Source organism: Sphingomonas sp. PWP1-2, assembly GCF_049898305.1.
In the GTDB taxonomy this organism is placed as follows: domain Bacteria; phylum Pseudomonadota; class Alphaproteobacteria; order Sphingomonadales; family Sphingomonadaceae; genus Sphingomonas; species Sphingomonas glacialis.
The window spans coordinates 55,500-109,273 of the sequence record NZ_JAFCXM010000001.1 but is presented as its reverse complement, the minus strand read 5'-3'; the positions used below and the strand labels follow the sequence as shown (position 1 = coordinate 109,273).

General features: G+C 68.4%; 60 protein-coding genes, 2 tRNA genes and 1 pseudogene (2 of these 63 cut by a window edge). 14 read left to right on the top strand and 49 right to left on the bottom strand.

Annotated features, from left to right (window positions below; all coding sequences use genetic code 11):
* The 5 genes from ACP7C5_RS00595 to ACP7C5_RS00575 all read left to right on the top strand — a co-directional run.
* Positions 1 to 424 carry the final stretch of a family 1 glycosylhydrolase gene (locus ACP7C5_RS00595; protein WP_426262829.1) on the top strand. Its footprint begins 872 nt before the window's first position, so only the last 424 of its 1,296 coding nucleotides appear in the window; its start codon lies beyond the left edge, outside the window; the stop codon is at positions 422 to 424.
* A gap of 10 nt (positions 425 to 434) precedes the next feature.
* A complete protein-coding gene (locus ACP7C5_RS00590) occupies positions 435 to 1,319 on the top strand; it encodes an alpha/beta hydrolase (protein WP_426262828.1) in 885 nt (294 codons plus the stop codon).
* The gene (locus ACP7C5_RS00585) at positions 1,316 to 2,629 is read left to right on the top strand and encodes a glycoside hydrolase family 1 protein (protein ID WP_189677044.1); all 1,314 of its coding nucleotides are present in this window, start codon (positions 1,316 to 1,318) and stop codon (positions 2,627 to 2,629) included. The genes ACP7C5_RS00590 and ACP7C5_RS00585 overlap by 4 nt, the downstream gene beginning before the upstream one ends.
* A 61-nt stretch (positions 2,630 to 2,690) precedes the next feature.
* Positions 2,691 to 6,062 carry a glycosyl hydrolase gene (locus tag ACP7C5_RS00580; RefSeq protein WP_426262827.1) on the top strand — a complete coding sequence of 1,124 codons (3,372 nt, stop codon included), beginning with the start codon at positions 2,691 to 2,693 and terminating at the stop codon, positions 6,060 to 6,062.
* The gene (locus ACP7C5_RS00575; protein ID WP_426262826.1) at positions 6,059 to 6,535 is read left to right on the top strand and encodes a hypothetical protein; all 477 of its coding nucleotides are present in this window, start codon (positions 6,059 to 6,061) and stop codon (positions 6,533 to 6,535) included. Before ACP7C5_RS00580 ends, ACP7C5_RS00575 begins: the two co-directional genes overlap by 4 nt.
* A 481-nt stretch (positions 6,536 to 7,016) precedes the next feature.
* Here the strand turns inward: ACP7C5_RS00575 and ACP7C5_RS00570 are convergent.
* Positions 7,017 to 7,109 (bottom strand) — tRNA-Ser (locus ACP7C5_RS00570).
* Positions 7,110 to 7,276: 167 nt separating this feature from the next.
* Between ACP7C5_RS00570 and ACP7C5_RS00565 the strand changes: the two genes are divergently transcribed.
* From ACP7C5_RS00565 to ACP7C5_RS00555, 3 genes are all read left to right on the top strand, one after another.
* The gene (locus tag ACP7C5_RS00565) at positions 7,277 to 8,134 is read left to right on the top strand and encodes a DUF1134 domain-containing protein (protein WP_426263367.1); all 858 of its coding nucleotides are present in this window, start codon (positions 7,277 to 7,279) and stop codon (positions 8,132 to 8,134) included.
* A 115-nt stretch (positions 8,135 to 8,249) separates the two neighbouring features.
* On the top strand, positions 8,250 to 8,654 hold the full coding sequence (locus tag ACP7C5_RS00560) for a DoxX family protein (RefSeq protein ID WP_426262825.1): 405 nt from the start codon (positions 8,250 to 8,252) through the stop codon (positions 8,652 to 8,654).
* On the top strand, positions 8,651 to 8,803 hold the full coding sequence (locus ACP7C5_RS00555; protein WP_165954556.1) for a hypothetical protein: 153 nt from the start codon (positions 8,651 to 8,653) through the stop codon (positions 8,801 to 8,803). Before ACP7C5_RS00560 ends, ACP7C5_RS00555 begins: the two co-directional genes overlap by 4 nt.
* Before the next feature lie 7 nt (positions 8,804 to 8,810).
* On the opposite strand, the gene pyrC is transcribed toward ACP7C5_RS00555, so the two are convergent.
* The gene (pyrC, locus tag ACP7C5_RS00550) at positions 8,811 to 9,848 is read right to left on the bottom strand and encodes a dihydroorotase (RefSeq protein ID WP_426262824.1); all 1,038 of its coding nucleotides are present in this window, start codon (positions 9,846 to 9,848) and stop codon (positions 8,811 to 8,813) included.
* Positions 9,849 to 9,938: 90 nt separating this feature from the next.
* Between pyrC and ACP7C5_RS00545 the strand changes: the two genes are divergently transcribed.
* On the top strand, positions 9,939 to 10,640 hold the full coding sequence (locus tag ACP7C5_RS00545; protein ID WP_426262823.1) for a YgfZ/GcvT domain-containing protein: 702 nt from the start codon (positions 9,939 to 9,941) through the stop codon (positions 10,638 to 10,640).
* Positions 10,641 to 10,654: 14 nt separating this feature from the next.
* Here the strand turns inward: ACP7C5_RS00545 and ACP7C5_RS00540 are convergent, their stop codons facing one another.
* The 27 genes and pseudogenes from ACP7C5_RS00540 to ACP7C5_RS00410 form a co-directional block, all read right to left on the bottom strand.
* Complete coding sequence (locus ACP7C5_RS00540) at positions 10,655 to 11,968, bottom strand: UDP-glucose dehydrogenase family protein (RefSeq protein WP_426262822.1); 1,314 nt, start codon at positions 11,966 to 11,968, stop codon at positions 10,655 to 10,657.
* 207 nt (positions 11,969 to 12,175) lie between these two features.
* A complete protein-coding gene (locus ACP7C5_RS00535) occupies positions 12,176 to 13,306 on the bottom strand; it encodes an OmpA family protein (RefSeq protein WP_426262821.1) in 1,131 nt (376 codons plus the stop codon).
* A gap of 138 nt (positions 13,307 to 13,444) precedes the next feature.
* Positions 13,445 to 13,951 carry a DUF2793 domain-containing protein gene (locus tag ACP7C5_RS00530; protein WP_426262820.1) on the bottom strand — a complete coding sequence of 169 codons (507 nt, stop codon included), beginning with the start codon at positions 13,949 to 13,951 and terminating at the stop codon, positions 13,445 to 13,447.
* 12 nt (positions 13,952 to 13,963) lie between these two features.
* On the bottom strand, positions 13,964 to 16,141 hold the full coding sequence (locus tag ACP7C5_RS00525; protein WP_426262819.1) for a phage tail baseplate protein: 2,178 nt from the start codon (positions 16,139 to 16,141) through the stop codon (positions 13,964 to 13,966).
* Position 16,142: 1 nt separating this feature from the next.
* A complete protein-coding gene (locus tag ACP7C5_RS00520) occupies positions 16,143 to 16,544 on the bottom strand; it encodes a peptidoglycan endopeptidase (RefSeq protein ID WP_426262818.1) in 402 nt (133 codons plus the stop codon).
* Complete coding sequence (locus tag ACP7C5_RS00515) at positions 16,541 to 17,353, bottom strand: DUF2163 domain-containing protein (protein WP_426262817.1); 813 nt, start codon at positions 17,351 to 17,353, stop codon at positions 16,541 to 16,543. Before ACP7C5_RS00515 ends, ACP7C5_RS00520 begins: the two co-directional genes overlap by 4 nt.
* Positions 17,354 to 17,457: 104 nt before the next feature.
* A pseudogene (locus ACP7C5_RS00510) lies at positions 17,458 to 19,752 on the bottom strand (DUF2460 domain-containing protein).
* 109 nt (positions 19,753 to 19,861) lie between these two features.
* Complete coding sequence (locus tag ACP7C5_RS00505; protein WP_426262816.1) at positions 19,862 to 20,419, bottom strand: tail tape measure protein; 558 nt, start codon at positions 20,417 to 20,419, stop codon at positions 19,862 to 19,864.
* Entirely contained in the window at positions 20,409 to 20,612 is a 204-nt protein-coding gene (locus ACP7C5_RS00500) for a phage tail assembly chaperone (protein WP_426262815.1), read from the bottom strand. The genes ACP7C5_RS00505 and ACP7C5_RS00500 overlap by 11 nt, the downstream gene beginning before the upstream one ends.
* Positions 20,612 to 20,926: a gene transfer agent family protein gene (locus ACP7C5_RS00495; protein WP_322160856.1), complete on the bottom strand. Its 315-nt coding sequence runs from the start codon at positions 20,924 to 20,926 to the stop codon at positions 20,612 to 20,614. Before ACP7C5_RS00495 ends, ACP7C5_RS00500 begins: the two co-directional genes overlap by 1 nt.
* The gene (locus ACP7C5_RS00490) at positions 20,923 to 21,330 is read right to left on the bottom strand and encodes a phage major tail protein, TP901-1 family (RefSeq protein WP_426262814.1); all 408 of its coding nucleotides are present in this window, start codon (positions 21,328 to 21,330) and stop codon (positions 20,923 to 20,925) included. The genes ACP7C5_RS00495 and ACP7C5_RS00490 overlap by 4 nt, the downstream gene beginning before the upstream one ends.
* A gap of 219 nt (positions 21,331 to 21,549) precedes the next feature.
* A complete protein-coding gene (gp17, locus tag ACP7C5_RS00485) occupies positions 21,550 to 21,936 on the bottom strand; it encodes a tail completion protein gp17 (RefSeq protein ID WP_426262813.1) in 387 nt (128 codons plus the stop codon).
* Positions 21,933 to 22,130 carry a hypothetical protein gene (locus ACP7C5_RS00480; RefSeq protein ID WP_426262812.1) on the bottom strand — a complete coding sequence of 66 codons (198 nt, stop codon included), beginning with the start codon at positions 22,128 to 22,130 and terminating at the stop codon, positions 21,933 to 21,935. Before ACP7C5_RS00480 ends, gp17 begins: the two co-directional genes overlap by 4 nt.
* Positions 22,124 to 22,672 (bottom strand): head-tail connector protein, encoded by a 549-nt coding sequence (locus tag ACP7C5_RS00475; RefSeq protein ID WP_426262811.1) that lies wholly within the window; start codon positions 22,670 to 22,672, stop codon positions 22,124 to 22,126. Before ACP7C5_RS00475 ends, ACP7C5_RS00480 begins: the two co-directional genes overlap by 7 nt.
* A 159-nt stretch (positions 22,673 to 22,831) precedes the next feature.
* Positions 22,832 to 23,875 carry a phage major capsid protein gene (locus ACP7C5_RS00470; protein WP_426262810.1) on the bottom strand — a complete coding sequence of 348 codons (1,044 nt, stop codon included), beginning with the start codon at positions 23,873 to 23,875 and terminating at the stop codon, positions 22,832 to 22,834.
* Positions 23,876 to 24,004: 129 nt separating this feature from the next.
* Positions 24,005 to 24,202, bottom strand: a complete 198-nt coding sequence (locus tag ACP7C5_RS00465; RefSeq protein WP_133191666.1) for a cold-shock protein — start codon at positions 24,200 to 24,202, stop codon at positions 24,005 to 24,007.
* On the bottom strand, positions 24,195 to 24,662 hold the full coding sequence (locus ACP7C5_RS00460; RefSeq protein WP_426262809.1) for an HK97 family phage prohead protease: 468 nt from the start codon (positions 24,660 to 24,662) through the stop codon (positions 24,195 to 24,197). Before ACP7C5_RS00460 ends, ACP7C5_RS00465 begins: the two co-directional genes overlap by 8 nt.
* Positions 24,659 to 24,973: a DUF6127 family protein gene (locus tag ACP7C5_RS00455; protein ID WP_133191664.1), complete on the bottom strand. Its 315-nt coding sequence runs from the start codon at positions 24,971 to 24,973 to the stop codon at positions 24,659 to 24,661. Before ACP7C5_RS00455 ends, ACP7C5_RS00460 begins: the two co-directional genes overlap by 4 nt.
* Positions 24,974 to 25,095: 122 nt before the next feature.
* Entirely contained in the window at positions 25,096 to 26,253 is a 1,158-nt protein-coding gene (locus ACP7C5_RS00450) for a phage portal protein (protein ID WP_426263366.1), read from the bottom strand.
* Positions 26,254 to 26,410: 157 nt separating this feature from the next.
* Positions 26,411 to 27,094, bottom strand: coding sequence for a spermidine synthase (locus tag ACP7C5_RS00445; RefSeq protein ID WP_426262808.1), 684 nt, complete (start codon positions 27,092 to 27,094; stop codon positions 26,411 to 26,413).
* A gap of 232 nt (positions 27,095 to 27,326) precedes the next feature.
* Entirely contained in the window at positions 27,327 to 28,676 is a 1,350-nt protein-coding gene (locus ACP7C5_RS00440; protein ID WP_426262807.1) for a DNA-packaging protein, read from the bottom strand.
* On the bottom strand, positions 28,673 to 29,230 hold the full coding sequence (locus ACP7C5_RS00435) for a hypothetical protein (protein WP_426262806.1): 558 nt from the start codon (positions 29,228 to 29,230) through the stop codon (positions 28,673 to 28,675). Before ACP7C5_RS00435 ends, ACP7C5_RS00440 begins: the two co-directional genes overlap by 4 nt.
* 148 nt (positions 29,231 to 29,378) lie before the next feature.
* Complete coding sequence (locus ACP7C5_RS00430) at positions 29,379 to 29,927, bottom strand: glycine zipper 2TM domain-containing protein (RefSeq protein ID WP_426262805.1); 549 nt, start codon at positions 29,925 to 29,927, stop codon at positions 29,379 to 29,381.
* Positions 29,928 to 29,998: 71 nt separating this feature from the next.
* Positions 29,999 to 30,943, bottom strand: a complete 945-nt coding sequence (gene dapF / locus ACP7C5_RS00425; RefSeq protein ID WP_426262804.1) for a diaminopimelate epimerase — start codon at positions 30,941 to 30,943, stop codon at positions 29,999 to 30,001.
* Between the two features lie 84 nt (positions 30,944 to 31,027).
* A complete protein-coding gene (locus ACP7C5_RS00420; RefSeq protein ID WP_426262803.1) occupies positions 31,028 to 32,107 on the bottom strand; it encodes a DUF2855 family protein in 1,080 nt (359 codons plus the stop codon).
* Between the two features lie 57 nt (positions 32,108 to 32,164).
* Complete coding sequence (locus tag ACP7C5_RS00415; protein ID WP_165954421.1) at positions 32,165 to 32,428, bottom strand: hypothetical protein; 264 nt, start codon at positions 32,426 to 32,428, stop codon at positions 32,165 to 32,167.
* Between the two features lie 69 nt (positions 32,429 to 32,497).
* Entirely contained in the window at positions 32,498 to 32,959 is a 462-nt protein-coding gene (locus ACP7C5_RS00410; protein ID WP_426262802.1) for a DUF6456 domain-containing protein, read from the bottom strand.
* Positions 32,960 to 33,050: 91 nt separating this feature from the next.
* Between ACP7C5_RS00410 and ACP7C5_RS00405 the strand changes: the two genes are divergently transcribed.
* Both ACP7C5_RS00405 and ACP7C5_RS00400 read left to right on the top strand, forming a co-directional pair.
* Entirely contained in the window at positions 33,051 to 33,635 is a 585-nt protein-coding gene (locus ACP7C5_RS00405; RefSeq protein ID WP_322160879.1) for a helix-turn-helix transcriptional regulator, read from the top strand.
* On the top strand, positions 33,635 to 34,414 hold the full coding sequence (locus ACP7C5_RS00400; RefSeq protein WP_426262801.1) for a glutaminyl-peptide cyclotransferase: 780 nt from the start codon (positions 33,635 to 33,637) through the stop codon (positions 34,412 to 34,414). The genes ACP7C5_RS00405 and ACP7C5_RS00400 overlap by 1 nt, the downstream gene beginning before the upstream one ends.
* 47 nt (positions 34,415 to 34,461) lie before the next feature.
* Here the strand turns inward: ACP7C5_RS00400 and ACP7C5_RS00395 are convergent, their stop codons facing one another.
* The 9 genes from ACP7C5_RS00395 to ACP7C5_RS00355 all read right to left on the bottom strand — a co-directional run bounded on the left by ACP7C5_RS00395 (position 34,462) and on the right by ACP7C5_RS00355 (position 39,937).
* Positions 34,462 to 34,827: a hypothetical protein gene (locus ACP7C5_RS00395; protein WP_133191652.1), complete on the bottom strand. Its 366-nt coding sequence runs from the start codon at positions 34,825 to 34,827 to the stop codon at positions 34,462 to 34,464.
* 128 nt (positions 34,828 to 34,955) lie between these two features.
* Positions 34,956 to 35,031: transfer RNA gene (locus ACP7C5_RS00390), tRNA-Val, on the bottom strand.
* A 79-nt stretch (positions 35,032 to 35,110) separates the two neighbouring features.
* Entirely contained in the window at positions 35,111 to 36,073 is a 963-nt protein-coding gene (locus ACP7C5_RS00385; RefSeq protein ID WP_426262800.1) for a hypothetical protein, read from the bottom strand.
* Positions 36,074 to 36,271: 198 nt separating this feature from the next.
* Positions 36,272 to 37,780 carry an NAD(P)(+) transhydrogenase (Re/Si-specific) subunit beta gene (locus tag ACP7C5_RS00380; RefSeq protein WP_426262799.1) on the bottom strand — a complete coding sequence of 503 codons (1,509 nt, stop codon included), beginning with the start codon at positions 37,778 to 37,780 and terminating at the stop codon, positions 36,272 to 36,274.
* 108 nt (positions 37,781 to 37,888) lie between these two features.
* Entirely contained in the window at positions 37,889 to 38,197 is a 309-nt protein-coding gene (locus tag ACP7C5_RS00375) for a proton-translocating transhydrogenase family protein (protein ID WP_140852216.1), read from the bottom strand.
* Positions 38,198 to 38,215: 18 nt separating this feature from the next.
* Positions 38,216 to 38,431 carry a type II toxin-antitoxin system HicB family antitoxin gene (locus ACP7C5_RS00370; RefSeq protein ID WP_426262798.1) on the bottom strand — a complete coding sequence of 72 codons (216 nt, stop codon included), beginning with the start codon at positions 38,429 to 38,431 and terminating at the stop codon, positions 38,216 to 38,218.
* A complete protein-coding gene (locus ACP7C5_RS00365) occupies positions 38,428 to 38,676 on the bottom strand; it encodes a type II toxin-antitoxin system HicA family toxin (protein WP_426262797.1) in 249 nt (82 codons plus the stop codon). Before ACP7C5_RS00365 ends, ACP7C5_RS00370 begins: the two co-directional genes overlap by 4 nt.
* 9 nt (positions 38,677 to 38,685) lie before the next feature.
* Positions 38,686 to 39,807, bottom strand: coding sequence for an NAD(P) transhydrogenase subunit alpha (locus tag ACP7C5_RS00360; protein ID WP_426262796.1), 1,122 nt, complete (start codon positions 39,805 to 39,807; stop codon positions 38,686 to 38,688).
* Between the two features lies 1 nt (position 39,808).
* Complete coding sequence (locus ACP7C5_RS00355; RefSeq protein WP_133191646.1) at positions 39,809 to 39,937, bottom strand: aa3-type cytochrome c oxidase subunit IV; 129 nt, start codon at positions 39,935 to 39,937, stop codon at positions 39,809 to 39,811.
* 200 nt (positions 39,938 to 40,137) lie between these two features.
* Between ACP7C5_RS00355 and ACP7C5_RS00350 the strand changes: the two genes are divergently transcribed.
* Both ACP7C5_RS00350 and ACP7C5_RS00345 read left to right on the top strand, forming a co-directional pair.
* Positions 40,138 to 41,562, top strand: coding sequence for a sigma-54-dependent transcriptional regulator (locus ACP7C5_RS00350; protein WP_133191645.1), 1,425 nt, complete (start codon positions 40,138 to 40,140; stop codon positions 41,560 to 41,562).
* A 96-nt stretch (positions 41,563 to 41,658) separates the two neighbouring features.
* Positions 41,659 to 42,033, top strand: coding sequence for a hypothetical protein (locus tag ACP7C5_RS00345; protein WP_354288146.1), 375 nt, complete (start codon positions 41,659 to 41,661; stop codon positions 42,031 to 42,033).
* 24 nt (positions 42,034 to 42,057) lie between these two features.
* Here ACP7C5_RS00345 and folP read toward each other — a convergent pair whose 3' ends face one another.
* The 6 genes from folP to glmM all read right to left on the bottom strand — a co-directional run bounded on the left by folP (position 42,058) and on the right by glmM (position 48,025).
* A complete protein-coding gene (folP, locus tag ACP7C5_RS00340) occupies positions 42,058 to 43,119 on the bottom strand; it encodes a dihydropteroate synthase (protein ID WP_426262795.1) in 1,062 nt (353 codons plus the stop codon).
* A gap of 119 nt (positions 43,120 to 43,238) precedes the next feature.
* Positions 43,239 to 44,366, bottom strand: a complete 1,128-nt coding sequence (locus ACP7C5_RS00335) for a site-specific DNA-methyltransferase (protein ID WP_426262794.1) — start codon at positions 44,364 to 44,366, stop codon at positions 43,239 to 43,241.
* Between the two features lie 153 nt (positions 44,367 to 44,519).
* On the bottom strand, positions 44,520 to 45,143 hold the full coding sequence (locus tag ACP7C5_RS00330; protein ID WP_426262793.1) for a ribonuclease HII: 624 nt from the start codon (positions 45,141 to 45,143) through the stop codon (positions 44,520 to 44,522).
* Positions 45,144 to 45,461: 318 nt separating this feature from the next.
* The gene (gene thiD / locus ACP7C5_RS00325) at positions 45,462 to 46,298 is read right to left on the bottom strand and encodes a bifunctional hydroxymethylpyrimidine kinase/phosphomethylpyrimidine kinase (protein WP_426262792.1); all 837 of its coding nucleotides are present in this window, start codon (positions 46,296 to 46,298) and stop codon (positions 45,462 to 45,464) included.
* Positions 46,295 to 46,525 (bottom strand): DUF1272 domain-containing protein, encoded by a 231-nt coding sequence (locus ACP7C5_RS00320; RefSeq protein ID WP_426262791.1) that lies wholly within the window; start codon positions 46,523 to 46,525, stop codon positions 46,295 to 46,297. Before ACP7C5_RS00320 ends, thiD begins: the two co-directional genes overlap by 4 nt.
* 159 nt (positions 46,526 to 46,684) lie before the next feature.
* The gene (gene glmM / locus ACP7C5_RS00315; RefSeq protein ID WP_354288142.1) at positions 46,685 to 48,025 is read right to left on the bottom strand and encodes a phosphoglucosamine mutase; all 1,341 of its coding nucleotides are present in this window, start codon (positions 48,023 to 48,025) and stop codon (positions 46,685 to 46,687) included.
* A gap of 74 nt (positions 48,026 to 48,099) precedes the next feature.
* Between glmM and ACP7C5_RS00310 the strand changes: the two genes are divergently transcribed.
* Positions 48,100 to 49,383, top strand: coding sequence for a dicarboxylate/amino acid:cation symporter (locus ACP7C5_RS00310; protein ID WP_426262790.1), 1,284 nt, complete (start codon positions 48,100 to 48,102; stop codon positions 49,381 to 49,383).
* Here the strand turns inward: ACP7C5_RS00310 and ACP7C5_RS00305 are convergent.
* The 5 genes in view from ACP7C5_RS00305 to ACP7C5_RS00285 are tightly spaced (at most 60 nt apart) and all read right to left on the bottom strand, a layout consistent with a single transcriptional unit that may run on beyond the window.
* Positions 49,380 to 50,123: a sigma-70 family RNA polymerase sigma factor gene (locus tag ACP7C5_RS00305; RefSeq protein WP_133191636.1), complete on the bottom strand. Its 744-nt coding sequence runs from the start codon at positions 50,121 to 50,123 to the stop codon at positions 49,380 to 49,382. The two genes, ACP7C5_RS00310 and ACP7C5_RS00305, sit on opposite strands and share 4 nt — an antisense overlap.
* Entirely contained in the window at positions 50,120 to 52,171 is a 2,052-nt protein-coding gene (gene flhA / locus ACP7C5_RS00300) for a flagellar biosynthesis protein FlhA (protein WP_426263365.1), read from the bottom strand. The genes ACP7C5_RS00305 and flhA overlap by 4 nt, the downstream gene beginning before the upstream one ends.
* 49 nt (positions 52,172 to 52,220) lie before the next feature.
* A complete protein-coding gene (locus tag ACP7C5_RS00295) occupies positions 52,221 to 53,123 on the bottom strand; it encodes a lytic transglycosylase domain-containing protein (protein ID WP_133191635.1) in 903 nt (300 codons plus the stop codon).
* Positions 53,124 to 53,183: 60 nt separating this feature from the next.
* On the bottom strand, positions 53,184 to 53,534 hold the full coding sequence (locus ACP7C5_RS00290; protein ID WP_133191634.1) for a flagellar protein FlgN: 351 nt from the start codon (positions 53,532 to 53,534) through the stop codon (positions 53,184 to 53,186).
* Positions 53,531 to 53,774, bottom strand: partial view of a flagellar biosynthesis anti-sigma factor FlgM gene (locus tag ACP7C5_RS00285; protein ID WP_133191633.1) — the 3' portion only. The gene runs 44 nt beyond the window's last position; only the last 244 of its 288 coding nucleotides appear in the window; the start codon falls outside the window, past its right edge; it ends in the stop codon at positions 53,531 to 53,533. The genes ACP7C5_RS00290 and ACP7C5_RS00285 overlap by 4 nt, the downstream gene beginning before the upstream one ends.

Below are 53,774 nucleotides of genomic sequence, written 5' to 3'. Positions count from 1 at the left end.
CGTCGGCATCCAGAACTATTCACGCAATCAGTGGGATGCCACGGGCCTCGTCGCGCTACCCGCGACGGCGAAACGCGATCAGATCGGAAACGAGACCTATCCCGCCTCGCTCGCCAATTGCGCGCGCTATGTCCACGCCGCGACCGGCAGGCCGATCTTCGTCACCGAACATGGCATCGCGACCGAGGACGATCGCGACCGGGTCGCGCTGATCCCGGCGGCGCTCGCCGAGTTGAAGCGCGCGATCGACGAGGGCGTGCCGGTGATCGGCTATCTCCATTGGTCGCTCATCGACAATTTCGAATGGGTGTCGGGATATCGCCCGAAATACGGCCTCGCCACCGTCGATCGCACCACGTTCCGCCGCGTGCCCAAGCCGAGCGCCGCCGTGCTCGGCGCGATCGCGCGGCGCAACGCCTTGTGAGCACGCAGCCATGACTCGACAATCGGATTCCCTCCGCGCCGCGATCACCGCGCTCGGCCGAACGCTCGGCCCGACGACATTGGCGCAGGTTCAGGATCTGTTTCGCGCCGAGCAGGATGCGTATCGCACCGCCCAGCCGGCAAGCGCGTGCGATCTCGCTTATGGCGACGATCCCCGTCAGCAGCTCGATCTCTACGCGCCCCCCGCGTCGGCGACGGGCGTCCCGGTCGTGCTGTGGGTCCATGGCGGCGGCTTCGTGCGCGGCGAGAAGAGCAGCCCGGATCATCCGTTCAACGCGCATGTCGGGCGCTGGGCGGCGCGCTCGGGAATGCTCGGCGCGGTGATGAACTATCGCCTTGCGCCCGAAGCCGTCTGGCCTGCGGGCGGGGAGGATGTCGGCGCGGCGATCGACTGGTTGCGGGCGAATGCCGCCGACCATGGCGGTGATCCCGACCGAATCGTCGTCATCGGCACGTCGGCGGGCGCGGTGCATGTCGCGACGCATCTGCGCTTGCGCGCCGCCGATCCCGGCGTGCGCGGCGCTGTGCTATTGTCCGGGCTTTACGGCTACACGCCGCTCGAGGAGCGCGACATGCTCTATTACGGCCCGGCCGATACTTATCCCGCGCGCCACCCGCGCGATGCGATGGTCGAGACCGGCGTGCCGCTGCTGATCGCGTGCGCCGAGTTCGACCCGGCCCGCTTTCAGACCGAGACGATCGCCGTGTTGGCGGCGCGGCTCGCGCGGTACGGGCATCTGCCGCGCAGCCATATCGCAGCGGGCCACAATCACTTCAGTCTCGCCTGCCATATCGGCGGTGCGGACACGCGGATGACCGACGAGATCCGCGCCTTCATCGCCGACGTCGCGGCACCACAGCAGGAGTCCCTATGACCATCGATCGCCGTACGCTGCTCGCCGCCGGTGGTGCGCTCCTCGCCGCCCCGGCGTTGGCTCGCCGCGCGGACCCGGGCGTCACCGCACGCGCTTTTCCCAAAGGCTTTCTCTGGGGTGCCGCGACTGCGGGGCATCAGGTGGAGGGCAACAACACCAACAGCGACCAGTGGGTGCTGGAGAATGTCGAGCCGGCGCTCGGCCCACCATCGGGCGATGCCGACAACAGCTTCGAGCTGTGGCGCACCGATCTCGACCTAGTGAAGAGCCTTGGCCTCAACAGCTATCGCTTCAGCCTGGAATGGCCACGGATCGAGCCAGGGCCCGGCCTGTTCTCGATCGCGATGCTCGATCATTACAAGGCGATGATCGACGGTTGTCGCGCGCGCGGGCTGACCCCGGTGGTGACCTTCAACCATTACACCACGCCGCGCTGGTTCGCGGCGCAGGGCGGCTGGACGAACGCGCAGGCTCCGGCGTTGTTTGCGCGCTTCTGCGAGCGGGCGGCGCGCCATCTGGCGGGGGGAATCGGCTATGCGATGACGTTCAACGAACCCAATATCGCCAGCATGCTGCCGATCGTCCTGCCACCGGCCTTTTTCGGCCTGCTCAAGGCGAATCTGGCGGCCGCGGCGCGCGCGACCGGGTCGGCCAAGTTCGTCGTGGCCAATACCGTGCTGCCCGAGGATGTACCGGCGGTGACGCGCAACATGCTCGCCGGCCACAAGGCCGGGCGCGACGCGATCAAGGGCGTCCGGCCTGATCTGCCGGTCGGCATCAGCCTTGCGCTTGCCGATGACCAAGCGGTCGGCCCCAACAGTTTGCGCGATGCCAAGCGCGCCGAACTCTACGGCGTCTGGCTCGAATCGGCCAAGGGCGACGATTTTCTCGGCGTCCAGAATTACGAGCGGTCGGTGTGGAATTCGACCGGCAAGCTGCCGCCACCGCCCGGCGCGACGCTCAACTTCCGCGGGGCGGAGGTGTATGCGCCCTCGCTCGCGGGCGCGGTGCGCTATGCGCATGAAGCAACGGGCAAGCCGATCCTGGTCAGCGAACACGGCGTCGGCACCGATGACGACCGCATTCGCAGCGCGCTGATCGCCGGCGCGCTCCCCGAATTGAAGCGCGCGATCGACGATGGCGTGCCGGTGCTCGGCTATATCCACTGGTCGCTGCTCGACAATTACGAATGGGGTGCCGGGTTCGACCATGGCTTCGGGCTGGCGAAGGTCGATCGCACCACCTTCAAGCGGACGCCAAAGCCGAGCGCTACCGTGCTCGGCGCCTTCGCGCGGCGCAACGCGCTGTGAGGCGGCGTGCGGCGGTCGAGGCGCGGCGCCTGCCGACGCGAAAACTCTGAGGAACGCTCCGATGCAGCATCGCTTTCGCTTCTTCGCGCTGACGGCGGCGCTGCTGGCCTCGTCGGCCGCGCTCGCCCAGACCGCTCCCCCGATCGCGGACCAAGCGTCGGGTGACAGCCTCGCCGCCGGGTTCGTCGATCCGCCCGCGGAGGCGCGGCCGCGGGTGTGGTGGCATTGGCTCGACGGCAATATCAGCGAACCCGGGATCGTCGCCGATCTCGAATGGATGAAGCGCATCGGCCTGGGCGGCGTCCAGACCTTCGACGCTTCGCTGATGGCCCCGCAGGTGGTCGAGCGACGCCTCGCCTATATGAGCCCGGAGTGGAGCCACGCTTTCCGACTTGCGGCGACGACCGCGGACCGGCTCGGGCTCGAATTCGCGGTCGCGGGATCACCGGGCTGGAGCGAGACCGGCGGGCCGTGGGTGCCACCCGCCGACGGCATGAAGAAACTGGTGTGGAGCGAAACCGACATCGTTGGCGGCCATCGCTTCGCCGGGCGGCTGGCATCGCCGCCGCGCACGACCGGGCCGTTCCAGACGCTGCCGTTTGACGATCCGCTAGCCGCCTTTGGCGGCAAGGCATCGAAGCCGCCGACGGATTATGCCGATGTCATGGTGCTGGCCTATCCGGTCGATCCGCCCACAGCCGCGATTCCGGCCGCGACCGTTGCCGGTCGTCCGGTCGATGCCGCGGCATTGCTCGACGCGGATGCCAAGACGTCGGTTGCCGTGCCGCGCGGCAGCGCCGATCAGCCCGGCGTCGTGACGCTGACCTACGCCCGTCCGACCACGATCCGCAGCGCGACACTGTTCATCCCAGGTGCCTTGCCGCCCTTTGGCGACGCGCTGTTCCAGCCCGTGCTCGAGGTTGCCGATGGCGCGGGCTGGCGCGCCATCGCGACGCTGCCGCTTGGCGCGGTACCCACGACGGTCAGCTTTGCGCCGATTACCGCGCGTGCGTTCCGGCTCGTGCTCGGTCCCAACACCGCGCCTCCCCGGATCGGGCTCGGCGCCCCCGCGCCCGGCGCCGTGGTCGATGGCATGTTCCCGAGCGGACCGCCCGCGACATCGGTCGCGGTCGCGCAATTGCGCCTGTCGGGTGAGGCGAGGATCGATCGGTTCGAAGCCAAGGCCGGCTTCGCGACCGTCGCGGATTATTACGCGCTCAGCACCGCTGTGCCCGAAAGCGCGGGAATCGATCCTGCGCGCGTGGTCGATCTCACCGCGCGGATGCAGCCCGACGGCACGCTCGACTGGACTGTGCCCAAGGGGCGGTGGCGGATCGTCCGGCTGGGGGCGACGCTGCTCGGCACGACCAACCATCCCGCCACCGCCGAGGCGACGGGGCTCGAGGTGGACAAATATGACGCCGCCGCGGTCACGCGGTACCTCGAGCATTATATCGACATGTACCGCACGGCGGCGGGCCCCGATCTGGTCGGCGCGAAAGGCATCCGTGCGATCGTCACCGACAGTTTCGAGGCGGGCGACGCCAATTGGACGCCGTTGATGCTCGCGCAGTTCAAACGGTTGCGCGGTTATGATCCGCGCCCGTGGCTTCCCGCGCTGACCGGGGCGGTGGTCGGCTCGCGCGCGCGCAGCGACGCCTTCCTGTACGATTATCGCCGGACGCTCGCCGATCTGCTCGCGAGCGAACATTATGGGACGGTCGCGCGCGTCGCGCATGCCGCTGGCCTCAAAGTGTATGGCGAGGCGCTCGAGGATGGCCGCCCGGCGCTCGGCGACGACCTTGCGATGCGGCGCCATGCCGACGTGCCGATGGCGGCGATGTGGACCTATGATCGCGCCGGCAAGCCGCGCCCGACCTTGCTCGGCGATCTGCGCGGCGCGGCGTCGGTCGCGCATCTCTACGGCCAGCCCATCGTCGCGGCCGAATCCTTCACCTCGGGGCTGGCGCCCTGGGCATTCGCGCCGGCCGATCTCAAGCGCGTCGTCGATCTGGAGTTTGCGAGCGGCATCAATCGGCCGGTGATCCACACCTCGGTGCACCAGCCGGTCGACGACAAACTGCCCGGCCTGTCGCTTGCGATCTTCGGGCAATATTTCAACCGGCACGACAGCTGGGCCGAGATGGCGCGACCGTGGATCGATTACATCGCGCGGTCGAGCTATGTGCTCCAGCAGGGCCGCAACGTCGCCGACGTCGCCTATTTCTACGGTGAGGAAGCGCCGCTGACCGCGCTGTTCGCGCGTGCGCCGCTCGGCGACACGCCGACCCGCTATGGCTATGATTTCGTCAACGCCGATGCGCTGACGCAGGATCTGTCGGTCGCGAAGGGAAGCGTGGTTTCGTCCGGCGGTGCCCGCTACCGCGCGCTGTATCTCGGCGGTTCGGCACAGCGCATGACGCTGCCGGTGCTGCGCCGGTTGGCGACGCTGGTCGAACAGGGGGCGACCCTCATCGGCGATGCGCCGACGGGATCGCCGGCGTTGGGCGACGATCGTGCTGCTTTCTCCGCGCTGGTTCGGCGCCTGTGGTCGGGCACGCCGGTCACGACCATCGGGACGGGGCGCGTCATCGCCGGGCACGACGTCGAGGCCGCGCTCGCCGGAACCGGTCTGCTGCCCGATTTCGCCTATACCAAGCCCGCGCCCGACAGCGAGCTCCTCTTCGCGCATCGCGCGCTCGCCGATGGCGACGTCTATTTCGTCACCAATCGCCGCAACCGTGCGGAGCGCATCGCGGCGCGTTTCCGCGTCACCGGCAAGCTGCCCGAACTGTGGCACGCCGACACCGGGCGGCGCAGCGCCGTTTCGTATCGCATCGAAGGCGGCCAGACGATCGTTCCGCTCGATCTGGCGGGCGAGGAGGCGGTGTTCGTGGTGTTTCGCCGCGAAGCGACCGACGCCAGCGTGACACGCGCCGCGCCGCCGTCGCGGACCGTGGCACGGGTGGACGGCCCGTGGACGGTCACCTTCCAGCCCGGACGTGGGGCGCCTGCGACCACGACGCTGGCGCGGCTGGCGCCGCTCAACGAAAATGACTCCCCTGCGATCCGTTATTTCTCGGGCGTCGCCAGCTATGCGGCGGCCCTGGATTTGCCAAGGACGCTCGATCGCGCGACGCCGCTGCTGCTCGATCTCGGGCAAGTCGGCGATCTCGCCGAAGTGCGCGTGAACGGCGTTGCGGTCGGCACGGTGTGGCACGCGCCCTATCGGATCGACATCGCCGCCGCGGCGCGCCCCGGGCGCAACCGGATCGAGGTGCGCGTGGCCAATCTCTGGGTCAATCGCCTGATCGGCGACGCGCAGCCGGGCGCGCGCAAGCTGACCTGGACGGCGATGCCGAGCTACCGCGCCGATGCGCCGTTGCGCGCGTCGGGGCTGATCGGGCCCGTTACCGTGCTGGCCGCACCGTGACCCCGCCGCAGCGGCGCTATGTGCGCACCGAGATGGCGATCGCGGCGGTCATCAACGCGGCGCTGAGCGCGGTGTTCGTATGGCTGGCGTTCGCCGGCGAGGCGGTCGTGCCGGTGCTTGGCTGGCGCGGGCTGGCGGTCGACACGGTCCCGCAGAGCCTGATGGTCGCGCTGATGAGCTGCCTTGTTCCAACGGTACTGACCCGGCGGCGGCTCGCGGCCGGGCGGGTAACCGCGCTGCCAACCGGGCACAGATGGCCGCGCCACGCGCTCGTGCGCGCGCTGCTTGTCGCCGTACCGATCGCGGCGCTGGCAGGGTTGGTGGGCGCGGCCGTGCTGCCGTTGACCGGACCGTCCTGGCCGTTCGGCGCGGTCGCCGCGCTCAAACCGCTTTATGGTGCGCTGCTCGGTGCCATCATCGCACGGCTGGCGGTGCTGCTCGCCCTTGGCGATTCGCCTGGCCAAAGGTCATGACGGCAATCGGGAAAGTCCTATCGCATTTCAAGCTCGATGATAGCGAACTCACCGTATCCCCGACGAGTGTTTCGTGTCGAAGTAACCCGAATAGAGACTAACGGGTACAGTAGCGGAATATTGTTCATTTCTTCTATTGATGGCTATTTGTACCGTAACACGCGCTCGACCTGGTTCCGATCGCGGTAGCGTCGGAAGTCACGGGCGGGCGGCTCGCGACGGTTCGCTTCTGGCGGGATGATCGGCAGGATCCCGCGCCAGAGCAGGTCTTGGCGGACGCGCCGGCGCTACGCCCAACACGCGCTGCCCGTCGAGCTCGCTCTAAAGGCCGCCGCGCCAGATTTACGAAACGCCCTGTTTGCAATCGCTAACGACGTCGGCGCGCGTCGGGCCGGGGGCAGCAACGCACCCATGTCGCCGCATCTGATAGGGCTAGATGACCTGCGGCCGATTTTTTTAGTTTCCAGGCTTTGGAAGGCGCTGGCGGAGACGGAGGGATTCGAACCCTCGGTACCAGTAAACCCGGTACGGCGGTTTAGCAAACCGCTGGTTTCAGCCACTCACCCACGTCTCCGGATCACGGCGAAGGCGGGCTATAACCGCGCTTTGCTGCCACGGCAACCGCTTGTGCGCATGTTGCTCGCCGCGGAATCGATTCCGCTGGTCGCGACGGCGCCGCTCGTTCATTGGCGCGACAGCCAGGACGGCGCTATCATGGCGCAATTGCAGCCCCGGGGGAGAATGACGATGCACTTGCGCTGGACCAGCGCGCCGAGGATTGGCGCTGCAATCCTGCTCGCGCTAGCGACCGCCGGGGCACCGCTTGCGGCGCAAGTGCGCACGATCGATCCCAACCAGGCGATCGATTCGGATCTGCGCCAGACGCAGCCGAAAGCGCAGCCGCCGCGCCGGACGCCCACCCCGGCCCCCGCTCAGTCGGATCCTGTCCCGCTGTCCGACACGCCGCGCTATCCCGACGCGCCAGGATCGACGGAGCCGGTCGAGTCCGGATCCAGCGTTCCGTCTGCGGGCAGCCCAGCGGGAGCGCCGGCAGGTACGAACGGATCGGCACAGGACGTCGCGCGCGACGGGGCAGAAGTCGAATCGGCCGACAGCCAGACCTTCCAGAAGCAGGAATTGCTCCGCGCCGCCGAGGGGACCTTCGGCAAGGGCGCATCGGGGCTCGCCGGCATCCTTGAGCGCACGCTCAAGGAGCAGGGCTATCCCAACGCCTATATCGCCGGGCGCGAGGCGTCGGCGGCGGTCGTCGTCGGCCTGCGCTATGGCAAGGGCGAGATGTTCCACAAGGTCGAGGGGCGCCAGCCCGTCTATTGGACCGGCCCGTCGGTCGGCTTCGATCTGGGCGGTGATGCCAACAAGGTGTTCGTGCTGGTCTACAACCTCTACGACACCGCGGACCTGTTCAAGCGCTTCCCGGCAGCCGAGGGCCGCGTCTATTTCGTCGGCGGGTTCGCGGCGACCTATCTGCGTCGCGGCAACACGGTGCTGATCCCAATCCGGCTCGGCGTCGGATGGCGGCAGGGCGTCAATCTGGGCTATATGAAGTTCAGCCGGACCTCGAAATGGTTCCCGTTCTAAGCGCAGCGCGGCAGGCCGCTCCAGCGGCCTGACTCGCGCAAGCTCGGCCGGCGGGGCCCGCCCCGACCGACGGCATGGGCTTTGCCTATGCCCGACAAGCGCGTAACGTCCCCCGGTGACCACCACCCGCCAGATCCTCCGCGCCCTGCTCGCCGCCGCCTATCTAGCGGCGGGCATCCTCCACGTGTTCGTGCCCAGACCGTTTCTCGGGATCACCCCGGACTGGGTGCCCTTCCCCGCCCAGGTGATCCTGCTGACCGGCGTGTGTGAGATTGCCGGGGCGATCGGCCTGTTCGTGCCGCGGCTGCGCTGGTGGGCGGGCGTTGGCCTCGCCGCCTATGCGGTGTGCGTCTATCCCGCGAACGTGAAACACGCGCTCGATTTCATCGAAACCGGCCGCGGCGGGCTCGGGCTATGGTACCATATCCCGCGGCTTGCGTTTCAGCCGGTGATCGTGTGGTGGGCGCTGTTCGCCGGCCGCGTGATCGACTGGCCCTTCCCGCGACGGAGCGCAGCATGAGCGATATCGACGACACCATCATCGACACGCCCGAGGGTCCGATGACCTGGGCCGCCTGGAAGAAGAAGAACCCGGTGCAGATCCCGTCGCGGCGCACCAAGGGCAAGGACCTGCCCGTCAAGGTGAAGCGCTTCACCGAACCGAAGTGACGCTCGGTTAGCCGATGAAGCGCCAGCCGAGCGTCTGGCCGGCGTGGAACGGCACGACCGCAGTGTCACCCGCGCCGATCAGTTCAGGAACCGCCTCCTCGCGCCGCTCGAGCGTGATAGTGCCCTCGTTGAGCGGCAAACCGTAGAAACGCGCGCCGTGTTCCGAGGCGAAACCCTCGAACCGGTCGAGCGCATTTTCCTCATCGAACACTGCGAGATAGCTTTCGAGCGCGTACGGCGCGTTGAAGATGCCCGCGCATCCGCAGGACGCTTCCTTGCGCGCGCGGCCATGCGGGGCGCTGTCGGTACCGAGGAAGAAGCTCGGCGACCCCGACACCGCCGCCGCGCGTACCGCGAGGCGATGGCGTTCGCGCTTGATCACCGGCAGGCAATAGGCGTGCGGCTGGAGCCCGCCATCGAACATCGCGTTGCGATTGAGATGGAGATGCTGCGGCGTGATCGTCGCGGCGACGTTCGGCCCCGCGTCGGTCACGAACGCGGCGGCCTCGGCGGTCGTGATATGTTCGAGCACGATCTTCAGCGCGGGATAGTCGCGCACCAGCGGCGCCAGCGTCCGCTCGACGAAGATCGCCTCGCGATCGAAGATGTCGATCTCGCGGTCGGTCACTTCGCCGTGGATCAGCAGCGGCATGCCGATCCGCTGCAGTGTCTCGAGCACGCTCGACAGCGCGCGGATATCGGTGACGCCGTGCGCCGAGTTCGTCGTCGCATGCGCCGGGTACAGCTTGCACGCCGCCCACACGCCCTCGGCATAGCCGCACGCGATCTCCTCGGCATCCGCCGCATCGGTGAGGTAGCAAGTCATCAACGGGGTGAAATTGGTCCCTGCAGGCAAGGCGGCGAGGATCCGCTCGCGATATGCCTCTGCCGCCGCGATCGTGGTCACCGGCGGGGTCAGGTTCGGCATGACGATCGCGCGCGCGAACTGGCGCGCGGTGTACTGCGCAACCGCGGCGAGCATCTCGCCATCGCGGAGGTGGACATGCCAGTCGTCGGGGCGGCGGATCGTGAGGCGCTCGGTCATGCCGACCGCCTAGCGCGCGGCGCGGCGAATCGCCAGCCGCGTATTGCCGCTACCCCTCGCCGCCCCTACCTCCATGCCATGAATGCCACCATGCTCGCCGATCGATCGCTCCTCCGCCTGTCGGGGGAGGATGTCCGCGGCTTCCTGCAGGGGCTCGTCACCGCCGACATGGCCGGGCCCTTCCCGGCCTGGGCCGGCTTGCTGACGCCGCAGGGCAAGGCGCTGTTCGACTTCATCGTCTGGACCGACGGCGACGACGTGCTGCTCGACTGCGAGGCGAGCGTTGCCGAGGCATTGCGGCGGCGGCTGTCGATCTATCGCCTGCGCCGCGCGATCACGATCGAGCAGACCGATGGCGCGGTGCATTGGTCGCGCGAGCCCGGCCAGGGCGTGCCCGATCCCCGGCTGGCCGCACTCGGCTATCGCTGGCTGGGTGAGCCGGGCGAGGCAGCAACCGGGTGGCTTGCGCATCGCCTGTCGCTAGGCGTTGCCGAAGGCGAGGCCGAGCTCGGCAGCGACAAGACGCTGTGGCTCGAGGCCAACGCGCGCGAACTGAACGGCGTCAGTTTCACCAAGGGCTGCTATGTCGGCCAGGAGAACACCGCGCGTATGCACCATCGCAGCAAGGTCAACCGCCGGCTGGTGGTGGCACCGCTCGGCGAGCCGGGCGAGCGCACCCGGGCGACCTATCCCGACCTCGGCCTGATGGTCGAACTGCGCCGCGTCGAAGCGCTCGGCGATGCCGTGGTGCCCGATTGGCTGGCGACGGCGTTAGCGCACGCCGACGCGTAACGCCAACCGCCCCGTTACCGCCCAATCGAGCTGTATGCGAACCCGGCGCGCTCGGCATCGCTCGGCGGATAGACGTTGCGCAGATCGACCATCACCGGCGCCGCCATCGTCGCCGCCAGCCGCTTGAGATCGAGCGCGCGATAGATGTTCCACTCGGTCACGATCACCACCGCGTCAGCGCCCTGCGCGGCGGCATAGGCGTCGGCGCAATAGGTGATGTCGGGCATCATCGTCTTGGCGATCTCCATCCCCTCGGGGTCATGCGCGCGCACCGTGATGCCAGCGTCGAGCAAACTCTGGACGATCGCCAGGCTCGGCGCATCGCGCATGTCGTCGGTGTTGGGCTTGAAGGTCAGCCCCAGCACCGCAACGGTCTTGCCGCGCACGCTCGTCCCGTCGCCGCCGCCCAGCGCCGCGATCACCTTGCGCCCCATCGCGCGCTTGCGCGTATCGTTGACCTGGACGACCGCCTCGACGATCCGCACCGGCGTCTCGTAATCCTCGGCGGTCTTGAGCAAAGCGAGCGTGTCCTTGGGGAAGCACGAACCGCCATAGCCCGGCCCGGCGTGTAGGAACTTCGAACCGATCCGGTTATCAAGCCCGATCCCGCGCGACACGTCCTTGACGTTCGCGCCGACCGCTTCGCACAAATCGGCGATCTCGTTGATGAAGGTGATCTTGGTCGCCAGGAAGGCGTTGGCGGCATATTTGATCAGCTCGGAGGTCCGCCGCCCAGTGAACAAGATCGGGCTCTCGTTGAGATACAGCGGGCGATAGACATCGCGCATCACTTGCTGCGCGCGCGGATCCTCGGTGCCGATCACGATCCGGTCGGGGCGCTTGAAGTCGCCGATCGCGGCGCCCTCGCGCAGGAACTCGGGATTGGAGACGACCGCGATCGGAAAATCGCCGGCGAGTTCGGTGAGAATCTCCTCAACCTTGTCGCCGGTGCCGACGGGAACGGTCGACTTGGTGACGACCACGACGGGGCCGTCGATTGCCTCGGCGATCTCGCGCGTTGCGGCAAACACATAGCTCAGGTCAGCATGGCCGTCGCCACGCCGCGACGGCGTGCCCACCGCGATGAAGATCGCATCGGCCCCGGCGACCGCAGCCTTGAGATCGGTCGTGAAGCGGAGCCGCCCCGCCGCGACATTGCTCGCGACGAGCGTATCGAGACCGGGCTCGAAGATCGGCATCTTGCCCGCCTCGAGTGCCGCAATCTTGGTCTCGTCCTTGTCGACGCAGATCACGTCATGGCCGAAATCCGAAAAGCATGCCCCTGATACCAGGCCGACATACCCCGAGCCGATCATCGTAATCCGCATGAAAAGTCCTCAAATCTCGCAAGCGCACCACAGTCCGGAGGCGCACCGAGGCGCGCTCCACAACTGCCGCTCTAGCCGATCATGGCGGTATTGCCAGCCCGGCGCGATCGCTCGCCGGCCTCACATGTATCGTGCCACCGGCGCACAAAAAAGGGGAGACCGGCTTGCGCCGATCTCCCCGATTTCTGACCAAAGTCAGGTCTGGGCTTAGTTGCCCGAACCCGGACCGTAGGACACTTCCACGCGACGGTTCTGCACTTCGCGAACGCCATCGGCGGTCTGGACGCGCAGATGGGCGGGATCTTCACCGAAGGCTTCGGTGCCGATCGAGCCATCCGGGATCGAATGGGCGGTCATGTACGCACGAACCGCGTCGTTGCGGCGCTGCGACAGACCGACGTTGTACTTCGGCGTACCCGAACGGTCGGTGAAGCCAGCAAGCATGACCTTTGCGTTACCGCAGTTCTGGTACTGCGCGATTGCGCCGTCCAGGATCGAGGCTGCCTCAGGCGTGACGTCCGACTTGTCCCACTCGAAGAACACGATGAACGGTCCAGGCGAGCAAGGCGTCGCGACAACCGGAGCCGGCTCAGGCGGCGGCGGGGCAGGCGGCGGCGGGGGCGGCGGCGGCGGCGGCGGAGCAGCAGGCTCGCCGAAGTTGTACGTCAGGCCTGCGAGCAGGCTGTGCGTACGATAGCGACCGTTGTAGCCACGACCCGCGACGTCGACCAGCTTGACGTTGTCGGCGGTGAAGAAGCGATACTTGATCGACGCGTCGACGTGCTTCGTGATCGGCGCGCGAACGCCGGCGAGGCCCTGATACGCGAAAACCGTGTCGCTGTCGTTGAGCAGGTTCTGCAGGCTGTTGATGCCGAAGCGCTCCTTGACGCGTGCAACACCAACACCGCCGCCGACGAAGCCCTGGATGCCGTCATCGTCGCCGAAGTCGACAAGGCCGTTGACCATGAAGCTCAGTGCGGTCGTGCGACCACGAGCGAACTGGTACGTGCCAGCCGGGTAGTTGCCGACTGCGCCCGACGGGATGAGACCCGGGGTCGTGACCGACGAACGATAGTCATCGACCGATGCGCTCTTGTAGCCGACTTCGGCTTCGAGGCGGAACATGCCAAGGTCGTAACCGATCACGCCATCGACGTCGTAGCCGTAGCGATGATCGACGGTACCGGCGCTCTTCACGTTGTTGATATCGAATTTGATATCTTCCACGAGCACTGCACCACCGTCGACGCCGACATACCAGGACTTATCCCGGGCCAGCGCTGGTGTGGTAACGAGAGCAGTGGAGGCAAGCGCTATGGTAACGGCTAGCTTCCGCATAAAAATCCCCTTCATCTGGTTGTCACTCGGACAGCGCAAACCCTCTACCGAATGGAAGGTTTCCACGCAAGCGCACAAATGTCCGGACTGTTGCTGATTTAACACAGATTTAGTGGGAACCGTCAGCGATTTTCGATGCTACGCGGCAGCGATGAGACCAAGCGTTTGAAGTGCCGCCAGAATCGTTGTGATCGTGGCGCGCGCCTCGGCGTCGATCGTGCTGCCGTTCGCAGGTGCAGCAATGGCCGGCCGCGGGGGCCCGAGCATCGCAAATCCGCCGAGGATAAGGTGCGACGCAGCAAGCGTTCCGACCGTCCAACGGCTGCCATCGAAACGCGCATCGGTCCGATCGGCCTTGCTCCACACCAGCATCCCGGGTTGCGGCGCAACGAACCGCCAGCCCCCCGCAGTCCAACCGGCCAGCGCCTGTGCCTGCCCGCGCCAAGCGCCGCGCGGGGCTGCGCCAACGATCCAGCATGCGCCCGGCAACGGCGCCTCTGGCGGCGTGTCGAGCCCGACCGCCTCGACGCTCGCCTGCACAGCCATGTCGAGCAACGTCAGGGCCTCGTTGTGCGAAAGCTCCTTCTGCGCCTGCCCGGGCTGTAACAAAGGCAGGCCCAGGCGCGTGCTTGTCTCATCGCTCATGCAAATCTCCTGTCATCCGTTGCCGTCGGGAATCGTGATCGTTGCGCCGTCGGATTCGCCGTGCGTGCCGATCTGGACGACGCGCAACACAACCCCGCCCCCTCGGTCCGCGGCCGCCACGACGACACGCGGTTCGTGCGTCTCGATCAGCGTCGTAGCGCCATCGCCGCGCAGCAGCGTGACGCGATACGCCTCGCGCTCTTCGCCTTGCGGAACATCGATCCCATCGCTCCAGCGCCACCCGTTTCTGCTGCGCCGCACCCAAGTTACGCAGGCATCGCCCGCCCCGCTTTCGCGCCAGCGCAAATGAACGGGGGATGGCGGCACGACCGAAGTTCCGCGCACCATAACGCGCGTCGCAACCGGTCCGTCGACGTCGCCGGTCCCCGACGCGAGAAGGCGAAGGTCGGCTCCCAAAGCGGCGAGCGGCAGGTCGAGCGAAAGAGCCGATTCGGCCTCGATCAGCACAAAGCGATCGCCGATCGCCTGCCCCCCCATCGCCGCCTCGGTCCCCCGCCGCCCGCGCCACAACCCCGCCAGCCGCCAGCGCCGCGCGCCAATCTGGGTCGCGGTCGAAAATTGCAGCAGTTCATCGCCCACCAGCGCGAGATTGGCGCCCGCGTCGAGCGCGCGCGGATCGGCGCTTTCGAGCGTCATCGTCGAGTAAGCGAGATCGACCTCGAACGCCTGCGCCTGATCGGCGATCGCACTCGACCCGCGCCCCGGTAGGCTCGCCAGCCGCCCCATGGTTCCTGGCGCTGCGGTCGATCCCAGCGGCGTCCAGCGCGCCCCGCCGTCGAGGCTGTAGAGCAACGCCGCACGCCGCCAGCTCGGCTGCGTTCCGCTGGCGACGATCGTCACGCGCGGTGCCGACAGCAGCGCGTCGTCGAACGGCAAGCTCTCGAACACCTCGATCACCGTGGCGCCCGTCATCACATCGGGCGCCGCCAGCACGCGCCCCGGGCTCGCCGCCACCGGCAGCGTCCCGCCCGCGAGCCGCACGCAGTCGAGCGACAGCACCATCTTTTCGAGCGACCAGCCCGTGACGCGCCACACCCCCGCCACTCCGGCGATCGTCACGCACGCGCCGGGCACCACGTCGAGCGCGTCCCAGCCGAGCGTCACGCTGCGCCGCTCGCGCCCCGCCTCGCCGCGCGCGAGGATGCCGTGCGCAAGCGTCTTGGCGGTTCCGGCATCGATCGCGGCGGGCAGCTCGATTCGATCCTCGCGCCGGCCCGCACCGGGCCGCCGCACCCTCTGCAAACCTATCTGGTACTCGCGCGCCGGATCGTAGTGTGACAGCGTCACTTGCCGCGGCACGCTTTCGAGCGCAGCGACCGCGCGGTGGGGCTTGCCGCTCGAATCGCCCGCACCGCGCGTCTCGCCATTGGCGATCTCGCGCTCGGGCGCAAACCCGGCGCGCATCGCCACGGCCCCGCCGATCGGCGCGAACCACGCACCCCCGGCCTGGGCCAGCGTGTCGAGCACGCTGCCGACACTGTCGCCGTACGCCGCAAAGCCGTCGAGCGGCTGGACCGCGTCTGCCGCGGCCACGCTCCCCTCCGAAAGCGCCTCGGCGATCGCGCCGACCGACACCGGCGCAGCATCGCCGATCACTTCGAAGGTCAGCGACGGAATGCGATTGCCATAATCGGCAAGCTGGAGCGTCTCGAACACCGCATAGGCGATCCCGCGATGCGCCGGCGCGAACACCGCCCCCTCGGCCGCGGCGATCAGCGGATCGACCGGCTGGTCCTCGCCCCCCAGATACAGCCGAAAGCCCGTCGAAACCTTGAAGTCGCCGCCGCTGCCGCGCAGCAGATTGCCATCCGCCCAGATCCGCCCGACCCCGACGATCGGCCGCCCCGATAGCGCCACCGCGAACGACGCCGCATAGCTGTAACTCGTCACGCTCGGCTGGCCCTTGCCGGTGCTGCTCTTCGAGCGGCTCTCGATCAGATCGGTCGACCAGATCACGCACCCGCCGACGCGCATCGTGCCGAACACCTTCTGCAGCGGCGTACCGTAATTCGACGTCTGCAGGTGCAGCGACGCCAGCCGCGGCCCCTCCACGCCCTTCGGCCGCATCAGCACGTCGCGATCGACCACGCCGCCGAGCGCCGCACCGAGCACCGCCCCGATCGGCCCGCCGAGCGCGCGGCCCACCACCGAAAGCACCAACGTCGCCATTTCAGCCTCCTGTCACGCGCCAGCAGCCGAGCATCGGCCACGGCGCCGCCCCCGGCCGCGCGACGACTCGCCGCAGCACCGCATCGGCATGGATCAGTCCGCCAGCCACCAGCACCGCCAGATGGAATTGCGCCGGCCCCGCCGCGAACAGCGCGATATCCCCCGGCGCCGGATCGCTCACGCGCGCCAGCCCGCTCGCGTCGAAGCGCGCGATCAGCGTCGCGGCGTCGCCGCCCCGCAGCGCGTAATCTCCCGGAATGTCCCCGTCGAACCCACCCGCCCGCGCCGCGAGCGCCGCCACGCCAACGCAGTCGAGCCCATGCGCGGGAACACGCCCCTGTAACCGAAACCCGACCCCGATCAGCGCCTCCACCGCCGCCACGACAGCCGCCGCGCGCGTCATGCCCCGGGGTAACGCGTCAGCAAGTCGATCCCCGGCAGGAACGGCTCGCCGCGGAAGTTGACGGCATTGGCGAAGCGCCCGGCACAGGTCGCCAAGCTCTTGTCGCACCCCTCGATCAGCTCGACCAAATCCCCCACCGCGACCGGCAGCGCGGGGTCGCTCCGCAGCGTGACGCTGCTTCCGTCGGACACCGCAATCGCCCCCTCGAGCCCCGAATTCTCCCCGCCGATCCAGCGCAGCAGCCCGCCGCCATATGCGTTGGCGACCGGCTCGACGGCGTCGAGCGTCACCACCCGTTCGTGCCACGCCGCCACCCGCGCATACCGCCGCCGTCCCGCCATCGCGACGCGACAGCGCGCGTCGCCGAGTTCGGCACGACATTCGGGCGAGGTCGCCTCGACCACGGGCCGGTCGAGCGCAGCGGTCGCACCGCGCAATTCGGCGGTGAAGCCGTGCGCGTCGCTCTCGACCGCGCCGATCGTCCCCTCGCCGAGCGGCACGCGACGCGCGTCCGCCCCGCTCCAGTCGACCGCGAACAGCTGGACGCGCGCGCCATCCCACCGCCCGGCGAGCAAATCACGCGCGCCGATCGCCGCACTGGTCAGCGCGCCGGTAATATCCATCGTATCGGCATCGAGCCCGTCGCTGCGCTTGATCGCCGAGGGCGTCATCCCCGGCGCGGCGGCATGGACGAGCCCGTCGATCGCGAGATCGCGGTCATGATCGGTCAGCCCGATCGCCACGCCATCGCGCCGCTCGATCCGCCAGCACAAGGCAAGCGTGGTGAGTGGGCCGGTGAGCAAGGACATAAGATTTCTCCAGAATCCCTCTCCCTTTGGGAGAGGGTGGCCGAGCGCAGCGAGGTCGGGTGAGGGCAGTCCAGCCCGGGAAGGCCCCATACGCGCACTGCACGCTACTCCCGCACCTCGATCAGCGGCACGCTCGTCGTCGCGCCCGCCAGGAACGTCGTCCGAGTGACGCTCAGCGTATCCTCGGCAAAGCGCACCGCCACGTCGAACAAAAACCCCGCACGCACCGCCACCCCAACGCGCGGCGCCGCATCGAGCACGACATACGCCCCCGCCGCGAGCGTGAACCGCGTCGTCTCGACCCCGCCGACCGCGACCCGCACGCTCCCCGCGACCGGCCGCGTGATCCGCCGCACCGCGTCGCCATAGTGTTTGACGAGCGCGAAGCTGACCGTGACGCCGTCGCCTTCCCCCAGCAGCTGATCGCCCGCCCCAAAGCTCGCCCCGCTCGAGGAAAAATCGAACGGATCGCGCAAGCGAAACCCGCGCGCCGGCCCCATCCGCGCGCGGAAGAAGGCCAGCAACGTCGCGATATCCGCCTCCGATCGCACCCCCGGCGCAACATCGTAGCGCGTCCGCGCCTCGGCCCAGCTCGCATTGCGCATTTCCTGCCCGCCCGCGCTCGTGACGATCGCAGTCGAAAATTGCGGCGTCACCTCGGCCTCGCGCCCCAGCGCAAGCGGGAACAGCACATCGTCGAACGGCACCACCGCATCCTCCTCGGTCTCGAAATGGACGAACCCGTCGCGCAACACTTGCGGCAGCGCCCAGACGAACGTCGCCGCCACACCGCGCGCGCGCGCCGCCTCGGCCGCCGCCGCAATCGCGCGCCACTGCGCCTGCTGGTCGCTGCGCAGCACGAAGCCCGCAAAATAATGCGTCTGCGCAACCGCATAGCCAAGCCGCGCCTACGCGATCGCGACCGCGCGCGCCGTGCCCGCGACATCCCCCGCGGTCACGAAATCATAATCCTCGAGCTGCAGCACATCGAACGCCGGCCACGCCCAGCCGAGCGGCACGTTGGCGCGCTTCAGCTCGGGCGCATCGCGCGCCAGTACGCTCGGCAAATAGACCAGCAGATGCGTCTCGACCGCCGGCGCCACCGCCCTCACCGCCGCGACCAGCGCCGCGGTCGAGGCCGCGAGCAGCCTGCCCGCAGCATCGAGCAGGTCGCGCTGTGCGACGCTCGTGACGGCGTGAACGTCCGCAATCTCGACCGGATCCCCCAGCGCCGCCCGCGCGCTCGCATCGTACAGACACGGCCGCCCATCGCCGAGCACCCACCACCACGGCTCGCCAACCTGGAATTTGGGCGCGAGCCCCGCCGCGAGCGCGATCTCGATCACCGCCACCGCAACCGCGCGCAAATACGCCATCGCCCCCCTTCTCGCCGGCGACAGCAGGCACGACGGCGGATCCCATCCGGTCAGCGCCGGCGTGCCATCCCAGGCGCGCTGCTTCCAGTCGCTCCAGCAATGCGCGTCGAACAGTTCATAGCTGATCGACCAGATCACCTCATACCCGAGCGCCTTCGCGCGCACCTCGAAATCGCGCTGCCACGCCGCCGCCGCGACATTGAGCACGCCCCCCGCCAAGCTCACGTAAAAGCCGCCCGAACTCGCCTCGACCCGCAGGAAGTGGCTCATCCCGAGATAGTGGACGATCCTTCCGCGATAGCCGAGCAGCAGCGCGTTCCGCAGCAGCCGCTCGGGCGTGAGATTGTAGCTGTCGTCATACCCGCTCGCGATCTGCAGCCCGTGTTCGGGCACCACGACATCGCCGATCGCAAGCACCGCACCCACTCCCTCGCAGCGAAGCGCGCTCAGCTCGACCCACGCCTCCACCGGCGCGGGCAACGCGGTGCTGCCGCCTTCGACGAACCCCGGCGGCACCAACGAGACGAACATCCGGTCGACATCGCCCGCCCACACCGGGTCGGCGTCGTCGGACAGCCGATAGCCGCCGTCGAGCGCCGCGAAATCGAGCGTGATCGTCGCATCCTCGGGCGTGCCGTCGGCATAATTCCACAGCCGCACATACCAGGCGCGCGCCGCGCCGCTCGCATCGCGCCCTTCGATCGTCAGCACCGGACCGTTGACTTGATCGAGCGCCACCACCCCGTTCGCACGCCAGCGGAACGACAGCCGACAGCCGCGGAAATCGCGCGCCGTCGCATAGCGCAGCAGCGGGTGATCGTGGCTATCCTCGGCCTCCCAGATCAGCCCCGCCAGATCCCCCGCAGTGTAGAACACCGCATCCACCCGGAGCGCGTCGTGACCGATGGTGGTGACGGCGGCCATCATCGGCCGCGGAAAATTGACCGTCCAGAAGCGCGGATCGAAGCGCGTCACCACGCTCTCGCTCTGGATCGTGCGGTCCTGTGCAAGCCAGAATGGCATAAAAGGCCCCTCTCCTTCAGGGGAGGGGTTGGGGTGGGGCCGTAAAGGCCCCGACCACCCAGCACGTCCCCACCCCCAGCCCCTCCCCTGAAGGGGAGGGGAGTCGATCTTACGAAAGCGCCGCCTTCACCGCGCGCGCCACCTGCCGGCTCGACGCGGCGAGCGCTTGCGGCGCATCGCTCCCGCCCCGCACGGTGATCGACACGCGCACATCGCGCGGCCCACCCGCGCCGCCGCTTGCGACGATGCTCCCGCTCGTCGTCGGCACGAACAGTTCGGGCCCACGCTCGCCGACGATATACGGCCGCGCCGGCGACACCGGCCCGCCCGTCGCACGCCCGGGCGATCCGCCGATCAGCCCGCCGAGCACGCCCAGCAGACTGTCGCCCCCACCGCCACCCCCGCCGAGCAAGGCGCTCAACCCGCTCCGCACCGCCGCCGCGGCGATGTCGCCCAGCACCGACAGCGCCACCTTGCGCAGATCCTCGAAGCCGAGGCTCCCGCCCGTCAGCGCCTTGGCCAGCGTGGTCTCGATCGCGCGCCCGGCGCGATCGACTCCGCTCGCCAGCGGCCCGTCGAGGCTCGCGCGCATTGCATCGACATCGCGCGCAAAGCCCGCCGTATCGGCGCGCACGCCGACGACCAGCCGTTCGATTTCATCGTCCATCGGGAAACGCCTCCTGCAATCGCTCGCGCGTCGCGGCATCGGGCGGATCGACCGCCGCAGCCTCGCCACGCAACACCGCGACGACGACCGCCAGCTCGGCGGGTGTCGCACGCCAGAATCGGTCGGGGCTCCACCCCAGCACCGCGCCCGCCAGCCCCGCGAGCCGCGCCGCGGCATCGGCGAAGCACGCCATCACCGCCCCGCCAGGATCTGGCCGAGCAGCACGCGCAGCACCGGCGTCGCCGCGGCGAGCCCCTGCTCGACCAGCGCCTCGCCGAACTGCGCGCGGGTGATCGCGGCGGGCGTCTCCCCCCGGCAATGCCAGAACAGAGCGACCAGCTCGCCAAGCGACAAGGCCCCCGCCGCCGCGCGCTCGACCAGCGCGAACAGCGGCCCGATCTCGCCCTCGGCAGCGACCAGTGCCGCAAAGCTCGGCCGCAGCACGATCGTCTCGCCCGCGATCCGCACCTCCGCCTCGCCGCGCACCGGGTTCGCGGGCGCGCTCATGCCGCCACCACCGCGCCCGAACTCTCGAGGCTCAGCGTGTACGATCGCTCGCCATTGTAATCCCCGGCATAATCGAGCCGCGTGACGAGGAACTTGCCCGACAGCGTCTCGCCGCTCTCGAAGCTCAGCCGATAGTCGTCGATCACCCCGGCGAGGGCATTGCCCTTGATCCGCAACTCGGCGGCCGAGCCCGTAAAGATCCCAGCCCCCGACACGCTGACGCTGCGCACCCCCGCCCCCGACAGCAATTCGCGCCACCCGCCCGAATCCTTCGAGGTGATCGCCACCATCTCGCCATTGACGCTTAACTGCGTAGTGCGCAGCCCCGCCACCGTCGCATAGACGATCGGACTGCCGCCATTGCCGACCTTCAACAAGAAGGCGCTCCCGCGTTCTGCACTCATGCCACTGCTCCTTCGGTTTTCTCATAAAGACGGCGCGTTCGCGGCGTCGGGCGATCAGGTTCGCGCAGAGGCGCAGAGGCGCGGAGATGTCGCGCACCGCTGCAGCGCACTCGCCCCATCCATCAGACGAACGCGTCCGCAATCAGCGAAACCCCTCATCGCCTCCGCGCCTCTGCGCGAACCATTCCACACCGACGCACACGCCCCAGCCGAAGGGGTTCAGCCCGTCGCCAGGACCCGCACGCGATATTCGACGCTAGCGCTCCACGCGCCGGGCGCGCCGCCGCCGATCCGCGATCGCACCAGCACCACGCTCGCCAGCCGCCACCCGGCAAGATCGCGCGGCAGCGCCTCTATCGCCGTGCCCACCGCCGCCGCCAGCGCCTGAATCCGCGCGGGCGCCTCCCCCACATCGCGCACCGTCACGAGCAGCCGCAGCTCGCGCCCAGCGCGATCCTTGACGCTCCAGTCGCCGCTGAGAAGCTCGCCGAGCATCGCATAAGGCGGCGTCGCCTTGACGGGCGGGCCGAGATACACGCCGTTGAGCCCCGCCACCCCGCGCAGCGCGTCGAGCGCCGCCGCCTGCACCACGCTTTCCGCGCTCATGCGAGCAAACTCCCGATCCAGCGCAGTCGCGGATCGTCGGGCGAGATCCGCCCCGACAGCACGACATGCTCGCCCTCGATGCTGATCGCGACGCCCGGCAAAGCGCTGCGCAGCGCCTCCGCCACGCGCACCCGCGCGCGCTCCGCCGCCACCGCACCCGCCGCGCTCCCACGCGCCTCGAGCGCGCTCAGCATCGCACCGACCCGCGCAGCGTCACGTGCCGGAACGGCCGCCACAACGCCGTCACCGCAGCCGGCGGCGCGACACTCGCATCGCGCTCGTCGAACAGATACGCCGCGAGCAACGCGACACCCTGCCGCAGCGGCGCAGGCAGCCCCACCCACGCATCGGCGATCCCGGCGGCATAGCGCACGACCACCAGCCCGCCGCCCCCGACGCGCACCCAGCCATCCCCCGCCGCATCGATGTCGATCGCATACCGCTCAGCCGAGAGCGCACTCCCACCGCGCGTCTCGACCGCGGCGATCGCCCGCACCGGCCGCGCACCAAGCCGCTGCCAGCCGCCTCGCGCCGTCACGCTCTCGCGCAAGGCGCGCGCGATCATCACGTCCCCGGTAAACTGCTCGGCCAGCCCCAGCGCGCTTTCGGCAAAGGCGGCGATGAGCGCGTCCTCGTCGCTGCTCGCCACGCGCAGCACGGCTTTTACCGCCGCCACCGCCAGCGCGCGGTCATCCCCCCCGAGCGTCACCGCGCCCGGGCCATTGTCGTCGATCATGGAATGTCTCCTCTCTCCCTCTCCCAGCGGGAGAGGGAAGGGGCCCGCTCGGCGCAGCCGAGTGGGAAGGGTGAGGGCAGATCGGGCGCGCCACGTCCCTGCCCTCACCCGACCTCGCTGCGCTCGGTCACCCTCTCCCACCGGGAGAGGGAAACCGGCTCAGCTCACCGCGAACTTGAGCAGCTTGATCGCCTCGCTGTTCGCCACGCACCCGCCGATCCGCTTGGTCGCGTAGAAATTGACGAACGGCTTGTTGGTGTAGGGATCGCGCAGGATCACCGTTTCGCTCCGCTCGGCGATGAGATACCCCGCCTTGAAATTGCCGAACGCGATCGCGCACGCATTCGCCGCCACGTCGGGCATGTCCTCGGCCTCGATCACCGGATAGCCGAGCAGGCTCGCCGGCGTCCCCGCGACGAGGCTCGGGCTCCACAGGAACGCGCCGTCGCTGGTCTTGAACTTGCGGATCCGCGCAAGCGTGCTCGCATTCATCACGAACACCGCGCCATGCCGGTATGGCCCGCGCAACGCCTGGACGAGATCGACCAGCCGGTCCTGCGGGTTCGCCGCGAAATCGCCCGCCGCGCCGCTCGCCAGATATTGCAGCGTCCCGAACGCGCGCGCCGCATCGCTGCTCGCCGCGATCGGCGCCTGGAGGAAGCCCTTGGGCCGGTTGACGCCAGATCCATTGACGAACGCCGCCCCTTCCGCGCGCGCGAATTCGGTCGCGATCTCGCCCGCCAGCCACTCCTCGACATCGAACGCGGCGTCGTCGAGCATCGCCTGGCTCGCGCTCGGATTGGCGTAGAGTTCGCCCATCGGCGGCGCGATCTCGGTGAAGCTCGGCGTTCCCGTGCCGCCGCGCGCATCGGTCTCCGCCGCCCAGCCCGACGGCGTGCCGCCCGTGGTCACGAGCTTGCGATACCCCGCACTCCCCACGCGCACGACGTTCGCGACGCTGCGGATCGGCGAGATCGCGGTGAGCGTCGCGTCGATCTGCGCGTCGATCTCGCGCGGGATCGCATAGCCGCCGGCATCGCCGCTGACGCTGCTCAGCGCCTTGATCTCGAGCGTCGCGCCCGAGCGGACGAACCCCGCAAACGCGCCCTCGCCCGGCGCCCCTGCCCGCTCGAGCAACGGCCGCTGCATCGCCTCCATGTGCTGCGCCGCAAAGCTGTCGAGCGCGTCGTGCGTATCGGTCATGCTGGTCTCCTTGGTGTTGAAAAGGATCGGGCGACCACGTCCTCGGTCACCGCGCACGAAAAAGGGGCGCCGCAAGCGCGACGCCCCTTCTGCTGAACTCGAGCGGTGCATCAGCACCGCATCATGCCATCACGCTTGCTTGACGTTCTCCGCGCGTGGCCCCTTCGGCCCCTGGCCGACGTCGAACGTGACCTTCTCGCCCTCGCGCAGATCCTCGTAGCGGACGCCCTCGACGCTCGACATGTGGAAGAACATGTCGGTGCCCGATGCGTCGGCGATGAAGCCGAAGCCCTTGTCGGTCAGTCGCTTGATGGTGCCTTCAGCCATGATCGTTCCTTCGCTCCGCGCGCCGCCGCCCGGGATCGGGAACCGCGTCGGGATGCGTCGGCGTAGCAGCATCGGCGACGCGATGCACTCGCGCGGCGGGGTGCATCGGCGATACGACCAGGCTGACCTCGACCAGCTCGAGCGCGGTCAGCTCGCGCACCCGCCTCCCGCCCAGCCGCGGCCGCACGCCGCGCGCGCGATAGCCGATCGACAGCCCCGCCACCGCCCCGCTGCGCACCAGCCCCGCAAGCCGCGGATCGTCGACTCGCGCGACCACGCGCAGCCCACGCGCATCGGTCGCGATCCGCTCGATCGCCCCGACCGGGACGCCGCGATGCTGCCACAGCAACGGCACGCCCGCGCTCACCCCGGCAAACGCCCCCGCGCGGATCACGTCGCCCCCGCGATCGACCGTATCGAAGATCGCGGCATAGCCGGCAAAGCGCACGCCGTCGCTCACTTGACCAGATCCCAGAACCCGAACTTGACCGCGAGCCCCGTCAGCAGCAGCGCCGCCGCGATCCGCACCACCCAGCCGACCACCGCCTTCCACACCGAGCGCTTGGCATCGCGCCACGCGCCGAGCAGCGCGCGCAATTCGGCCATGTCCTTGGCGGCATCGGGGTCGTCGAGCCCGAGCCGCGCCAGCGCACGCGCCGCCGCCAGCTCGCCGCCTTCCTCGGCGATCGCGCGCAGCGTCGCCAGATCGGCGCCTTCCTGCGCGCCCTGCGCCAGCAATTGCGCCAGCAGCGTACCCTCTGCGAGTGCCATAGAGATTCCTTTCGAAACGCCCTCTCCCATCGGGAGCGGGAGCGGGAAGAGGCCCGCGCCGAAGGCGTGGGAAGGGTGCGGGCAAAGGTCAGGGATCGAAGGTCACAGCGCGAGGCGCACCCTCACCCCACCAGCGCTCCGCGCTGCGCTTCGCCCTCTCCCGGAGGGAGCGGGTTTGCGAGCCCGACCATCGCGCGCTGTTCGTCGCGCGTAAGAAACGGCGCCGCGCTCACCTGTGCCCACAGCCGCTCGCGATCCTCGGCAAGCGCGGGCACGCGGTCGAGCGCCACGCTAAGCGTCGCCCCCGCGAACCAGCGCTCGACGCCTTGCGCGACCCCGGCGAGGATCGTCCCCGCGAGCGGCAGGATCGCCTGGCGCCACAAGGCGCGGTTGGCTTCCCTGTAATTGGCATAGGTCGCATCGCCCGGCAGCCCCAACAGCATCGGCGGCACCCCAAAGCTGCACGCGATCTCGCGCGCCGCCGCCGCCTTCATCTCGGCAAAATCGAGATCGGCCGGGGTCAGGCTCAGCGCCTGCCATTTCAACCCGCCTTCGAGCAGCATCGGCCGCCCGGCATTGCGCGCACCGGCAAAGCTCGCATCGAGCTCGTCGCGCAACCGCGCGAACTGCTCGCCCGACAGCGCCGATCCGTCGCCCGGATCATAGACCAGCGCCCCCGATGGCCGCGCGGCATTGTCGAGCAGCGCGGTGTTCCACGCCGCCGCGGCATTGTGCAGCGCGATCGCGCCCGCCGCCGCACCGAGACAGCCGAGCCCGTAATGGTCGTCGAGCGGATGGAACGCCTTGATATGGACGATCTGCGGCCGCGGATCGTCGGCCACCAGCCGCACCGATTGCGTGCCCACGCCGTAGCGATACGCGACCGGCCACCCCCCGGCATCGGCCTCGACCGTGACGCGCTCGGGCCGCAGCGCGAACAGCTCGACCAGCCGCCCCTGCGCGTCGGTCAGCAGTTGGACATAGGCATTGCCGTGGAGCAGCAACTGCGCGGCGAGCGTCGCAGTCAGCGCCTGCCCGGCCGAGCGCGCCTGCACCAGCCGCACCAGCTCGGGCGTCCCGTCGAGCGGCGCCTCGCCGAGCGCATCGGCGATCATCCGCACCGACCGCTGCGCAACCGCGTTGCGCAGATACAGCGCGCGCACCTGTTCCTGGTAACTCGCCGGAATCGCGCCCGCCCCTTCGACGAAGCGCGAACTGCGACGCGCCTCGAGCACCGGACGCGACTCATCGCGCCCGGCCTTGCGCCCGAACAATTTGATGCTGATCTCCTGCTGCTTTCTCCCGCCCGCCTGCGCGAGGGGCGCCTTCTTACCCCCCCGCTTGCGGAAGGGGCGCCTTCTTGCTCCCCTCCCGCTTGCGGGAGGGGCTGGGGGAGGGCCCGCGCCTACTCAAAACCTCGCGTCAAACGTCGCGCGGCTACCCCCGCGTCGCGAACCAGATCACGTGGCGCGGCCCCTTGCCGTTCTGCCGCGCCTTGACGACGACTTCCTCGACATGGAACCCCGCCCCCTTCAACCGCGTCACGAAACGCGGATCGGGCCCGGCCGACCACACCGCGAGCACACCCCCCGGCCGCAGCGCCTCGCGCGTGATCTTCAGCCCGCGCGGCGCATACAGCCGGTTGTTCTCCGCGCGCACCAGCCCGTCGGGACCGTTGTCGACATCGAGCAGGATCGCATCATAGCCCGCAGCCCCCTCGCTCGCGCCCGCCGCGATCGCGGCGGCAACGTCGCCCTCGAACACGCGCGTGCGCGGATCGTCGAGGCAGCCGGCGGTGACAGCCGCCATCGGCCCGCGCGCCCAGGCGAGGATCTCGGGCACCAGCTCGGCGACCGTCACCTCGGCCTTCGGCCCGACTTGCCCGAGCACCGCGCGCAGCGTAAAGCCCATGCCGTACCCGCCGATCAGCACGCGCGGCGCGGCGACCTTGGCGATGCGCGCGCACGCCAGCGTTCCCAGCGCCTCTTCGGAGCCGTTCATCCGCGTGCTCATCAATTCGTTGCGATCGACCACGATCATGAAGTCCGCGCCGCGCGCATAGAGCGTCATCACGTCCCCACCGGGGATTTGCGCGCTGTCGATCAATTCCCGCGGCACCATCGCTGCGCTCCTTCATGCTCGGGCCAAGCCTGGCCGGGCCGCCGGGCCATAAGCCCAGAACCCACGAAACGAAAGGCACCGAGCGCGCCAGGCCACATACCCATGCTTCCGATCGGCCGATCGTGCGGCTGCGACAGGCTGCGTTTTGCACTCCCGTCGCCCGCCTCCCGGCCCCCTCGAGCCCATGGAGCGCGCCCACCACCCCGCAGTGCGGAGGCCGCACGCCGCCGACTCACCACGGCCGCACGCGCGCCGCCTTGCGCTTGACGATCATCAGCTCGGTCAGCGCCCACACCAGGGCATCCGCGCGATCGGGCGATCGCCCCGGCCCGCGATACGCCCCGCCAACCACCAGCCCGCACAATTCGGCCTCGAGCTCGGCAAACACCCCGACATGCGCCACCTTGCCGCGTTCGTAGAGCGTCGCGACCGGCTCGGCCCGCGCGCCCTTGCCGAGCTTGGCATGGACCAGCGCGAGCGGCAGCGCGGCATCGGCGGCGAACAGCACGCTCGCCACCATCTGCCCGCCCTGGTTCTTCTCGGCGATCACGCGGTCGGCGCCGTGCCGCGCCGCACACGCCACCACCGCGCGCGCCCACCCCTCGGGCGAAAGCCCCGCAACGCTCGCATCCTCGAGCACATAGCCGCGCCCGTCGCGCCCGAGCGCGACCGCGACGATCCCGCACGCATCCCCGCTCCCATCGGCACTCCCCGCCGGCGGATCGACCGCGACCACGACCCGCACCGTCTCGGGCGCGGCATCGACCCGGCAATCGTCGAGCATCGCGCGCGTCCACAGCGCGCCGTCGAGGTCCTCGATCAGTTCGCCCGCAATCTCCTGCCGCCCGAGCCGCGTCCCGCCGTATTGCGCCTCGATCGCCTCGAGAAAGGCATCGGGCAAATGCGGGTTGTCATGGCTGCTGCCACGCGTCTCGACCGTCCCCGCCGCGCCCATCACGCGCTGCAGCAGCGGGACGGGGCGCGGCGTCGTCGTCACCACGACGCGCGGGTCGGCGCCCTGCCGCATCCCGAGCATCAGATTGTCCCACGCCGCATCGCCGTAGCGCCATTTGGCGAGCTCGTCGCACCAGGCGATCTGATGCTCGGGTCCGCGCAATTTCTCGGGCGCCGCCGCCGAGAACACCGCCGCGACCGCCCCCGACTCGAATTCGACGACGCCATCGGCGCGGCGATAGGCGGTCCGCTCGCCACCATGCGCGACGCTGAGCAACCCCGCCTCGCCCTCGATCATCACGCGCCGCACATCCTCCTCGGTTGCGCCGACCAGCGCGATCCGCGCCTTGGGATGCGCGCGCGCCATCGCGCTGACCCATTCGGCCCCGGCACGCGTCTTGCCGAAGCCGCGCCCGGCTCGAATCAGCCAGACGCGCCACGCACCCGGCGGCGCGAGCTGTCCGGGATGCGCCCAATAGCGCCACGCATTGTTGAGCGTGCGCAATTGCGGGCGGCTCATGCGGTCGAGGATGGAAATCTGGTCGGCACGGTCGAGCGCGGCGAACTGATCGAGCAGCGCGTCGAGATCGGGGCCGGCATCTGCGCGCCTGCGCTTTGCCCGCGTCATGCCAGGCCACTCCGCGCGCGCCGCCGGGCGCGCGCCGCAAGCTTGGCGAGCAAGGCATCGCGGACTTCCTCGATCGTCGTATGCTTGAAGGCGAAGGGGGTGCGGCGCCGCGCGTTGTGCGGCGTGTCCGCGGCACGCATCGCCTGATGCTGGCGCACCAGCTTGAGCGCCGCATCCGGATCGATGGGCGCCGCCGCGACCGCGCCCGGGTCGCCGATCATCGATCCGTCGTCGCGCTGCCCGAGCGCGAAAGCGAGCACTTTGGTCTCGAGCAGCTCGTATCCGAGGTCGATCGCCTCGCGCCACTGTTCGGCGAAGGCGGCGTCGCGGCGGCGCAGCGCATACACTCCGCTCGCCGAACTGCCGACCGCCTTGGCCGATTGCGCGATATTACAGGTCGCAGCGAGATGATCCAGGAACGCCACGCGCCTGGCAATGGTCCATCCGTCACCGCGCGTCGTGTAAACACGGCGCGGCTTGCCCGTGGTTGCAAGCGTGCCGAGCGTATCCGTACCCAGCGCCTCAGCGTCCTTACCGGTCGCCTCCCCCGTCATCGCGCTCTCCCATCGCTGCCGCAGCGCCAAACAAAAGGGGCCGCAGGCGTTTCCGCCCCGGCCCCTCAAGGTCGCAATTCTGCATCGTTCCTGTTATGTACCAAAACAGCGCGACGATGTCAAGCGGTTTGTACCGCTTTGGTTCGCGTTAGCGGCAGCGGACCTCGCTGTTGTTCTGGTCGACGCTCTTGCCGAGCACGCCGCCAGCAATCGCGCCGAGGATCGTGCCGACGCCGCGCGAATGGCCGCCTGCAATCACGTTGCCGAGCGCACCGCCACCGACCGCGCCGACGATCAGGCCCGTCGTGCCGTCGTTGCGCTTGCAGTAATAGCGGTCGTCGCTGCCGCGATAGATGCGGTCGTCGCTGCTCAGCACACGCTCCTGATAGCGGTTCGGATCGGCGCGATAATAGCGCGTCGGGTCATAGCCCGCCTCATAGCGGTCGTCGTAGCGCGGATCGGCATACCGCGGGTCGGCATAGCGCGAGTCGGTATAGGCCGGGCGAACGTCGCGATACCCACGCGCGCGCGCTTGCTGGTAGCGATCGAACTCGGCCCGGAAGATACCGAGCTCGGTGTCGAGACGCTGCTGCGCCTGGGCGAAGCGCTGATCTTCGGCCTGGGTCTGGGCGAGCGCAGGCGTAACGCCGGCAAGCAACAGCGCGAACGCGGGGACAAGAAAAGCGAGACGGCGCATAGGGACCTCCAATTGGTTACGGCACGATAACGACTCGACCCCGCTTTGGTTGCGACCGAACCGGCCCAATCTCAGACGATCGCGTCGACCACCCCGCGCCACGCCGCGACTTCGTCGTCATGGCGCGTCGTCACGGTGACGGGACCGGCTGTGCGCGTCGCGAGATGAATATCGACCGAACCGCGCCATTCGACCGTCGCATTGCCCGAGAGGCGCACCATCCCGTCCTCGCGCGCCTCGGCACGGACCAGCCCGCCGCGATTGTGCACCGTGATCTCGGTGCCGAAGCCGCAGCGCCGCGTCAGGCATGCGGCATAGGTCGATGCCGCCATCGCGCTGCCGCAACTGTCGGTGAGGCCGACGCCGCGCTCGAAGGTGCGCACGAACAGCAGATTGGCGCCGCGCACTTCGACGAACGAGACGTTGGCGCGGTTGGGCAACCAGTCGGGCGCCGCCTCGCATTGCGTGCCGAGCGCGACGAGTTCGACCTCGTCGATCGTCTCGACGAAGCAGACCAGATGCGGGTTGGGAATCGCCACTGCGGTAAACACGCGCTCGCTGCCGAGCTGCGCGATCGGCGCTTCGACGATCCGCTCGACGCCGACGTGCATCGGCCAGTGCGACACGTCGAGATCGACCGGGCCGGCCACCTCGCGGATCGTCACCACGCCCGCGGCAAGATCGGGATCGCGCGAGACGTGCGCGTCGGACGTCTTGAGCCGCACGCGCGCCTCATCGATCCCCAGTGCCTCGAACCCGGCGCGCGCGACGCAGCGCAAGCCGTTGAGGCACGTCTCGGCCTCGCTCCCGTCCGAATTGAACATCCGCATCCCGAACTCGTGCGTCGCATCGCTCGCGGTGAGCAGCAGAATCCCGTCGCCCCCCACACTCCCGCCGCGATCCGCGAGCGCGACCGCGACGCGTGCCCATTCGTCTTCGGACAGCGCGAGGTCGCGCGCGTCGATCAGCGGAAAATCATTGCCCGAACCGTGGCATTTGAGAAAGTCGATCTGCATAGTCAGCGCCTTAGCGGGTGCACGGGGAGGGCAACAAGCCGCGCGCGATGACTCGCGCGCAACGGACGGCGAGCGCCGCGTGGGTCAGAACCGGATGCAATAGCCGGTGTCGGGCTTCGCCTGCCCCGCGACCTGCAACCGCCAGATCCGCTGGAGTGCATCGATCCCGCTGTCCTCGTCGACTTTCACCAGCCCCGCCGCAAGCTCGACAAAGCCGTCCCACTGCGCCGCGACCGCCACGTTGAACGCATCCTGCCCGATCTCGCCGATCAGCGTCGTCGCGGCGTCGGGCGCAAAGAACCAGACGGGCTTGGGCACGAGCGGCAGCGCGGACGCAGTGGCGGCGTCGTGATGCGTCACGCCAACGCGCAGGCTGTGCGCGATCCGCCCCGCCAGCCGCGCATAGACCGCCTCGAGCACTGCGGCATCGCCGGCAAAATCGATCAGCACGCTCGGTCCCGTCGGGGCGAGCGTATCGATCGCGTCATAGGCGAGCACGCTGTCGTACAGCCCGGTGCCCTCGACGAAGCCGACATTGGCGGCCGCGGTCAGCCCGATCCGCTGCAAGCCGGGGCTGCGCGCCCGCAACACATAGGCGGCGGCGATCGCAGTCTTGCTCGATGCGCTCGTCACCACGACGCTGTGCGCGCCGTGGTGGTCGGCACGGCGCAACGCGTCCTCGATCAGGAAGCTCGTCAGGAACAGCGGCTCGAACAGCATCCGCAGCGCCTCGCGCTCGGGCGTCGCGGGCAGCTCGGCGCCGAGCCGGCGATATTGGTTGTAGACCGCGCTCATCGGCTGGCGGTGCGGCGCCATGTCGCGGAACAGCCCGCGGCCGATCTTGCCCGGCGTTACGAGCAGATGCGATGCCACCGGCATGAAACCATAGACGCGCTCGCCGACCGCGATCTCCGCGCAGCGCGAGGCGACGACGCGCGCAAAGCCCCAGGCCGGCACCACGCCCCACCCCTCGGGCGCGGGGAAGAATTTCCAATAGCCGACGGTCTCGCCGACCACGCCGTAGGTCACGGTATTGGCGGTGATCGCGATCGCCTCGACCTGGAGCAGCACCTCGCCTGCGCCCGGGTCCGACACGAGCGTTTCGTTGACCGCCAATTGGTCGAGCGCATCGCGGCGCACCAGCATTTCGCGCTTGATCGGCATGGCAGTCTCCTCGTTGCGTCGGCGCACCTTGGCGTGCCGCGCGGTGCGAGGCCAGCGTTATACCGGGTGCGTAACGTCGTGCAGCATCGGCACCCCATAGGACCATGCCGCGGCTGCGCACCTTGGCGTGGGCCTCGTCGGCTGGAGCTCCTGCGCCAGAGCGAGCTGCTCGGCCAACACCAGCGCGACGAGTTGCGAGCGGTACAGCTTTTCGAGATCCTCGTGCATCGCGCGAATCGAATCGCACAGTGCCAGTCCGGCCAGCTCGAGCTGCGTGTTGATCTGGTGTTGCAAGTGCGCGGCATGGGTCGACAAGGGCATGCCGCGGGTTTCCGTGATAGGAATGAGGGAAACGTGCGCGAGCGTGGTTAAGAGCGGCGCCACGCCGCTTCATCGCAGACCGTAGAAATCGGCGAGCCGGTCGAGCGCGAGCGTCAGCACCAGCCGCCCCGCGCGCTGTGGCCAACCGAGCGCCTTTTCGGCGACCGGCAGCCCCTCGCCCGCGCACACCACGCGCCACAGTACATCGCTCAACCCCTTGCCGACCGCCGCGATCGCCGCGTCGAAGCGGCGCTTGGCGGCGATCTGCGCGAGCGTCGGGTCGAGCGCATCGCTCCCGCCATCGACGCGCGCACTCCAGCTCATCGTGACTCGCGGCGCGATCGCCGCGCGCTCGTAATCGGCGCGCAACCGCTCGCCCGCCTCGAACTGCCGCGCGTCGACCAGCCCGCGCGCCCGCAGCCAAGCGAGCGGCGACTCGGCCTGGTTGACCGTGACTCGGCGCCCACCCCTCGCCGCTGGCGCGTCGCCCACCACACCGTCTATGAAATTGCGCTCAACCAGCTCCCGCATCGTTCCGCTCCTTGCTCGAGTCGCGTAGGGGATTGCCATGCGGGCGCGCTTGTAGGACAGCGAAAAAACCGATCTGGTTAGGAGCTTGCCGATGATCACCGCGATTCGCGAAGTCCGTCGCGCCAAGGGGATGACGCTCGACGACGTCGCCCGCGCCTGCGTCCCGCCAACCACCGCCCAAACGATCGGCCGCCTCGAAACCGGAACGCGCACAGTTTCCGTCGCCTGGCTAAACCGTATCGCAGCAGCACTCGGCGTTCAGGCGGCCGATCTCGTCACGCTGCCCGACCGCGTCGAGATCGCCGTCGCCGCGCTACTCGATCCAAGCGGCGCGCACGCTCCGCGTCAGCCCGCGACGATCGTCCCACCAACCGCCGCGCCAGAGCATGTCGCGGTCAGCGTCCAGGCCGGGGTCGGCGAATATCGCGCGGGCGATCAGATCTGGTGCGCGCGGATCGCACCCGATCGCTTTGCCAGTGCACTCAACCGCGACGTGCTCGTCCCGCGCCCCGCAGGCCGCTTCCTGTTCGGGCGACTGATCGGACGTGAGGGGCCAGAACCAGCCGGCGGCGGCGGCAAGCTGCATCTGCTCCCGCTCGGACCGGGGTCGCGCCAGCAAGTCGTCGCCGACCCGGCATGGATCGCGACCGCGGTCACCTTGGTGCGCAGCCTGTGATGCGCGCTCTGCTGCTCGCCGCCCTCGCCGCGCTGCAAGGCGCCGCCGCGCCCGCGCCCGTCGCCACGCCTGCGCCGATCACGCCCGAACCGGCGCGCATCCTCGCAAGCTATCCGCACGACACCAGCGCGTTCACCGAAGGCCTGCTGATCGACCGCGGCACGCTTTACGAAAGCACTGGCCGCGAGGGTCAATCCGACATCCGGCGCGTCGACCTGACGAGCGGTCGCGTCCTCGCCCGCGCGAAGCTCCCGCCCGCGCTGTTCGGCGAGGGGATCGTCGCGTGGCGCAACGACCTTTTCAGCGTCACCTGGCACGGCGGCCAGGGCTTCCGCTGGAGCTTGCCCGCGCTCAAGCGTAGCGGCGGCTTCCGCTATGACGGCGAAGGCTGGGCGATGACGGAGGACGGCCGCAACCTGATCCTGTCCGACGGGACGCCCGTGCTGCGCTATCTCGATCCCAAGACGCAGAAGGTCGTGCGCCGGCTTACCGTGACGCTCGGCGGGCGACCGCTCGAACGGCTCAACGAGCTCGAATATGTCGATGGCGAGATTCTCGCGAACATTTGGATGACGCGCTACATCGTGCGGATCGATCCCGCCGACGGGCATGTCCGCGGCGTGATCGACCTCGCGCCGCTGATCGCGCAAGTCGGCACAACCGATCGCGATTCGGTACCCAACGGGATCGCGTACGATCATGCGACGCATAAGCTCTACGTGACGGGCAAGAACTGGCCGCGCCTGTTCGAGATCGCACGGCCCCAGCGCCCGTCGTAACGCACGCCGGGAAGGCGGGAACGGCAACGCCGCCCCGCCCCATCCCCTCAGCAGCTGCAGCCGAAGCCCTTTTTGAGGATGAGCTTGCCGGCGACCGACAGCGTGACCTGGACGCCGCACGGGATGCCCCATTTGGTGCAAATGTCGAGGCACGCCTGCACCGCGGTGCCCTCGGGCACCCAGGCGGGGACGGTGAAGCACTTGCTCCCGATGCCGAGCGGCAGGTTGATGCAGACCTTGTGGTTCTTGACCGTGACACTGATGCACTGCGCCCCGATCATCATCGCGCCGTCGGTCAGTTCCATCGCGCCGGGGGCCAGGCTCGCGTGCAGCTCATCGCTATGCGCCTTCGCGGCCGCCAGCGATTGCTTGATGATCTCCGAATCGAATGATGCATGCTCGTGCGTCGCCATGATGATCCTCCTTGTTTTTGCCAGGTTTTGGCAACGACAAGTCTATCAAGGCTTTGAACACGACTGAGCGGAGACGCACCCATTTCGGCGGGAAGCGACGCGCGTCTGGCAAGGGGAGGCGGTGGGAATGGTGGGCGATGACGGGCTCGAACCGCCGACATTCTCGGTGTAAACGAGACGCTCTACCAACTGAGCTAATCGCCCCAACCGCGCATCCGCGCGTCGGTGGAGCGCGACTGCCACGCCTTGCGGCGCAAGGCAAGCCGGCCGATCGCCAAAGCCGCTAGCCAAGCGCCATCCCAGCGGCCCGCAATGCCGCGAAATAGTGCCGCATCCCCATGCTCGCGCGCCGCGAAAGGCCCATGAACGCGCGGCGGCGGTCGAAGGGATCGGGGCGGCGTTCGAACAGCCCCGCTTCGGTCATCCGCGCGATCCAGCGCAGCGCGGTCGTCGGCGCCACCGCCGCGGCGATGCACAGGCTCGATACCGAGACTTGCGCTCGCTCCAATTCGGCGGCGAACAGATCGAGCAGCATGTCCCAGGCAGGGTCCTCGAACAGTCCTGCGCCGAAATGCTGGTCGCGCAAACGTCGCGCGCGAATCGCCTTGCGGATCTCGCGGGCGGCAATCTCCACGGGCGGCGCGTCGATCGACTGCGTGCGATACGATAGCGTCGGCTCCTCGACGCTGCGCGCGAAGCCAGGATCGGCATGGGGTGCCGGGTCATCGCGCGTCAGCCGCGCGAGCGTTTCGGCAATCCGCGCGACTTCTTCGTGCAGGCGCCGCAGTCGCGTGGCTTCGCTCTCGCGCACGACGTCATAGGCGCGCTCGCCGTGCCCGCTGGCGGCCAGACACAGCGCGACGACGCGATCGGCGAGTGTCGGGCCACATAGCAGATCGACGCCCGCCCCGGTCAGCGCCCCTGCAACCAGATCGATCTGGCGCGGTTCGATCGTCGCGACGATGCGGGTGGTGTCGCGACGCGCGATGCCGTCGAGCACCGGCAGCACGTGGGCGAGCACCGCATCATCGACTCCGGCAGCTTCGGCGAGCACGATTCCGACAGCACCTTGCTGCTCGAACCGGTCGAGCGCGTCATCCCAGCCAACGCGGGCGAGCAAGCGTCCTTGCGCCGCGGCGACCGCATCCTCGGCGTTTCGGACTGCGTCCTGGTCCGCGATGATCAACACGCCCCCGCCCGAAGCGCCGCGGGCGGACCAGTTCGTCGATTGCGTGATCGCCATCATGCTCGCCCGCCCCCAATGCCCGGCGGATGCCGTGCCGACATCCGCAAATTACGCATTACTCCGAAACGGGGTAGCCTAAGTCACGCCGATTCGGGGGTAACCGCCGCGGTGCTCAGGGATCGAATCAGCAATCAGATCCGAAACGGACGAGACCGCTTTGGAACGCCCCAGACAATCCCGCCGGATCGGCGCTCGCGCTTATTCGATCGCCTTGACGATTTCCTCGACCATCTTCTTGGCGTCGCCGAGCAGCATCATCGTATTGTCCATATAGAACACGTCGTTGTCGACGCCGGCATAGCCGACCCCGCCCATCGAGCGCTTGATGAACAACACGGTCTTGGCCTTTTCGACGTCGAGCACGGGCATGCCGTAGATCGGCGAGGTCTTGTCGGTCTTGGCCGCCGGGTTGGTGACGTCGTTGGCGCCGATCACGAAGGCGACATCGGTCTGCGCGAATTCGGAGTTGATGTCCTCGAGCTCGAACACGTCGTCATACGGCACGTTCGCCTCGGCGAGCAGCACGTTCATGTGCCCAGGCATACGTCCCGCCACGGGGTGGATCGCGTATTTCACGCGGACGCCATTTTCCTTGAGCTTGTCGCCCATCTCGCGCAGCACGTGCTGCGCCTGGCTCACTGCCATGCCGTAGCCCGGCACGATGATGACCTGTTCGGCCTGGCCGAGCAGGAAGGCGGCGTCCTCGGCGCTGCCGCGCTTCCACGGTCGGTCGGTAGCAGCCGCCGCTGCCCCGCCGGCGCTGTCGCCGCCGAAGCCGCCCGCGATTACCGAGATGAAGCTGCGGTTCATCGCCTTGCACATGATGTAGCTGAGGATCGCGCCCGAGCTGCCGACCAGCGCGCCGGTGATGATCATCGCCGTATTGTGCAGCGTGAAGCCCATCGCCGCGGCCGCCCAGCCCGAATAGGAATTGAGCATCGACACGACGACCGGCATGTCCGCGCCGCCGATCGGGATGATCAGCAGGAAGCCGATCACGAAGCTGAGCAGCGTGATCGTCCAGAAGATCCACGGGCTCTGGTCCTGCGTGAAATAGGCGATCAGGCCAAGGATCGCGGCGAGCACGCCGAGATTGATGACATGGCGCCCGGGCAGCATGATCGGCTTGCCACCCATATTGCCGTTGAGCTTGAGGAAAGCGATCACCGAACCCGAGAAGGTGATCGCGCCGATCGCGACGCCGAGGCCCATTTCGATCCGGCTGACCGGGAAGATGTAGGCGAGCGGCACGCCGGTGTCGGTGACAAGCATCTGCGCGATGCCGAACGCACCGGGGTTGAGATAGGCAGCGCACGCGACGAGCACTGCAGCCAGACCGACCAGCGAATGGAACGCCGCGACGAGCTGCGGCATGTCGGTCATCGCGATGCGGCGCGCCGTGGTCACGCCGATCACCGCGCCTATGCCGATCGCGGCGAGGATCTCGACGAAGGTCAGCGCATCGATGCGCGACAGCATCGCGACATAGTCGAAGCCGGTGTCGGTCGTCCCGACCGCGAGCGTCTGGATTGTCGGGACGTGCGTGATGAGCGTCGTCACCACCGCGATGGTCATGCCGATGATGCCCATGCGGTTGCCGCGCTGCGAGGTCGCCGGGCTCGACAGCCCGCGCAGCGCGAGGATGAAGCACACCCCGGCGACGAGATAGGCGAGCGATGCCCAGGGATTGACCGTTAAATGTTCCACGTGTTCGAACCCCTTACCGTCACCCCGGAGCTGTTCCGGGGTCCACCGCGCCATTTGCTCCAGCGTCAGTGGATGAGTGGACCCCGGCACCAGGCCGGGGTGACGAAATTAGTGCTTCGCCGCCGCCGGCGCCTTCTTCTTGTACATCGCCAGCATCCGCGCAGTGACCGCAAAGCCGCCAAAGATGTTGACGCTCGCCAGCACGACGGCAAGCAGCCCGAGCCATTTCGACGTCGCCCCGCCGCCGCCGATACCGGCCGCGGCAGCTGCAATCAGCGCGCCGACGATGATCACCGAGGAGATGGCATTGGTCACCGCCATCAGCGGCGTGTGGAGCGCCGGCGTGACCGACCAGACGACGTAATAGCCGACGAAACAGGCCATCACGAAGATCGAGAGAATCGAGATGAAGTCCATAGTCAGTCCCCCAGTCGGTCAGGCGGCGGCGCGGCGGGGTTGCGGGACGGGACGCCCCAATTCCCGCGCCGCCTCGATCCAGCACCCGATCGCGTCGTAGATATTGTCGAGCGCCTCTTGCGGGGTCTCGCCATCGGAACGGCAGCCCGGAAGTTCCGGGGCAACCGCAGTATAGCCGCCGCCATCCGCGGCGGAGAGCGGCAGGATGTCGACTTCGTAATCGAACGGATTCATCTCCGTAATCCCTGCACTGCGTCGACGAACCGTACGAGCTCCCGAATGTAGATCGGCTTGATCGGCCGATGCGCCGGGATCGTCAGGATTTCGGGTCGCTCGACATGCTTCACCTTATAATGTGACCCCTTGCGCGGTGGCGTGCAAGCGATCCCGAACCCGTCGCACAGCGCCGCCACATCCTCGATCCGCCGATCGCGCGGGTTGGCGCGCATGCGCTCGAGGAGTTTGTCGGCATTGGCCACGGCCGGGCATCATCCCAGCAACCGCGCGTTGACGACCTTGCCACCCTGCGTCAGCCGGATCGCATCGCCGATCTCGGCGTCGAGCACGGGCTTGCCGGCCTCCTTGTCCCAGAAGGCATTGAGGAAATTGTACAGGTTACGCGAGAACAGCGCCGACGCATCGGCCGCAAGCCGCGACGCCACGTTGCGATAGCCGACGATCGACACGCCGTTGACCACGACCACCTCGCCCGCAACCGCGCCCTCGACATTGCCGCCCGCCTCGACCGCGAGATCGACGATCACCGAACCCGGCTTCATGCTTGCCACCTGCGCCGACGAGATCAGCCGTGGCGCGGGGCGCCCCGGGATCAACGCGGTGGTGATGACGATATCCTGCTTGGCGATATGGCCGGAGACCAGTTCGGCCTGCGCCGCCTGATATTCGGGGCTCATCTCGCCGGCATAGCCGCCCGAGCCCTCGCCCTCGATGCCCGCGACGTTCTCGACGAAGATTGGTTTCGCGCCGAGCGACTGGATCTGCTCCTTGGTCGCCGAGCGCACGTCGGTCGCCGAGACCTGCGCGCCCAAACGCCGCGCGGTGGCGATCGCCTGCAGGCCGGCGACGCCGACGCCCATCACGAACACCCGCGCGGCCGACACGGTGCCCGCCGCGGTCATCATCATCGGGAAGGCGCGGCCATAGACGCCCGCGGCGTCGAGCACCGCCTTATACCCGGCGAGGTTCGACTGCGACGACAGGATATCCATCGACTGCGCGCGCGTGATGCGCGGCATGAACTCCATCGCGAGCGCTTCGAGCCCGGCGGCGGCATAGCCGTCGATCCGCGCGCGGTCGGCAAACGGGTTGAGCCCGGCGACGAGCCAGGCGCCCGGCGCCACGCCCGCGAGCGCATCGGCCGACGGCCCCTGCACGCCAAGCACGATCTCGGCCCCCGCGAGCGTCGCCGCGCGATCAGCGACGGTCGCGCCAACCGCCGTATAATCGGCATCGGCGATCGACGCGGTCGCGCCCGCGCCGATCTCGACGGCGACGGTCGCGCCGAGCGCCAAGAATTTCTTGACCGTTTCTGGGGTCGCGGCAACGCGGCGCTCGCCCTCGACGGTTTCGCGGAGGACGGCAATCTTCATGCTACTTGCCCGACACCAGCCACACCACCACGAAAGCGATGATGAAGACCGCGACCGCGCCATATTTCATGACGCTCATGACCTTGTCATAGGTCGCGCGGTGGACCTGCATGTCGTTCTCGGCAGCCATCGTTCCATCCCCTGCAAGACGGGGTAGTCCCCCGGTTCGTCCTTGTGCTTAGCTTGCACACGCGTGCGCCTCAACCCCCGCGCATTCGCATTGCCAAACGCGCGTTTGTGTCCCGCGCGTCCCATGGCGGGGCGTTTAAGGGCGCTTTCACACCTTGGCGGTATGCTTTGCGCTGGAATTGACACGAATGGGATGGACGCATGACGCGTAACGGACAGCGGCTGCTGATGTTGATCGACGACGAGCCCGCACAGCGGCGGCTCGTCGCGGCGATCGCAGCGCGGCGCGGCTGGCGGGCGGTGTTCGCTGCCGATGGCGAGATGGCGATCGCGATGCTCGGTACGCAGGACGGGATGCAGCTCGACGCGATCCTGCTCGACCAATGGGCGCCCGAAGCCGACCCGACCGCGCTGATCGACGAGATCCGCCGCCGTCGCCCCGCACTTCCGCTGCTGCTGCTCACCGCCAACGGATCGGTGGCACAAGCCGTCGCGGCAATGCGCAGCGGCGCGACCGATTTCCTCGTCAAGCCACTCGCCCCCGAGCGGCTTCTCACCGCGCTCGACGCCGCGGTCGCCGGCAAGGCGGCAGGCGAATTGCGCCCGCTCACCGAAAAGATCCCCGCTTTGCTCGCGTTCGACGAGATCGTCGGCTCCGCCCCCGACTTCCGCGCAGCGCTCGCCATCGCCGCCAAAGCGGCCCGCGCCCGCGTTCCGGTGCTCGTCGAGGGCGAGAGCGGCGTCGGCAAGGAAGTCGTCGCCGAGGCGATCCACGCCGCGTCCCCCCGTGGTAAAAAGGCGATGGTCGCGATCAATTGCGGCGCGCTGCCGCCGAACTTGATCGAATCCGAACTGTTCGGGCACGAGAAGGGCGCGTTCACCGGCGCGTTCGAGCGCAAGATCGGGCGCTTCCAGGAAGCCGATGGCGGCACGCTGTTCCTCGACGAGATTGGCGAGATGCCGCTCGAGGCGCAGGTCAAACTGCTCCGCGTGCTGCAATCGGGCGAAATCCAGCCGATCGGCGCGCGCCACACGCGCGAGGTCGACGTCCGCGTCATCGCCGCGACCAACAAGCGGCTGATCGAGGAAGTCGAGGCCGGCCGCTTCCGCGAGGACCTCTATTATCGCCTCAACGTCGTCCAGGTGACGATCCCGCCGCTTCGCGAACGCGCCGGCGACATCCCGGCGCTCGCGCGCCATTTGCTCGCGCGGATCGCCGAGCAGCCGGGGCTCCGCCCGCTTGGTATCACCGACGATGCGCTGGCGCTGCTCGGGCGGTACGATTGGCCGGGCAACGTCCGACAGCTTCAGAACGCCCTGTTCCGCGCGGCGGTGCTGTGTGACGGCGCGGCGCTGACGCGCGTCGATTTCCCGCAGATCGCCGCGCTCGGCGGACAGCGTCACACCACGCCGACCCCCATGCCGATGGCGACGAGCGGCGGCGTTACGCTGTTCCACGCCGATGGCAATCTGCGTGCGCTCGAGGAGATCGAGGCCGATGTCATCCGCCTCGCGATCGGCCATTATCGCGGGCGCATGACCGAGGTCGCGCGGCGGCTCGGGATCGGGCGCTCGACGCTGTATCGCAAGCTCGGCGAGCTCGGAATCGACAACGCCGCCGCCTGACCTGCCTTTCGCCACAACGATTCGTCGCAAATTTCGTCCCGCTACGGACACACCCGCGCCTCAGAGAGTTGGTACGGCAAAGGAGTATGTATTCTCATGCGTAACAAACTGATCCTCGCAGCGCTGACCGCTGCCACCCTCGTCCCCAGCATGGCACCTGTCGCCGCGTCCGCGCAGAGCTACGACGATCGTCGCGACGACGATCGTCGCTATGACCGTCGCGACGATGACCGCCGCGACAACCGCCGCGACGAGCGTACCTATCGTGGCCAGGATGGCCGCTACTACCCCTGCAAGCGCAGCAGCGGCACGACCGGCGCGGTTGCCGGTGGCGTTGGCGGTGCGGTTGCGGGGAACGTCCTCGGTGGCGGTCTGCTCGGGACGGTCGCTGGCGGCGTCGGCGGCGCGCTGCTCGGCAGGACGCTCGACAAGCGTCATGACGCTGCCCAGAATCGCAAGAACGGGTGCTGATCGGATCCGGGTGGTAGCCTGAGGCTACCGCCCGACCAGGGCGCGGTCGCGCAGACCGCGCCATACCCGCATCGCCTGGACGGTTTCGAATACATCGTGGACGCGCAGCAGCTGCGCGCCCGCCATCACCCCCGTCAGCGCGAGCGCGACCGATCCCCCCAGCCGCTCGGTTGCCGGTGCTTCGTTCGACAAAGCTCCGATCATGCGTTTGCGGCTCGCGCCGAGCAGGATCGGACAGCCGAGCCCGTGAAAGATTGTCAGCGCATTCATCAGCGCCAGATTATCGGCGAGCGATTTGCCAAAGCCCACGCCCGGATCGACGATGATCCGCGACCGCGCGACCCCGCCTAACACCACCGCAGCAATCCGCGCCTCGAGCCAGTCGAACACCTCGACCACGACATCGCGATAGCCCTGCCCGCCATGCGGTCCCTTGGCCGGATCGGGCGAGTGCATCAGCACCACCGGACACCCCGCCTTGGCGACGACGTCGAGCGCGCGATCATCCCACAGCAATGCCGCAACATCATTGACGATCGCCGCCCCCGCCGCGAGCGCCGCCTCCATTACTGCGGCCTTGCGCGTGTCGATCGACACCAGCGTACCCGCGCGCGCGAGTCGTTCGATCACAGGCACGACGCGCGCGATTTCGTCGCCCTCCCACACCGTCGCCGCGCCCGGCCGTGTCGATTCGCCGCCGACGTCGATCAGCGCCGCCCCCGCCGCCGCCATCGCGACACCGGCGCTCGCTGCTGCTGCAGGATCGTCCGACACGCTTCCGCCATCGGAGAAACTGTCGGGCGTCACGTTGAGGATGCCGCACACCGACGGCTGATCGAACCGCAGCGTCCGCTCGCCGAGCGTGAGCGCGGCGCGCGGGGCGGTAATCGCCGCGTGCAGCCGCGCCGCGCGGTCGTCGCGCAGCAGCGTGGCGAGATCGGCGATCGGCACCGTCCGGCGATGCCCGTCCTCTATCACCTCATAGGCCGAGAACCACAGCATCCCGCCGGCCAGCCGCGCGACCTCGCCGTCGCGGTCGACCGGCGTGTCGACGAACTGGATCGGGCGGAGGTGGAGACTGCTCATAGATCATCCCGTCGCCCCGGCGGAGGCCGGGGCCGCTGCGTTTGACGCGAAACCCCTGTTGACGCGAAACCCCTGTTGCGCGCAACTGCCTGGCGCCCCCGCCTCCGCCGGGGCAACGCCTAGATCTGCGTCGCCAGCAGATAGGTCTGCCGCAGCGTATCGATCGGCTTCAGCCCCTCGGGCGTCTCGTAATGCCAGAACGTCCAGCCATTACACGCTGGCGCCCCCTGCAACACCGAGCCGAGCTTGTGGATCGACCCCGTCTGGTCGCCACTGATCACCGAGCCATCGGCGCGCACCGTGACACTGTAACGACGCTTGGCATCGACCAGCACTGCGCCCGCGACCAGCATGCCATTCTCGACGATCGTACCGAAGGCGACGCGCGGTGCGGCCTTGGGGCTCTGCATCGTCTTGAGGGCCGATTCATCCAGCGGCAGCGCCGCCGCGATGCGTTCTTCGGCCGCCGCGATATAGTCGCTCTCGCGCTCGATCCCGATCCAGTGCCGGCCGAGCCGCTTGGCGACAGCCCCCGTCGTGCCGGTACCGAAGAACGGATCGAGCACCACGTCGCCGGGCTTGGTGCACGCCAGCAGGATACGGTAGATCAGCGCTTCGGGCTTCTGCGTCGGGTGAACCTTGACGCCGTCGCGCTTCAACCGCTCCTGCCCGCCGCAGGTGGGGAATTCCCAGTCGGAGCGCATCTGCAGCTCGTCATTGAGCGTCTTCATGCTGCGATAATTGAAGGTGTAGCGCGACTTCTCGCCCATCGACGCCCAGATCAGCGTCTCGTGCGCGTTGGTGAAGCGCGTGCCCTTGAAATTGGGCATCGGGTTGGTCTTGCGCCAGACGATGTCGTTCAGGATCCAATAGCCCAGATCCTGGATCGCCGCGCCGACCTTGTAGATGTTGTGGTACGATCCGATCACCCAGATCGCGCCATTGTCCTTGAGGATGCGCTTCGCCTCGGCGAGCCATTCGCGCGTGAACTTGTCATAGGCGCTGAGCGAATCGAACTTGTCCCATTCGTCGGTGACCGCATCGACATGGCTGCCATCGGGCCGCGACAGGTCGCCGCCGAGCTGGAGGTTGTAGGGCGGATCGGCAAAGATCAGGTCCACCGACTTGGCCGGCAGCGCGCGCATCGCAGCAATGCAGTCGCCGCGCAGGATCTGGTCGAGCGGGAGCTGCACCGGTGCCTCGACCGCGCGCGGCGCCGCTTTCCTGATCTTCTCCAAAACCCCCATCGTCGTCGTCCCTTCGTGTGTGACGGGCATCCCTGCCAGCAACGAGACTCGCGTCAAGCGAACATTGGTTAACGAAAAACCTTGAGATTCCGTCAATTTGGCGGAACATTTCGAGAAACGAACCAGATATTGAGTCCCGACTTATCCACAGGCTCAAGCGCTGGTGTGTGGCACCGAAGACTCGTTAAGCAAGAAAGCTTCGGCGACCGGGCGAAAACTGCGCCGATGGAGCGCGCACGGCCCATGTTCGCGCAAAGCACGCAGGTGGTCGGGCGCGCCATAGCCCTTGTTCGCATGCCAGCCGTACTGCGGATGCGCCTCTGCGTGTGCGAGCATGATCGTGTCGCGGGTATGCTTGGCGATGATCGAGGCGGCGGCGATCGACAGGCTGATCGCATCGCCCTTGATGATCGGCGTCGCGGCAAAATCCCATTTGGGGAGACGGTTGCCGTCGACCAGAACATGCCCCGGCGCGCAGCCAAGCGCTTCGACTGCAAGCGTCATCGCCTTCATCGTCGCCCAATAGATGTTGAGCGTGTCGATCTCGTCAGCCTCGACGATCCCGATCCCGACGATCGCGCAGACGCGCAGCCGGTCGTGGAGCCGCTCGCGTTCGCTGGCCGGCAGTTTCTTCGAATCGTTGAGCCCGCGCGGGACGCCCTTGGCGGGCAGGATCACCGCCGCCGCGACCACCGGCCCGGCAAGCGGCCCGCGCCCCGCCTCATCGACGCCTGCGACCGGCGCGAGACAGAGCTTTTCATGTTTGAGGCTTGGCATCGGCTCGAGCCATGCCGGATAGCGCGCCGACTTGCCAGACGGGTTACGATAGAACGCAGCGGCGATCGGGCGGGGCGGCGTCGCTCAAGAAGACGAGTTTACGCGGAGACGCGGAGACGCGGAGAAGAAGAAGGTTTGGTTCGCGCAGAGGCGCAGAGGCGCAGGTAGAGAGAGAGAGTTCACAAGGACCACACAAACGCCTCTTGCTGCCCGCTCCGCGGGTCGGGATACGCTGAAGCTAGGCGAACCCGCTCCGCGTCCTCCGCGCCTCCGCGCGAATAAAACCTTCTTCTTCCTCGCCCCCTGCGCCAACGCGACTTAGGAGATGTCGCCAGCCCGCACGCCCTGCTGCCCCATCGGCCCATGCCCGCCGCCCAGACCCGGCGCCGCGCGCAGCGATGCGCGCACGAACGCCCGCGCGCCCTCGACCGCCACCTCGAGCGATCGCCCTTGCGCCAGCAACGTCGCGATCGCCGAAGCGAGCGTGCAGCCCGTTCCGTGCGTGCTGCGCGTCTCGATCCGCGCCGCCGACCAGGATGCGACCTCGCCCGCCGGCCCGATCAAGCGATCGACGATCTCGTCGCCGTCGACATGCCCGCCCTTGACGAGGACACGGCTCGCAAACGCATGCGCCAGGCGCACCGCGCCATCTCCGGCATCCGCTGCGCTTCGCAGAGGGCGCCCTTCGAAAAGATCGGGGCGAATGGTCGCGAGGAGCGCGCTCAACTCGGGCAAATTGGGCGTCGTAACCGTCGCGATTCGCATCAACCGCGCAAACGCCGCGATCGTTTCGGCATCGGCGAGCACCGCACCGCTCGTCGCGACCATCACCGGATCGAACACGATCGGCACCGCAAGCGTCTCGAGCAGATCCGCCACGCCATGCGCGGTCGCCGCCGAACCGAGCATCCCGATCTTCACCGCATCGACGCCGATGTCCGACACGCACGACGTGATCTGCGCGAGGACCATGTCGGCGCTCACTTGCAGCACGGCCTGGACGCCGAGCGTATTCTGCGCAGTAATCGCCGTGATCGCGGTCATCGCATGGCCGCCGAGCATCGTCACCGTCTTGATGTCGGCCTGGATCCCAGCGCCACCGCCCGAATCCGAACCGGCGATGATCAGGATGCGCGGCGTGGCAGCGCGGCTCATTGCGGCCGCTTGAAGCGCCGCACGGTCGATGCGGGGTGCCGCTCGAGCAAATCATCGACGCGCGCGGGGCGATCCATCAGCTCGCCGCCGCAATTAAGGCAACGGTCGTCGGCCTTTTCGGCGCATTGCGCGCAAAAGGTGCATTCGAACGAACAGATGAAAGCCCCCGCCTCATCGGCCGGGAGATCGGTGCCGCACCGTTCGCAATCGGGGCGCATTTCGAGCATCGTGTCTTCCTTTTCCCCTCGGCCTCTCCTGATCCCCCCCGCTTACGGGAGGGGCTAGGGAAGGGGCTGTCCTAGCAAAGAGGCAGCATCGCATGCCGCACTGCCCTCCCCCAGCCCCTCCCGCAAGCGGGAGGGGAGCAGAAAGACGGGGGAGAGCTTTCAGCCAGCCGCGACGCGCACCGCTTCGCAGATCCGATCGACCACCGCTTCGACCTGCGCGGGGTCGTCGCCCTCGGCCATCACGCGGATCACCGGTTCGGTGCCCGACGGACGGATCACCAGCCGCCCCCTGCCCTTCAGCTCGACCTCGGCCTGCGCGATCACCGCCTTGACCGCCGCATCGTCGAGCGGCTTGCCGCCCGCGAAGCGCACGTTCTTGAGCAATTGCGGCAGCGGCTCGAAGCGATGCAGCAGCTCGCTCGCCGGTGCCCCCGCCCAGGCGAGCTCGGCGAGGATCTGCAGCGCCGCGACAAGACCATCGCCGGTCGTCGCATAATCCGACAGGATGATATGCCCCGACTGCTCGCCGCCGACATTATACCCCTGCGCGCGCATCGCCTCGAGCACGTGGCGATCGCCCACGCTCGTGCGCACCATGCCGATACCCTGCGCCGCAAGGTGCCGCTCGAGCCCCAGGTTCGACATCACCGTCGCGACCAACCCGCCATTCTTCAACCGCCCGCTGCGCGCCCAGCCACTTGCGATCGTCGCCATCAGCTGGTCGCCATCGACGACGTGGCCCTTTTCATCGACCACGATCAGCCGATCGGCATCGCCGTCGAGCGCAATGCCGAGGTGCGCGCCCGTCTTCACGACGGTCTCGCACAGCAGCGTCGGCGCGGTCGAGCCGACCCCGTCATTGATGTTCTTGCCGTTCGGCGTGACACCGATCGCGACGACCTCGGCCCCCAGCTCCCACAAAGCGGTCGGCGCGACGCGGTACGCCGCGCCATTGGCGCAATCGACGACGATCTTCATCCCGTCGAGCCGCATATTCTCGGGGAAGGTCGATTTGGCGAAATGGATATAGCGCCCCTGCGCATCGTCGACACGCCGTGCGCGACCGATTTCGGGGGCGGGCGAAAGATCGATGTCGCCGTCGATCAACGCCTCGATCGCGAGTTCGTCGGAGTCCGAAAGCTTGTAGCCATCGGGCCCGAACAGCTTGATGCCGTTGTCGAAATACGGGTTGTGGCTCGCCGAGATCATCACGCCGAGATCGGCGCGCATCGACTGCGTCAGCATCGCGACGGCGGGCGTCGGCATCGGCCCGAGCAGCACGACGTCCATCCCGACCGAGGTGAATCCCGCGACCATCGCCGATTCGAGCATGTACCCCGACAGCCGCGTATCCTTGCCGATCACGACGCGGTGGCGGTGATCCCCGCGCCGGAAGTGCGCGCCCGCGGCCATCCCGACCTTCATCGCCATCGCCGCGGTCATCGGCGTTGTGTTGGTGAGCCCACGAATCCCATCGGTGCCGAAATATTTTCTTGCCATGCGCGCGCGTCCATTCGGTTATGCGGGTTCCTCTTTGGGGCGTTCGACCGCGTCCCGCAATGACAAGGGCGAGCATGTCGGCGAAGTTGAACACCCCATCGACCCGGATTTTGCTGTCGCTCGTGGCCGGGCTCGCGCTCGGCACCGCGCTCGCAGCAGGGCTGCCGGGCGCCGTCCCGACCGTCACGGCGATTGCCGGACCGATCGGTTCTGCGTGGCTCAACGGCTTGCAGATGACGGTCATTCCGCTCGTCTTCGCGCTGCTCGTTACCGGGATCGCCGAGACGACGGCGGCGGCACAAAGCGGTGCGATCGCGGCGCGCTCGATCGCGATCATCCTCGTCGTGATGATCTCAAGCGCGGTCGCCTCGGCGATCTTCACGCCGCTGTTCCTCGGCATCGTGCCGATGCCCGCTGCATCGGCCGCGGCGCTGCGGGGTGCGCTGGTCGATGCAGCGCCCGCCGGCCCGGTCCCGCCGCTCGGGGAATTCCTCGCCGGCATGGTGCCGAGCAACGTCGTCGCCGCTGCCGCGAACGGCGCGTTCCTCTCGCTGATCCTGTTCGCGCTCGTCTTCGCCTTTGCGCTCACCAAGATCGATCGCACCGGCCGTGACATCCTGACGAGCTTCTTCGCGGCGATCCGCGATGCGATGCTGGTGATGATCGGCTGGATCATCTGGATCGCGCCGATCGGCGTCTTCGCGCTTGCGCTGAGCGTTGCAGCCAAGACCGGCACCGCCGCGGTCGGCGCGCTGTTCCATTACGTCGCAACGGTGTCGGCCGTCGGGGTCGTCGTCAGCCTGTTCGCGCTGCCGCTCGCGGTGTGGGGCGGACGGATCGCGCTTGGCCGCTTCCTGCGCGGCTCGGCGCCAGTGCTCGCGGTTGCGCTCAGCACGCAGAGCTCGCTCGCCAGCCTTCCCGCGATGCTGCGCAGTACCGAGGCGCTGGGCGTTCCCGTCGCCACCTCGGGCGTGGTCCTGCCACTGGCCGTCGCGATGCTGCGTGCGACCGGGCCGGCGATGAACCTCGCGGTGGCGATCTACGTCGCTTCGTGGTTCGGCGTGCCGCTGACCTTCGCGACGCTGAGCGCGGCGACCGCGATCGCGGTGCTCACCTCGCTCGGGTCGGTCAGCTTGCCGGGGCAAGTGAGCTTCATCAGCGCGATCGCGCCGCTCGCGGTAACGCTTGGCGTGCCGGTCGCGCCGCTTGGGCTGCTCGTCGCGGTAGAGACGATGCCCGATATCTTCCGCACGCTCGGCAACGTCATCTTCGACATGGCGGTCACGCTGACAGTCGCGGCGCGGAGCACCGCCGCGCCCGAAACCGCCGCCGATGCGCTGCTGCGCGATCCCGCCTAGCGGCGCAGCATGGCTTTCTTGAGCCGGGCGTGCGCCGACGCCTTGATCTGGCACACCCGCGCCGCGCCGACACCGATCACCGAGCCGATGTCCTCGAGGTTGAACTCCTCGACATAATACAGCTGGATCACCAGCGCCTCGCGCTCTGGCAGGCTGGCGATCGCGGCGATCAGCGTGTCACGCTCCTGCTCGTCGGAGAGGTGGGCGAACGCGTCGGGCTCCTCGCTCGCGAACCACGGGCCCTCGTCCGAATACACATCGTCGATCGGCTCCATCCGCACCGGCTGGGCATTGGCATAATCGAGCCGGAGCTTCTCGGGCGTCACGCCGATCCGCGCGGCGACGAGCGCCGCATCGGGCGCATGGCCGAGTTCGGTGGTCAGCATCGCGACGGTCTCGGCATACAGGCGTTTCCTTTGCATCGCGCCGCGCGTGATCGTCGCGCTGCGGCGCAGCGCGTCGATCATCGCGCCGCGCACGCGGGTGGCGAGATATTGTTCGAAGGTCACTTGCCCGCGATCCTCGAACGCAGCGGCCGCTTCGACCAGCGCGACCATCCCGGTCTGGACGAGATCCTCGACCTCGACCGCCGACGACATGCTGCCGTGGATATGCCGCGCGATGCGCCGGACGAGCGGGAGATGCTTGCGCGCCAGCACGTTCATGTCGGGCGCCGCGGTGCGGCCATAAACGAGCGGCTGGGCGTCGGCGAAAAGCGCGGGGTTGGGCTGTGCGGTCATGCTGGGAGCGCTCCGGCTGCGCCGATCACGGCGACGACTTCGACCGATTTGTCCTCGGGGACTTCGAAGAAGCTCATCACCGGGATATCGGGCAGGCAGGTCTTGACGAGCTTGCGGATCGCGACGCGGATCGCGGGCTGGACGACGAGCGCGAACGGCTTGGCCTCGTTGATCAGCGGCTGCGCGGCGTTCTGCAGCGCATCGACGATGCGGCGGCCGAGATCGGGCTCGATCGTATGGCGCTTCGACGGATCGCCGCGCATCGCCTGGCCGAGCAGCCCTTCGAGCTGCCCCTCGAGCGTCATCACGCGCAGCGGCTCGCGCACGCCGCACAGCTTGCCGATGATCAGCCCGCCGAGCGCCGGGCGGATCATCTCGATGATCTCGTCGGCATCGAGCGTCTTCTGTGCCGCGACCGCGATCGCGGCGGCGATGCGGCGGAATTCCTTGAGAGGCACGTTCTCCGCGAGCAGCCCGCGCAGCACCTGGGTGAGCGTGGTGAGCGGCAGCGGATTGGGCGAGAGCGACGCGACCAGGTTCGCCGCGCGCTCCTTGAGCCCGTCGAGCAGCGCCTGGACTTCGTCGGGGCCGAGCAGTTCGGAGGCATGGACGCCGAGCTGATGGTTGAGATGCGTCGCCATCACCGTGCCCGGATCGACCACGAGATAGCCGGCACCCGTCGCGGCATCGGCGTCGCTCGGCGCGATCCACACCGCGTCGAGCCCGAAGGTCGGATCCTTGGCGCGCTTGCCCATCAGCCCGCCGACCGCCTGGCCGGTATCGAGCGCGAGCATCTCGTCGGGCGAGACGCTGTCCTCGCCGACGACGACGCCGCCGACGATGATGCGATAGGCGAACGGCGCGAGGTTGATGTCGTCGCGCACGCGGACCTGCGGAATGACGAAGCCCATGTCCTTCGACAGCTGGCGCCGCACCCCGGTGATCCGCCCCATCAGCGGCGCACCGCGGCGCTCGTCGACCAGCGGCACCAGGCCGTAGCCGATGTCGAGATTGACCTGCATCGTGTCGGCGACTTCGTCCCAGCCGATCTTCGAATAATCGACCGGCTCGGCCGGCACGATCTCGACCGGCGCGGGGCGGCGCGAGGCCTGGCGCATCTTCCACGCGGCGAAACCGGCAAGGCCCGCGGCGGGCAGGATGATGAGGTGCGGCATCCCCGGCATCACGCCGAGCAGCCCGAGGATGATCGCGACCGGGGTCCAGGTCCGTGCCGAGCCGAACTGGCTGCCGATCTGGCCGGCTAGATCCATCGTCGACTGGACGCGCGTCACGATCGCGGCAGCGGCGATCGACAGCATCAGCGACGGGATTTGGGCCACGAGCGCATCGCCGATTGCGAGCAGCACGTAATTGTGCGCCGCCGCCGCGATCGTCATGCCGTGGCTGACGGGACCCAGGATCAACCCGCCGACGATGTTTGCGGCGAGGATCAGCAGGCCCGCGACCGCGTCGCCCTTCACGAATTTCGACGAACCGTCCATCGACCCGTAGAAATCGGCCTCGGTCGCGACTTCGACGCGGCGCAGCTTGGCTTCCTCGGGGGTAATGAGGCCGGCGTTGAGATCGGCGTCGATCGCCATCTGCTTGCCGGGCAACGCATCGAGCGTGAAACGCGCCGACACTTCGGACACGCGACCCGCGCCCTTTGTGACGACGATCATGTTGATGATCACGAGGATCGCGAAGACGAACAAGCCGACGACATAATCGCCGCCGATCAGGAAGGTGCCGAACGCCTCGATGACATGGCCAGCAGCGCTCTCGCCCTCATGCCCGTGGACCAGCACGACGCGCGTCGAGGCGACGTTGAGGCTGAGGCGGAACAGCGTCGCGAACAGCAGGACGGTCGGAAAGGCCGAGAAATCGAGCGGCTTCTGCGCATTCAGGCTGACCATCAGCACCGCGAGGCTGATCGTGATGTTCATGATGAAGAACACATCGAGCATCGCCGCCGGGATCGGCACGACCATCAGCACGACGAGCAAAAGGATCGCGACGGGGAGCGCTGCCGAACGCAGCAGCGGCAGGATCCCGCCCGCCTTTCCGGCGGGAGCTGTCAGAGCAATCGCCACTTAGTTACGCCCCCATCTGCGCGAGCAACATGTACGCGAGCCGCGCGTTCGCCGGCGTCGGTCGGAGCAAGCTGGCGGCTGAGTTCGACGCCATCTGCGTCGTCGAGCTGCCCATCGCCCCGCCCAAGCGCTCGAGCGTCGATTGCGCCCAGATCGTCGCGTCCGAGGTCGAGGTTTCGGCATTGCCGGGGATGACGTCGGCGCCCCACGAACCAAGCCGCGTCGCGGCCAGGCCCGACGTTGCGGGTGCGCTGGCGCCCTCGATGCTCTTGCCGAGCTTGGCCGAGAAGCGGCTGTAAATGTCGGAGAGCGATCGCGCGCTGCCATCGGAATTGAAGAACACGCCGCGATTGGCGCGTGCGGCGGCGGGGAACATCGCCGCGCCGCTCTTGTCGGGATTGGCCTGCATCGTCGTCAGGAACGAGCGCGCGCCGCCGAGCCCGAGGAAATGCGCCATATAGAGATCGGTGCCGGTCGCGGTGCGCCCGGTCGCGCTTTCGAGCGCGTCCTTATTGTCGCTAGCATGTTCGGCCGCCATCAGCGACGCCGCCGCCGGATCGTTGCGCAGCGCGAGGATCGCGCGCTTCATCGTCGGATCGGAGACCGTGGCATGCCCGCCGGCACCCGTCGTAATCGCGTTGGCAGCCCAGGCGAGGCCGTTCTCGGCGCCGTGCGCTTTCACGACGCGCAACCAGCTTTGGTCGACGAACTGGTATAGCCCGCGCGCGCTCGACGTCCCGGCCTTGGCCGAGGCATTGAGTCCGCTCTCGAGCTTGGCTTGCCCCAGCAGATAGTTGAAGTCGATGCCGGTCTTCTGACTGGCATTGGCGATGGCGTTGCGGATCGCACCGCCAGCGCCGGTCGCATCGACCGCCCCGTTCAGAATGGAAAGTGGATTGAAAGGCATCGGACCCCTGCTTGCGCGTCTTCACGGCAAGCACAGCAAGGGTCGTGCCAAGATGCTTAATCAGGCGTAAGCGGCGAGCCCCATGCCGGGGCGATAGACCGTTCCGGGGCCCGACCCGGTCGCGACACCGGCAGAACCGGTCAAGGTTTGCAGGCGGCGGCGAACATTTGCCGCCATCAGATTGACGTAGATCCGGCAGGTTTCGTTCAAGCGATGCGCTTCCTCGGCAAGCGCGCGCAGCTCATCGCCGGCGGGCGCCTGGCCGAACGCGGCAACCGCCTCGATCGCGGCGAGCTTGTCGGCGGTCGCGCGCTCGAGCGCGGCGACGTCGTTGACCTTCAACGCACCGATCTCGGCATGGAGCGCTTCGATCACGCCGATCAGCGCGTCGCGCCGCGTCGGGACGCTCATTTGTTCGGGCTCCAATACAGTTTCAAAGCGAGCATCCGGTCGGCAATCGTTTCAGGGGAGATCGGGTACGTTCCGTTGCGCACAGCACGGCGGACTTCGTCGACGCGCTCGGTCTCGGCGGCGCTTGGCTTGCCGAAGTCGAAGGCGATCGCCGACAGCTCGCGCTGCTGGGCCACCGCGTCGCTCCGCCGCTCGACCGTCGCCGCGGGCTTTGCTGCAGCGGCTACCGGCACGACCAGC

What these genes read in the sequence shown, in the direction of transcription:
- ACP7C5_RS00350 (WP_133191645.1), top strand. Translation starts at nt 40,138, where the DNA reads ATGACGCGTAACGGACAGCGGCTGCTGATGTTGATCGACGACGAGCCC.
- ACP7C5_RS00370 (WP_426262798.1), bottom strand. Translation starts at nt 38,431, where the DNA reads ATGAATCCGTTCGATTACGAAGTCGACATCCTGCCGCTCTCCGCCGCG.
- ACP7C5_RS00520 (WP_426262818.1), bottom strand. Translation starts at nt 16,544, where the DNA reads ATGACGCGCGCGGCGGCTGTCGTGGCGGCGGTGGAGGCGCTGATCGGG.
- ACP7C5_RS00475 (WP_426262811.1), bottom strand. Translation starts at nt 22,672, where the DNA reads ATGATCGACGACAATGGCCCGGGCGCGGTGACGCTCGGGGGGGATGAC.
- ACP7C5_RS00420 (WP_426262803.1), bottom strand. Translation starts at nt 32,107, where the DNA reads ATGCCGATCAAGCGCGAAATGCTGGTGCGCCGCGATGCGCTCGACCAA.
- ACP7C5_RS00415 (WP_165954421.1), bottom strand. Translation starts at nt 32,428, where the DNA reads ATGCCCTTGTCGACCCATGCCGCGCACTTGCAACACCAGATCAACACG.
- folP (WP_426262795.1), bottom strand. Translation starts at nt 43,119, where the DNA reads ATGAGCAGTCTCCACCTCCGCCCGATCCAGTTCGTCGACACGCCGGTC.
- pyrC (WP_426262824.1), bottom strand. Translation starts at nt 9,848, where the DNA reads ATGACCGAGCGCCTCACGATCCGCCGCCCCGACGACTGGCATGTCCAC.
- ACP7C5_RS00585 (WP_189677044.1), top strand. Translation starts at nt 1,316, where the DNA reads ATGACCATCGATCGCCGTACGCTGCTCGCCGCCGGTGGTGCGCTCCTC.
- ACP7C5_RS00335 (WP_426262794.1), bottom strand. Translation starts at nt 44,366, where the DNA reads ATGGGGGTTTTGGAGAAGATCAGGAAAGCGGCGCCGCGCGCGGTCGAG.
- ACP7C5_RS00330 (WP_426262793.1), bottom strand. Translation starts at nt 45,143, where the DNA reads ATGCCAAGCCTCAAACATGAAAAGCTCTGTCTCGCGCCGGTCGCAGGC.
- ACP7C5_RS00410 (WP_426262802.1), bottom strand. Translation starts at nt 32,959, where the DNA reads ATGCGGGAGCTGGTTGAGCGCAATTTCATAGACGGTGTGGTGGGCGAC.
- ACP7C5_RS00440 (WP_426262807.1), bottom strand. Translation starts at nt 28,676, where the DNA reads ATGACGCGGGCAAAGCGCAGGCGCGCAGATGCCGGCCCCGATCTCGAC.
- ACP7C5_RS00480 (WP_426262812.1), bottom strand. Translation starts at nt 22,130, where the DNA reads ATGCTGAGCGCGCTCGAGGCGCGTGGGAGCGCGGCGGGTGCGGTGGCG.
- ACP7C5_RS00500 (WP_426262815.1), bottom strand. Translation starts at nt 20,612, where the DNA reads ATGGCGTGCTTCGCCGATGCCGCGGCGCGGCTCGCGGGGCTGGCGGGC.
- ACP7C5_RS00435 (WP_426262806.1), bottom strand. Translation starts at nt 29,230, where the DNA reads ATGACGGGGGAGGCGACCGGTAAGGACGCTGAGGCGCTGGGTACGGAT.
- gp17 (WP_426262813.1), bottom strand. Translation starts at nt 21,936, where the DNA reads ATGAGCGCGGAAAGCGTGGTGCAGGCGGCGGCGCTCGACGCGCTGCGC.
- ACP7C5_RS00525 (WP_426262819.1), bottom strand. Translation starts at nt 16,141, where the DNA reads ATGGCGACGTTGGTGCTTTCGGTGGTGGGCCGCGCGCTCGGCGGGCCG.
- ACP7C5_RS00445 (WP_426262808.1), bottom strand. Translation starts at nt 27,094, where the DNA reads ATGGTGCCGCGGGAATTGATCGACAGCGCGCAAATCCCCGGTGGGGAC.
- ACP7C5_RS00345 (WP_354288146.1), top strand. Translation starts at nt 41,659, where the DNA reads ATGCGTAACAAACTGATCCTCGCAGCGCTGACCGCTGCCACCCTCGTC.
- ACP7C5_RS00465 (WP_133191666.1), bottom strand. Translation starts at nt 24,202, where the DNA reads ATGGCTGAAGGCACCATCAAGCGACTGACCGACAAGGGCTTCGGCTTC.
- ACP7C5_RS00400 (WP_426262801.1), top strand. Translation starts at nt 33,635, where the DNA reads ATGCGCGCTCTGCTGCTCGCCGCCCTCGCCGCGCTGCAAGGCGCCGCC.
- ACP7C5_RS00515 (WP_426262817.1), bottom strand. Translation starts at nt 17,353, where the DNA reads ATGTCCTTGCTCACCGGCCCACTCACCACGCTTGCCTTGTGCTGGCGG.
- ACP7C5_RS00580 (WP_426262827.1), top strand. Translation starts at nt 2,691, where the DNA reads ATGCAGCATCGCTTTCGCTTCTTCGCGCTGACGGCGGCGCTGCTGGCC.
- ACP7C5_RS00295 (WP_133191635.1), bottom strand. Translation starts at nt 53,123, where the DNA reads ATGCCTTTCAATCCACTTTCCATTCTGAACGGGGCGGTCGATGCGACC.
- ACP7C5_RS00385 (WP_426262800.1), bottom strand. Translation starts at nt 36,073, where the DNA reads ATGATGGCGATCACGCAATCGACGAACTGGTCCGCCCGCGGCGCTTCG.
- ACP7C5_RS00455 (WP_133191664.1), bottom strand. Translation starts at nt 24,973, where the DNA reads ATGGCACTCGCAGAGGGTACGCTGCTGGCGCAATTGCTGGCGCAGGGC.
- dapF (WP_426262804.1), bottom strand. Translation starts at nt 30,943, where the DNA reads ATGCAGATCGACTTTCTCAAATGCCACGGTTCGGGCAATGATTTTCCG.
- ACP7C5_RS00305 (WP_133191636.1), bottom strand. Translation starts at nt 50,123, where the DNA reads ATGACCGCACAGCCCAACCCCGCGCTTTTCGCCGACGCCCAGCCGCTC.
- ACP7C5_RS00540 (WP_426262822.1), bottom strand. Translation starts at nt 11,968, where the DNA reads ATGCGGATTACGATGATCGGCTCGGGGTATGTCGGCCTGGTATCAGGG.
- ACP7C5_RS00360 (WP_426262796.1), bottom strand. Translation starts at nt 39,807, where the DNA reads ATGAAGATTGCCGTCCTCCGCGAAACCGTCGAGGGCGAGCGCCGCGTT.
- glmM (WP_354288142.1), bottom strand. Translation starts at nt 48,025, where the DNA reads ATGGCAAGAAAATATTTCGGCACCGATGGGATTCGTGGGCTCACCAAC.
- ACP7C5_RS00490 (WP_426262814.1), bottom strand. Translation starts at nt 21,330, where the DNA reads ATGAGTGCAGAACGCGGGAGCGCCTTCTTGTTGAAGGTCGGCAATGGC.
- ACP7C5_RS00565 (WP_426263367.1), top strand. Translation starts at nt 7,277, where the DNA reads ATGACGATGCACTTGCGCTGGACCAGCGCGCCGAGGATTGGCGCTGCA.
- ACP7C5_RS00290 (WP_133191634.1), bottom strand. Translation starts at nt 53,534, where the DNA reads ATGAGCGTCCCGACGCGGCGCGACGCGCTGATCGGCGTGATCGAAGCG.
- thiD (WP_426262792.1), bottom strand. Translation starts at nt 46,298, where the DNA reads ATGAGCCGCGCTGCCACGCCGCGCATCCTGATCATCGCCGGTTCGGAT.
- ACP7C5_RS00375 (WP_140852216.1), bottom strand. Translation starts at nt 38,197, where the DNA reads ATGGACTTCATCTCGATTCTCTCGATCTTCGTGATGGCCTGTTTCGTC.
- ACP7C5_RS00430 (WP_426262805.1), bottom strand. Translation starts at nt 29,927, where the DNA reads ATGCGCCGTCTCGCTTTTCTTGTCCCCGCGTTCGCGCTGTTGCTTGCC.
- ACP7C5_RS00395 (WP_133191652.1), bottom strand. Translation starts at nt 34,827, where the DNA reads ATGGCGACGCACGAGCATGCATCATTCGATTCGGAGATCATCAAGCAA.
- ACP7C5_RS00555 (WP_165954556.1), top strand. Translation starts at nt 8,651, where the DNA reads ATGAGCGATATCGACGACACCATCATCGACACGCCCGAGGGTCCGATG.
- ACP7C5_RS00355 (WP_133191646.1), bottom strand. Translation starts at nt 39,937, where the DNA reads ATGGCTGCCGAGAACGACATGCAGGTCCACCGCGCGACCTATGACAAG.
- ACP7C5_RS00530 (WP_426262820.1), bottom strand. Translation starts at nt 13,951, where the DNA reads ATGAGCGATGAGACAAGCACGCGCCTGGGCCTGCCTTTGTTACAGCCC.
- ACP7C5_RS00310 (WP_426262790.1), top strand. Translation starts at nt 48,100, where the DNA reads ATGTCGGCGAAGTTGAACACCCCATCGACCCGGATTTTGCTGTCGCTC.
- ACP7C5_RS00505 (WP_426262816.1), bottom strand. Translation starts at nt 20,419, where the DNA reads ATGGACGATGAAATCGAACGGCTGGTCGTCGGCGTGCGCGCCGATACG.
- ACP7C5_RS00320 (WP_426262791.1), bottom strand. Translation starts at nt 46,525, where the DNA reads ATGCTCGAAATGCGCCCCGATTGCGAACGGTGCGGCACCGATCTCCCG.
- ACP7C5_RS00590 (WP_426262828.1), top strand. Translation starts at nt 435, where the DNA reads ATGACTCGACAATCGGATTCCCTCCGCGCCGCGATCACCGCGCTCGGC.
- ACP7C5_RS00405 (WP_322160879.1), top strand. Translation starts at nt 33,051, where the DNA reads ATGATCACCGCGATTCGCGAAGTCCGTCGCGCCAAGGGGATGACGCTC.
- ACP7C5_RS00495 (WP_322160856.1), bottom strand. Translation starts at nt 20,926, where the DNA reads ATGAGCGCGCCCGCGAACCCGGTGCGCGGCGAGGCGGAGGTGCGGATC.
- ACP7C5_RS00545 (WP_426262823.1), top strand. Translation starts at nt 9,939, where the DNA reads ATGCTCGCCGATCGATCGCTCCTCCGCCTGTCGGGGGAGGATGTCCGC.
- ACP7C5_RS00535 (WP_426262821.1), bottom strand. Translation starts at nt 13,306, where the DNA reads ATGCGGAAGCTAGCCGTTACCATAGCGCTTGCCTCCACTGCTCTCGTT.
- ACP7C5_RS00470 (WP_426262810.1), bottom strand. Translation starts at nt 23,875, where the DNA reads ATGACCGATACGCACGACGCGCTCGACAGCTTTGCGGCGCAGCACATG.